Annotated in this window: 41 protein-coding genes and 1 rRNA gene; 26 read left to right on the top strand and 16 right to left on the bottom strand. The window is 59.5% G+C overall.

Annotated elements, in window-relative coordinates; genetic code table 11:
• Both PWJ82_RS04445 and PWJ82_RS04440 read left to right on the top strand, forming a co-directional pair.
• On the top strand, positions 1–1,912 hold a 1,912-nt coding region (locus PWJ82_RS04445), incomplete at its 5' end, for an Ig-like domain-containing protein (protein WP_274735515.1).
• 211 nt (positions 1,913–2,123) lie between these two features.
• Complete coding sequence (locus tag PWJ82_RS04440; protein WP_274733846.1) at positions 2,124–2,840, top strand: YczE/YyaS/YitT family protein; 717 nt, start codon at positions 2,124–2,126, stop codon at positions 2,838–2,840.
• 83 nt (positions 2,841–2,923) lie between these two features.
• Here PWJ82_RS04440 and PWJ82_RS04435 read toward each other — a convergent pair whose 3' ends face one another.
• From PWJ82_RS04435 to PWJ82_RS04420, 4 genes are all read right to left on the bottom strand, one after another.
• Entirely contained in the window at positions 2,924–3,973 is a 1,050-nt protein-coding gene (locus PWJ82_RS04435) for a glycosyltransferase family 1 protein (RefSeq protein ID WP_274735514.1), read from the bottom strand.
• On the bottom strand, positions 3,970–6,573 hold the full coding sequence (locus tag PWJ82_RS04430) for a sodium-translocating pyrophosphatase (protein ID WP_016441688.1): 2,604 nt from the start codon (positions 6,571–6,573) through the stop codon (positions 3,970–3,972). Before PWJ82_RS04430 ends, PWJ82_RS04435 begins: the two co-directional genes overlap by 4 nt.
• A gap of 1,004 nt (positions 6,574–7,577) precedes the next feature.
• Positions 7,578–7,775, bottom strand: coding sequence for a YbdD/YjiX family protein (locus tag PWJ82_RS04425; protein WP_016441686.1), 198 nt, complete (start codon positions 7,773–7,775; stop codon positions 7,578–7,580).
• Positions 7,776–7,787: 12 nt separating this feature from the next.
• Positions 7,788–10,286, bottom strand: coding sequence for a carbon starvation CstA family protein (locus PWJ82_RS04420; protein ID WP_016441685.1), 2,499 nt, complete (start codon positions 10,284–10,286; stop codon positions 7,788–7,790).
• Between the two features lie 541 nt (positions 10,287–10,827).
• Between PWJ82_RS04420 and nrdD the strand changes: the two genes are divergently transcribed.
• The 5 genes from nrdD to tal all read left to right on the top strand — a co-directional run bounded on the left by nrdD (position 10,828) and on the right by tal (position 16,573).
• Complete coding sequence (gene nrdD / locus PWJ82_RS04415) at positions 10,828–12,987, top strand: anaerobic ribonucleoside-triphosphate reductase (RefSeq protein ID WP_016441684.1); 2,160 nt, start codon at positions 10,828–10,830, stop codon at positions 12,985–12,987.
• 99 nt (positions 12,988–13,086) lie between these two features.
• On the top strand, positions 13,087–13,716 hold the full coding sequence (gene nrdG / locus PWJ82_RS04410; RefSeq protein WP_016441683.1) for an anaerobic ribonucleoside-triphosphate reductase activating protein: 630 nt from the start codon (positions 13,087–13,089) through the stop codon (positions 13,714–13,716).
• 1 nt (position 13,717) lies between these two features.
• Entirely contained in the window at positions 13,718–14,989 is a 1,272-nt protein-coding gene (locus PWJ82_RS04405; RefSeq protein WP_196800212.1) for an OFA family MFS transporter, read from the top strand.
• Positions 14,990–15,025: 36 nt separating this feature from the next.
• Positions 15,026–15,436, top strand: a complete 411-nt coding sequence (locus PWJ82_RS04400; protein ID WP_016441681.1) for an OsmC family protein — start codon at positions 15,026–15,028, stop codon at positions 15,434–15,436.
• Between the two features lie 36 nt (positions 15,437–15,472).
• Positions 15,473–16,573, top strand: coding sequence for a transaldolase (gene tal / locus PWJ82_RS04395; protein ID WP_016441680.1), 1,101 nt, complete (start codon positions 15,473–15,475; stop codon positions 16,571–16,573).
• An 11-nt stretch (positions 16,574–16,584) separates the two neighbouring features.
• Here tal and PWJ82_RS04390 read toward each other — a convergent pair whose 3' ends face one another.
• From PWJ82_RS04390 to PWJ82_RS04380, 3 genes are read right to left on the bottom strand one after another with little or no spacing between them, the layout of a single operon-like run.
• A complete protein-coding gene (locus PWJ82_RS04390; RefSeq protein ID WP_039898110.1) occupies positions 16,585–17,643 on the bottom strand; it encodes a hypothetical protein in 1,059 nt (352 codons plus the stop codon).
• Between the two features lie 15 nt (positions 17,644–17,658).
• Positions 17,659–18,615 carry a nucleoside hydrolase gene (locus tag PWJ82_RS04385; protein ID WP_016441678.1) on the bottom strand — a complete coding sequence of 319 codons (957 nt, stop codon included), beginning with the start codon at positions 18,613–18,615 and terminating at the stop codon, positions 17,659–17,661.
• A gap of 39 nt (positions 18,616–18,654) precedes the next feature.
• On the bottom strand, positions 18,655–18,948 hold the full coding sequence (locus PWJ82_RS04380; RefSeq protein WP_016441677.1) for a YgjV family protein: 294 nt from the start codon (positions 18,946–18,948) through the stop codon (positions 18,655–18,657).
• A 122-nt stretch (positions 18,949–19,070) separates the two neighbouring features.
• Between PWJ82_RS04380 and mtnA the strand changes: the two genes are divergently transcribed.
• The 11 genes from mtnA to PWJ82_RS04325 all read left to right on the top strand — a co-directional run bounded on the left by mtnA (position 19,071) and on the right by PWJ82_RS04325 (position 29,058).
• A complete protein-coding gene (gene mtnA / locus PWJ82_RS04375; RefSeq protein ID WP_016441676.1) occupies positions 19,071–20,093 on the top strand; it encodes an S-methyl-5-thioribose-1-phosphate isomerase in 1,023 nt (340 codons plus the stop codon).
• Positions 20,094–20,114: 21 nt separating this feature from the next.
• Positions 20,115–21,176 carry a BMP family ABC transporter substrate-binding protein gene (locus PWJ82_RS04370; RefSeq protein WP_016441675.1) on the top strand — a complete coding sequence of 354 codons (1,062 nt, stop codon included), beginning with the start codon at positions 20,115–20,117 and terminating at the stop codon, positions 21,174–21,176.
• Positions 21,177–21,242: 66 nt separating this feature from the next.
• Positions 21,243–22,763: an ABC transporter ATP-binding protein gene (locus PWJ82_RS04365; protein WP_016441674.1), complete on the top strand. Its 1,521-nt coding sequence runs from the start codon at positions 21,243–21,245 to the stop codon at positions 22,761–22,763.
• Positions 22,753–23,952, top strand: coding sequence for an ABC transporter permease (locus PWJ82_RS04360; protein WP_016441673.1), 1,200 nt, complete (start codon positions 22,753–22,755; stop codon positions 23,950–23,952). Before PWJ82_RS04365 ends, PWJ82_RS04360 begins: the two co-directional genes overlap by 11 nt.
• The gene (locus tag PWJ82_RS04355) at positions 23,952–24,872 is read left to right on the top strand and encodes an ABC transporter permease (RefSeq protein ID WP_016441672.1); all 921 of its coding nucleotides are present in this window, start codon (positions 23,952–23,954) and stop codon (positions 24,870–24,872) included. Before PWJ82_RS04360 ends, PWJ82_RS04355 begins: the two co-directional genes overlap by 1 nt.
• Positions 24,853–25,302: a cupin domain-containing protein gene (locus PWJ82_RS04350; protein ID WP_016441671.1), complete on the top strand. Its 450-nt coding sequence runs from the start codon at positions 24,853–24,855 to the stop codon at positions 25,300–25,302. Before PWJ82_RS04355 ends, PWJ82_RS04350 begins: the two co-directional genes overlap by 20 nt.
• 1 nt (position 25,303) lies before the next feature.
• Entirely contained in the window at positions 25,304–26,077 is a 774-nt protein-coding gene (locus PWJ82_RS04345; protein WP_016441670.1) for a GntR family transcriptional regulator, read from the top strand.
• An 18-nt stretch (positions 26,078–26,095) separates the two neighbouring features.
• Positions 26,096–26,716, top strand: a complete 621-nt coding sequence (locus PWJ82_RS04340; protein WP_016441669.1) for a class II aldolase/adducin family protein — start codon at positions 26,096–26,098, stop codon at positions 26,714–26,716.
• Positions 26,713–27,477, top strand: coding sequence for an SDR family NAD(P)-dependent oxidoreductase (locus PWJ82_RS04335; RefSeq protein WP_016441668.1), 765 nt, complete (start codon positions 26,713–26,715; stop codon positions 27,475–27,477). The genes PWJ82_RS04340 and PWJ82_RS04335 overlap by 4 nt, the downstream gene beginning before the upstream one ends.
• A 5-nt stretch (positions 27,478–27,482) precedes the next feature.
• On the top strand, positions 27,483–28,265 hold the full coding sequence (locus tag PWJ82_RS04330; protein ID WP_016441667.1) for an MTAP family purine nucleoside phosphorylase: 783 nt from the start codon (positions 27,483–27,485) through the stop codon (positions 28,263–28,265).
• Between the two features lie 19 nt (positions 28,266–28,284).
• The gene (locus tag PWJ82_RS04325) at positions 28,285–29,058 is read left to right on the top strand and encodes a nucleoside phosphorylase (RefSeq protein WP_016441666.1); all 774 of its coding nucleotides are present in this window, start codon (positions 28,285–28,287) and stop codon (positions 29,056–29,058) included.
• 35 nt (positions 29,059–29,093) lie between these two features.
• On the opposite strand, the gene PWJ82_RS04320 is transcribed toward PWJ82_RS04325, so the two are convergent.
• Positions 29,094–29,882 carry a hypothetical protein gene (locus PWJ82_RS04320; RefSeq protein WP_016441665.1) on the bottom strand — a complete coding sequence of 263 codons (789 nt, stop codon included), beginning with the start codon at positions 29,880–29,882 and terminating at the stop codon, positions 29,094–29,096.
• Between the two features lie 296 nt (positions 29,883–30,178).
• Between PWJ82_RS04320 and PWJ82_RS04315 the strand changes: the two genes are divergently transcribed.
• The gene (locus PWJ82_RS04315) at positions 30,179–31,552 is read left to right on the top strand and encodes a class II fumarate hydratase (RefSeq protein WP_039898362.1); all 1,374 of its coding nucleotides are present in this window, start codon (positions 30,179–30,181) and stop codon (positions 31,550–31,552) included.
• A gap of 22 nt (positions 31,553–31,574) precedes the next feature.
• Here PWJ82_RS04315 and PWJ82_RS04310 read toward each other — a convergent pair whose 3' ends face one another.
• The 6 genes from PWJ82_RS04310 to PWJ82_RS04285 form a co-directional block, all read right to left on the bottom strand.
• The gene (locus PWJ82_RS04310; RefSeq protein WP_196800210.1) at positions 31,575–32,435 is read right to left on the bottom strand and encodes an SGNH/GDSL hydrolase family protein; all 861 of its coding nucleotides are present in this window, start codon (positions 32,433–32,435) and stop codon (positions 31,575–31,577) included.
• Between the two features lie 75 nt (positions 32,436–32,510).
• Positions 32,511–33,068, bottom strand: a complete 558-nt coding sequence (locus PWJ82_RS04305; protein ID WP_016441662.1) for a dihydrofolate reductase — start codon at positions 33,066–33,068, stop codon at positions 32,511–32,513.
• A gap of 8 nt (positions 33,069–33,076) precedes the next feature.
• Positions 33,077–33,877: a thymidylate synthase gene (locus tag PWJ82_RS04300; RefSeq protein WP_016441661.1), complete on the bottom strand. Its 801-nt coding sequence runs from the start codon at positions 33,875–33,877 to the stop codon at positions 33,077–33,079.
• A gap of 96 nt (positions 33,878–33,973) precedes the next feature.
• Positions 33,974–34,432, bottom strand: coding sequence for a DUF2505 domain-containing protein (locus PWJ82_RS04295; protein WP_016441660.1), 459 nt, complete (start codon positions 34,430–34,432; stop codon positions 33,974–33,976).
• 234 nt (positions 34,433–34,666) lie between these two features.
• Positions 34,667–35,053, bottom strand: a complete 387-nt coding sequence (locus PWJ82_RS04290; protein WP_155875742.1) for a hypothetical protein — start codon at positions 35,051–35,053, stop codon at positions 34,667–34,669.
• A 206-nt stretch (positions 35,054–35,259) separates the two neighbouring features.
• Entirely contained in the window at positions 35,260–36,765 is a 1,506-nt protein-coding gene (locus PWJ82_RS04285; protein WP_016441658.1) for an amino acid permease, read from the bottom strand.
• 150 nt (positions 36,766–36,915) lie between these two features.
• Here PWJ82_RS04285 and PWJ82_RS04280 point away from each other — a divergent pair, with 150 nt between their 5' ends.
• On the top strand, positions 36,916–38,373 hold the full coding sequence (locus PWJ82_RS04280) for a sensor histidine kinase (protein ID WP_274735505.1): 1,458 nt from the start codon (positions 36,916–36,918) through the stop codon (positions 38,371–38,373).
• 172 nt (positions 38,374–38,545) lie between these two features.
• Here PWJ82_RS04280 and PWJ82_RS04275 read toward each other — a convergent pair whose 3' ends face one another.
• Positions 38,546–38,806 (bottom strand): WhiB family transcriptional regulator, encoded by a 261-nt coding sequence (locus tag PWJ82_RS04275; protein ID WP_274735504.1) that lies wholly within the window; start codon positions 38,804–38,806, stop codon positions 38,546–38,548.
• Between the two features lie 234 nt (positions 38,807–39,040).
• Here PWJ82_RS04275 and ligA point away from each other — a divergent pair, with 234 nt between their 5' ends.
• Positions 39,041–41,569 carry an NAD-dependent DNA ligase LigA gene (gene ligA, locus PWJ82_RS04270; protein ID WP_274735503.1) on the top strand — a complete coding sequence of 843 codons (2,529 nt, stop codon included), beginning with the start codon at positions 39,041–39,043 and terminating at the stop codon, positions 41,567–41,569.
• 15 nt (positions 41,570–41,584) lie between these two features.
• Here ligA and PWJ82_RS04265 read toward each other — a convergent pair whose 3' ends face one another.
• Positions 41,585–42,826, bottom strand: a complete 1,242-nt coding sequence (locus PWJ82_RS04265) for a phospholipase D-like domain-containing protein (RefSeq protein WP_274735502.1) — start codon at positions 42,824–42,826, stop codon at positions 41,585–41,587.
• A 55-nt stretch (positions 42,827–42,881) separates the two neighbouring features.
• On the opposite strand from PWJ82_RS04265, the gene gatC reads away from it, so the two are divergent.
• The 5 genes from gatC to PWJ82_RS04240 all read left to right on the top strand — a co-directional run.
• Entirely contained in the window at positions 42,882–43,178 is a 297-nt protein-coding gene (gene gatC / locus PWJ82_RS04260) for an Asp-tRNA(Asn)/Glu-tRNA(Gln) amidotransferase subunit GatC (RefSeq protein WP_126135415.1), read from the top strand.
• Positions 43,179–44,708 carry an Asp-tRNA(Asn)/Glu-tRNA(Gln) amidotransferase subunit GatA gene (gene gatA, locus PWJ82_RS04255; RefSeq protein ID WP_274735501.1) on the top strand — a complete coding sequence of 510 codons (1,530 nt, stop codon included), beginning with the start codon at positions 43,179–43,181 and terminating at the stop codon, positions 44,706–44,708.
• Positions 44,709–44,711: 3 nt separating this feature from the next.
• Entirely contained in the window at positions 44,712–46,211 is a 1,500-nt protein-coding gene (gene gatB / locus PWJ82_RS04250; protein ID WP_274735500.1) for an Asp-tRNA(Asn)/Glu-tRNA(Gln) amidotransferase subunit GatB, read from the top strand.
• A gap of 52 nt (positions 46,212–46,263) precedes the next feature.
• The gene (locus PWJ82_RS04245; RefSeq protein WP_274735499.1) at positions 46,264–47,529 is read left to right on the top strand and encodes an NAD(P)-dependent malic enzyme; all 1,266 of its coding nucleotides are present in this window, start codon (positions 46,264–46,266) and stop codon (positions 47,527–47,529) included.
• Positions 47,530–48,141: 612 nt separating this feature from the next.
• Positions 48,142–48,470 (top strand): 16S ribosomal RNA (locus PWJ82_RS04240); the annotation flags it as partial.

The raw sequence follows: 48,470 nt of genomic DNA, 5'->3' as shown, positions 1-48,470 counted from the left end.
GGATCCGGCTAATGGTCCGATTCCGGATACTGCTACGTGTGAAGCTTCCAATGGTGCTACTTGTTCCTTTGATGGGGACGGCAATGTTGTTGTGAAGGTTCCTGGTGACGCGAAGGATAAGGACGAGATCACTGTCACGATCAAGGATGGTGATAAGACGTTTGATACGTCGAAGGTGACTGTCACTGATCCGGATACTGATGGTGATACTGTTCCTGATTCGTTGGATCAGTGCCCGTCTGTTGCTGGGCCGGCTTCTAATAATGGTTGCCCGGCTTGGGGTGATGGTGATGGTAAGCCTGGCTCGGATGTGACGCTTGCGAAGGATCCGGCTAATGGTCCGATTCCGGATACTGCTACGTGTGAAGCTTCCAATGGTGCTACTTGTTCCTTTGATGGGGACGGCAATGTTGTTGTGAAGGTTCCTGGTGACGCTACTCCGGGTACTGAAATCACCGTGACCGTCAAGGACGGCGACAAGGCCTTCGATACTTCTAAGGTAACGGTTACCGAGCCGGACAAGCCCATCTGGAATGACGGAAGCAGTAAGCCGGGTGTCCCGGTTGATATTCCTAATACCGGCGGGCCGGTACCTGACGGTACAACGGTGGAAGTGAACGGTCCGGGTACTGCGACACTCAATCCTGATGGTTCGATCACGGTTACTCCGGATCCCGATGCGAAGGATAAGGACGAGGTCGTCGTTACTATCAAGGATCGGGATGGTAAGGAACTGGATACCGTGACTGTGACGGTGACCGATCCGGATACCGATGGTGACGGACTCACCGATGGTGAAGAGAAGAAGATCGGTACTGATCCGAAGAACCCGGATACCGACGGTGACGGCATCAATGACGGTGATGAGGTCAATGGCACCAAGAATCCGTTCAAGGATGACAAGTCTGACCCGAACGGTAAGCCTGGTAATACCGATCCGCTCAACCCTGATTCGGATGGCGATGGCGTGAATGACGGTGACGAAGTCACTGGCAAGCACAACAACGGTAAGCCGACCAACCCGAATAAGGCCGATACCGATGGTGACGGCGTGACGGACGGGGATGAGAAGAAGGATGGAACCGATCCGAACAACCCCGATACTGATGGCGATGGCCTGACGGATGGGGACGAGAAGAAGATCGGTACTGATCCGAAGAACCCGGATACCGACGGTGACGGCATCAATGACGGTGATGAGGTCAATGGCACCAAGAATCCGTTCAAGGATGACAAGTCTGACCCGAACGGTAAGCCTGGTAATACCGATCCGCTCAACCCTGATTCGGATGGCGATGGCGTGAATGACGGTGACGAAGTCACTGGCAAGCACAACAACGGTAAGCCGACCAACCCGAATAAGGCCGATACCGATGGTGACGGCGTGACGGATGGGGATGAGAAGAAGGATGGAACCGATCCGAACAACCCCGATACTGATGGCGATGGCCTGACGGATGGGGACGAGAAGAAGATCGGTACTGATCCGAAGAACCCGGATACCGACGGTGACGGCATCAATGACGGTGATGAGGTCAATGGCACCAAGAACCCGTTCAAGGACGATAAGTTCAATAAGGACGGCAAGCCCGGTAATACCGATCCGCTCAACCCGGATACTGACGGTGATGGACTCACCGATGGTGACGAGGTGACCGGTGCCAAGAATGGTGGCAAGGCGACCAACCCGAACAAGGCCGATACCGATGGTGACGGTATCAACGACGGTGACGAAATCAAGAACGGCACCGACCCGTTGAACCCGAACGATCCCGGTAAGCCTGCGCCGAAGCCCAAGAAGGTCAAGAAGACTCTTCAGGTGACAGGTGCAACGAGCGTCGGTCTTGCCGGCACGGCAGCACTCCTGCTGCTCGCCGGTGGACTCGTGGTGACGCGGCGCCGCAAGGCATAAGCTGCTGAACTAATCGCATAACACAAGCGAGGGGCTGGTAGAGAATCCTCTAGAGGATGATCTACCAGCCCCTCCTTGCAGATGAAGCCGCTCGCACGAATGACGAAAGCGACCTCCGCCACGGCCCAGGAAATGCCCGCCTGCATGCACTACGCTGGTGATGCCGCGGTGTGGCACGGCGGCTTCCCTGAGATTGAAAAGGTGGCTCGTCATGTTTGAGACACTGCGCTGCGCCCGCGAATGGACGTTACGCCCGGGCAGCCTGCTGCGTCGCTCGCTGGTATGCCTCATCGGCGTGATCCTCACCGCCATCGGCATCACCGTGGCCCTCAAAGGTCACGCCGGCGTGGATCCTTTCACGGCCCTCCTCCAGGGCGTCAGCCACGTGACGGGCCTGTCTTTTTCCTGGGTGGTCCCGGCGGTCAATATCGCCCTCATCGCTCTCATTTTCCCCTTCGATCACAAAGTCTTCGGGCTGGGCACCGTCCTCAACTTCACCCTGGTCGGGGTACTCGTCACCAGCTTCACCGGCATTCTCGATTCCATCTACGTTTTCACGTATTCCATCCCCGGGATGCTCGCCCACCTCGCGGTAGGGCTAGTTATTTTCGCGCTCGGGCTCTCGCTCTACATCACCCCGGATATCGGGCAGGGCGCCGCCGACTGCATCGTCCCCGTCCTCCTGCGCCGTTTCCCGGGCCACTCCTACCGCACCTTCCGCGTGGCCCAGGACTTCATCGTGGTCCTCATCGCCCTCGCACTCTTCCGCTTCGACCTCAGCAGCGGCGTGATCGGCATTGGCACCGCGATTATGGCGCTGGGAATTGGCGTCGTCGTCGATTTCTTCAACCGCACCGTCGCGTACCGCCTGGTAGGTACGACGACGCCCTACACGGCCCGCCCCGCCCCCGCTATCACCGAGGAATAAAACGCGAGGTCAAAGCGAGGCCGCAGGCGCTGGCGCCGTCGTCGTTATGTTTGCGCCTAACCCTACGCACACCGCACCGACTCCTACGCGAACCACCTCCGCACCGCGGCTGTGATTTCCCGGTCGAAGGCATCATCGGAGTGATGCGCCGCGATCCACTCGCGGAAACTCCCGCCGCAAGCCGCATCCAGATCCGCCCGGCACTGCGCGGTGCGGGTAAGAACCCTGGTGAGCATGGCCGCGGCGGCCGCGGTATCGCCATCCGGATAGAAGAAGGGATAGTGCTCGGGCAGCAGGGCGCGGGCCCAGGCTACGTCCGGGAATACCCCGAGCGCCCCGGCGCCCAGCGCCTCCACGTAGGACAGCCCGTAGGATTCCTCCGCGGCCGTGGCCAGGAACGCCGTGGTATGCGCGAGAGCCTCGTAATACGAAGTGCGGGTATCGGTGAGCGGCCCCACGTGCATCCACGGCAGGCGCGAATACGTCATGGCTTTCTCGGAAACCAGATGCGCTTCGTGCAGGCGCATCTCCACCGTGAGCGGGATAAGCTCACGCACCCGGGTCAGCACATCCATAAAGAACTCGGGGCGTTTGCGCGGGGAAAGGTAGATCGCGGGGTAGAGCACCACCGGGACGTCCGGCTCGTGCCGCTCCTGCACGTGATCGAGGCGGAAACCGAGATTCACCCACCCCAGCTTCAGGCGCCCGGCCAGCGGCGGCACCGTCCACTTATTGACCATCTCGCGGATCTCCCCGGCGGTGCGCTCCGAATTCGCGAACGTGGGGAAGAGTGCGCAGGAAAGCGCCACCGGGGCGAGTTCCTCGGCGCTTTCCAGGGTAGACACCGGCAGCCACACAAAATTCATGAGGCGCGGGGTAGCGTGGCCGGCCTTGCGCAGGCGCGCCCACAGGGCCGGAGTGTCATGCACATCCATAGTGATAACAACCGTATCCGGGGCAAGATCTTGCGCGGATGCTGCCGCCGGGTCAAGAACCGCGGCGCCCGGGTCAAGAACCGCGGCGCCCGGGAAAATACGCAAGAGACGCCGCAGCAGGGTGGCGCCGGCATCCTGGCCGACTATATTTCCTTCCGGGCTGAGCTGCGCGCCGGACCAGTGCACGGCGATATTCATGCCAGGACTCCCTTCTCGGGTTCAGAGGTGGGTTCAGAGGTGAATCCGGATCCGGGTTCGGATTCTGATGCGGATGCAGATTCTGATGCGGATGCGGGCTCGTCCAGCAGCGGATCCTCCGTGGAGGCCTGGATTCGCATGCTGTAGAAGGAGCGGTAAATAAAGACGAGCGCGAGGGCCCCGAAGCACACCGCCAGGCCGGTGACCACCGCGGTGAGATTCTGGGCATTGAGGCTCACGGCCAGCTCCACGGCGAGCAGGCCGAAGAGGGTGGTGAACTTAATAATCGGGTTGAGGGCCACCGAGGAGGTGTCCTTGAACGGATCGCCCACGGTATCACCCACGATGGTGGCATCGTGGAGCGCGGTGCCCTTCGCGTGCAAATCCACCTCCACGATCTTCTTCGCGTTATCCCAGGCCCCGCCCGCATTCGCCATGTAAATAGCCTGGTAGAGGCCGAAAATAGCGATGGAAATGAGGTAGCCGATGAAGAAGTACGGCTCGATAAAGGCGAAGGACAGCGTGGCGAAGAAAACCGCCAGGAAAATCGTGAGCATTCCCTGCTGCGCGTACTGGGTACAAATTTCGACGACGCGCCGCGAGTCATCATGGGAAGCCCGCTCCGCATTCTTATCCAGGTGGATGGAATCCTTGATGAACTCCACCGCCCGGTAGGCCCCCGTGGTCACCGCCTGCATCGACGCCCCGGAGAACCAGAAGATCACCGCACCCCCGCTGATAATCCCCAGCAGGAACGGGGCGTGCATGAGCGACAGCATCTCGATCCCGGCGGTCAGCCCGCCGGTCAGCCCGATAATAATGGAGAAAATCATCGTGGTGGCACCCACCACCGCGGTACCGATGAGCACCGGCTTGGCGGTTGCCTTGAAAGTATTGCCGGCGCCGTCGTTCTCCTCCAACATGAGCTTGGCGCGATCCCACTGCGGCGCGAAACCGAAACCGGAGCGAATGTCGGCGTCGATATCAGGAAGGGCCTCAATGCGGGAGAGCTCGTAAACCGACTGGGCGTTATCGGTTACCGGCCCGTAGGAATCCACCGCGATCGTCACCGGTCCCATGCCCAGGAAACCGAAAGCCACCAGACCGAAAGCGAAAACCGCCGGCGCTAGCATGAACTCGCGCAGGGTGGCATCCGCGATCACGAATGCCCCGGCCATGAGCCCCACAATGGTGATACCCAGCCAGAAAGCGGAGAAATTCCCGGCCACCACGCCGGAGAGAATATTGAGGGAAGCCCCGCCCTGGCGCGAACTTTTCACCACTTCACGCACGTGCCGCGAGGTCGTGGAGGTGAAGACCTTGACCAGCTCCGGGATGAGCGCCCCCGCGAGAGTCCCGCAGGTGACGATCGTGGCGAGCGCGAGCCACAGTGCGCCGTCGTGCCCACCCAAAACGAGCCAGGAGATCCCGTACACGCAAGCAATGCAGAAAATCGAGGTGAGCCACACGAGTGAACTCAGCGGTTTTTCGAAATTGAGGGTGGTGGCCTGCGCGTAGCGGGTCGCGGCCAGGCGCGCATTGAGCCCGTAGGCCAAGGCCGAGGCGATAATCATCGCCACCCGCACCGTGAACACCCACACCAGCAGGGTGGCTTGCAGCGCCGGATCATGAACGGCCAGCACAATAAAGGTCACCAGCGCCACCCCGGTCACCCCGTACGTTTCGAAGCCGTCCGCGGAGGGGCCCACCGAATCCCCGGCATTATCACCCACGCAATCGGCGATAACACCCGGGTTCCGCGGGTCGTCCTCATCAATTTTGAACACGATTTTCATGAGGTCGGAGCCAATATCGGCAATCTTCGTGAAAATACCACCGGCGATGCGCAGGGCCGACGCCCCCAGGGATTCCCCGATGGCGAAGCCAATAAAGCACGCCCCGGCCACATCCGCGGGCAGGAACAGCAAAATGACGAGCATCATCAGCAGTTCCAGGGAAATGAGCACCATCCCGATGGACATCCCCGAACGCAGCGGCACCTGGTGCAGCGGCAGCGGGCGCCCGCGCAGCGAAGCGAAAGCCGTGCGCGCATTGGCCAGGGTGTTCACGCGAATCCCGAACCACGCCACCGCGTAGGACCCGCCCATACCCAGCAGCGAGAACGCCACCACAATCGCGAGCTTGCCCCACGTGAAGCCCACGAGGAACTTGTAGTAGACCACGATCACCGCGGTGATGAAGGCCCAGAGCACCAGCAGGAATCGCCCCTGCTTGACCAGGTAGGCCTTGCAGGTTTCGTAAATCAGGTCCGCGACCTCGGCCATGGCCCGATGCACCGGAAGCTTACGCAGATTCATATACGTGATGAGCCCGAAGCACAGTCCCAGCACGCATACCCCCACCCCGATGAGGAGGAGCAGCCGGCCGGAAACCCCGCCCACCGCGCTCACGCCCGACAGGTCAGGCAGTACGATATTTGCTTCACCTCCGTGCACAGTTGCCGCACCGGCGGGCGCGCTCGCGGATGCGGCGCACGAACCTAGGGCAACGGGAGCCAGCGCGAGCGCCCCGAGCAGGGGGAGCAGCCGGCGTGGACGCGAGGTGTTCTTGTGTGTGGATACAGAAAAACAACGTCCCATAATTACCTCGACATAAAATGATGAGGCTCCTTTGCCTCTCTTTCATCCTAGGTCGGCCGGGCGATCAGTAATAGGGACCAGGTACGACGACGCCACACAAGTGTGCGCCACTTTCGCCGCGAGAGGCCGGTCGTCGCCGCGTCTAGGCCCGAGGTCCCACGGTGGGTGGGTCTTTCGGTGCGGGGGCTTTCGGTGCGGGGTCTTTCGGGGTGTCCGGACAGGCACTCTGAGCCGGGCGGGCCAGACCGAGCGCTCTGAACCGGGCGGACTAGATCGCGCTTTCTGAACCGGCGAGGCACTACGTGTTTTCAGAGCTGTACTTCATTTGTCGTACGTTTGAAGTACACCTCAGGAAAAACACCCCGCCCCGCCGCTGCGGAGCTCCGGCTCTGCGGGCGCGCGAGGCGGACTGCGTATGTGGATTGGCTGGGGATGGGGTGAGTCATATCGGTATACCGGTGTTGCAGATGGGTTTGGTTGGCGTAGTGGTACTGGAGAACGTCGGGCCTGACAGAGTGGTACTGCACGACAGAAAATCGGGTATTGGTTGTAGCTCCAGTACCACTTTGTTCGTGATCGCCGCGGGTGCCCTCTCGGAGACCGGAAAATGCATCCTCTCGACCGTAGGTCTTGTGGAAAGCAACGCTATGACGGCGGGGCCCACAGAAAGCAACGCTATGGCGGTAGGTGCCGCAGAAAGCAACGTCATGACGGCGGGGCCCACAGAAAGCAACGCTATGGCGGTAGGTGCCGCAGAAAGCAACGCTATGGCGGTAGGTGCCGCAGAAAGCAACCCCAGTGCATGATTTGGAAAACTTAATGTATTTGCTGTTGCATTTTGTGCGGAGCGGGAAGTGGGGCACATGGAAGTGGGACAAAGCACCGCTCCCCGAACGGCGGACCGAAGTCCGAGGTTCGGGGAGCGGTGTTATTGGCCAGTTTCCAGCCCGGCGCCTCATGCCAGCTCAGCGCCCGGCACCTGTTCAGCGCCCAGCGCCCAGCGCTTAGCAGCAGCCGGTGGAGACATTCTCCTCGTCGAAGGCTGCGCGCTGACGCCAGAAATCACGTTCGGCAAGCGGCGGATGATCGGGGTGTTCACGGGCATGCCGGGCTACGTATTTGTCGTAGGCCGATTCGCCGGTGAAGTCCCGCCACAGGCTGCGAGCATGTGCCGCGAAGGCGCGAAGCTGGGTAATAAACATGGACCTGATCTCCTAGTGCTGGGCGGACTCGGAAGAATCCGCGTCGCTGGCAGAGCCCGCCTTGGCTGCGGGCGCCGTCGTACCAGAACCATCGCCAGAACCATCGCCAGAACCAGCACCCGCACCGTGCGGTGCCGCGCCCTTACGGTGATCGAAACCGGGAATCAACGCCGGGTCGCCCACGACGGCGTATTCCGCCACCACCTTCTTCTCCAACTTGGTCGGGAAGAGCTGGGTAGGCGCGTAGAAGTTGGATTCCTGGTAAGGATCTTCGGAATTCACGTACTTCTTCGCGGTGATAACCCGGATGATCTTGATAATCGCGCAGACCAGCACGAAGGCCACCGTGGCCAGGAAGATGACGGAGAGCCAGCCCTGGATGAAGGTGTTGCGCACAATCGCGGACTGGATACCGATGGCCTCGGTGTCGCCGGCGGCCTGCGCCTTCGCGAGCGCTGCCTTAGCGTTGGTGTTCTGGGTGAAGTACCCGATGGCGGCGTCGGAGGAGAAGATCTTCTGCCAGGACGCCGCGAAGGTGACCACCAGGTCGAAGGCCGCGGCGATGCCCGGGATCCAGGCCCACTTCGCCCAGCCCTTATTGACCACTACCACGGTGCACAAAATAAGCGCCATCGCGGCAATGAGCTGGTTAGCCACCCCGAAGAGCGGGTAGAGGGTTTGGATACCGCCGCGCGGGTCGGTCACGCCCATGAGCAGCAGCGAGCCCCAGGCCGCCACCACGATGGCCGTGGTAATCCACGCGCCCACCCGCCAGGAGGGATCCTTGAACTTGGGCAGCACATTGCCTAGCGCGTCGCCCAGCTGGAAGCGGGCCACGCGGGTCACGGCGTCCACGGCGGAGAGGATGAAGAGCGCCTCGAACATAATCGCGAAGTGGTACCAGAAGCCCATCATGGCCTGGCCGCCACCCACCTGGTGCAGAATATGCGCGATGGCCACCGCGAGGGTGGGCGCACCACCGGTACGTGAGGTGACGGAGGTTTCCCCAACGTCTTCGGCGACCTTATCGAAGGCCTCCGCTCCCACGTAGGTTTTCTCGTTGCCGTTCTCATCCCAGGATTCCCACCGGGCTTCCACCGAATTGCCGTGCGTATCGGTGACCGCGAGGTTTTGCACCGCGGCGGCCGAAAGCTCGGCGCGGTTATCGGTCATCTGCACGATGGCCGTGCCCGCCAGCTTATCGGTGGTGTGCTCGGAGGTATTCATACCGAAGTAGATACCCATGTTGAGGGACGACGCCGCAGCCAGCGCCATAATTGCCACGAAGGATTCCATGAGCATCCCGCCGTAGCCGATCATGCGAACCTGGGATTCCTTCTGGATCATCTTCGGGGAGGTACCGGAGGAAACCGTTGCGTGCATCCCGGACAGTGCCCCGCAGGCGATGGTAATAAAGAGGAAGGGGAAGAGTTCCCCGGCGAAAACCGGTCCGTCTGTATTCGAGGCGAATTCGGTGACGGCCGGCATTTCCACCAGCGGGCGCACAATAAGAATGCCCAGGGCCAGTACCACGATGGTGCCGACCTTCATGAAGGTGGACAGGTAGTCACGCGGGGTGAGGAGCAGCCACACGGGCAGCACGGCCGCGAAGAAACCGTACACAATCATGCACCACACGAGGGTGGTGGGGGACAGGTGCAGGAACGCCTGGCCGAAATCGGATTCCGCCACGTAGCGGCCTCCGATAATCGCACCGAGCAGCGCAATGAATCCAACGATGGAGACCATTGTGATGTTGCCGGGCTGGACGAAGCGCAGCCACAGGCCCATACATACCGCGATGGGGATGGTCATACCGACGGCGAAAACGCCCCAGGGCGAATCGGCCAGCGCGTTCACGCAGATCATGGCGAGCACGGCCAGCACGATCATGAGCATCACGAGGATCATGACGGCGGCCACGGCCCCGCCGATCTTCCCGATTTCATCTACGGCCATCTGGCCGAGGCTGCGTCCGCCGCGACGCATGGAGAAGAAGAGGACGAGCATGTCCTGGACGGCGCCGGCCACGCACACCCCGAAGATAATCCACAGGGTGCCGGGCAGGTAGCCCATCTGGGCGGCCAGCACCGGGCCCACCAGCGGGCCGGCACCGGCGATAGCGGCGAAGTGATGCCCGTAGAGCACCACGCGGTTCGTCGGGTCGAAATCGCGTCCGTTATTGATGCGTTCGGCCGGCGTCGCGTTGGAATCGTCGGGCTTCATAATGGTTTTTTGAATAAAGAGCGCGTAGAAGCGGTAGGCGATCATGTAGGTACAGACCGATGTCACCACGAACCACGCCGTATTGACTTGTTCACCGCGATAGAAGGCGAGCATGTACCAGCCCGCAACGCCGAGGGCTGTTACGAGGACCCACACCGCGATGCGCGGCAGCGTCCACTTCGTATGCGGTTTTGTTCCGACCGGAACACCGTGGCGGTTCCGGATAATATATTTTTCCTCTTCCTCAGAATACTGAGGAAGAGCAGTGTCAGCTGGTGCACTCATAGCTGAAACTCCATTTATAGGGCCGGCGTGGTCCGCGTGGACGGCAGCGCTGGCATCTTGTGCGGATCCTCGGTTGAGTACCCGGGTGGCGTACGCCACCACATCCGATAATAAACGCGTGCAACAGTCTTGCGTTAACTTACGTTGGCGTTACCGGCCCGTTTGTGAGCTAGACCACCTAAATTGTGGCTTGCCGCGATGAAGTGCGACGACGCCGCCAGCTGCCCGCGGGTTGGTTTGCGGCGTAAATGGCTCCCTCGAGCCGTTTTCTCCCCAATCGCAAGATGTAGGGGTGGCGGGCGGCCGATGCCCCTAGGGGTAGTGGTGAGAGTGTATGTATGCCGCGAAACGCGGCCCTGTGAAAATGTGTCACACATCATAAAATGGGCGGGGTGGAGCTGAGAGTGGCGCGACGTCGCCCTTTACGGGGGTGGTGGGGATGCCCGCGGCGCAAAAAACGCGCCCGTGTGGCCTACAAAGCACACCGGTGTCATTCCGGACGACTACTATATGTAGTGTTCGATTTTTACGGAGGCACAAGATGTTGATTGATACCTCAACGACCACGGGGGTAGCTGTTACCAAGCGTGACGGTCGGTCGGTTAGCTTTGACGCCGGTAAGATCTACCGCGCAATCGCGCTGGCAATGAACAGCCAGGGCATTGACGATTACGCATTCGTTGAAGAAGCCACCCGTACGGTGATCGATCATCTTGATGCTGAGAAGCTTGACGTTCCCACCATTCAAACGGAAGTGGAAAACGTGCTCATGGCCTCCCGCTACCCGCAGGTGGCGCGTGCCTATATCGAATACCGCCACGATCGCGATACCGCGCGCGAACAGGCCATGGATATTTCGCGTTCCCTGGATAAGCTCATGCAGCGCGATAAGACCGTGGTCAATGAGAACGCGAACAAGGACTCCACTGTATTTAACACCCAGCGTGATTTGACCGCGGGTGCGGTGGCCAAGGCATACGCTCTCAAGTACCTGCTGCCCCCGGCGGTGGCCAATGCTCATATTAAGGGCGATATCCACTTCCACGATCTGGATTACAACCCCTTCCAGCCCATGACCAATTGCTGCCTCATCGATATTGAAGGCATGCTGCGCGATGGTTTCCAGATCGGCAACGCCCGGGTGGAATCCCCGCGTTCCATTAACACCGCAACCGCGCAGATCGCCCAAATCATCGCGAATGTGGCCTCCAGCCAGTACGGTGGCTGCTCGGTGGATCGCTGCGATGAGGTGCTTGCCCCCTACGCGGAACTCAATTACGCCAAGCACCTCAAGGATGCGCAGCGCTGGGTCGCTGAAGATAAGCGCGATGAGTACTGCTGGGAAAAGACGAAGAAAGACATCTACGATGCCATGCAGTCCCTGGAGTATGAGATCAATACTCTCTACTCCTCGAACGGGCAGACTCCTTTCGTCACCCTTGGTTTCGGCTTGGGTACCAACCGTTTCGAACGCGAAATCCAGAAGGCAATCCTCACCATTCGCATTAAGGGCATCGGGGCCGATGGCCACACCGCGATCTTCCCGAAGCTGGTTTTCGGGCTGCGCCGCGGAGTTAACCTCAATCCCGAGGATCCTAATTACGACGTCAAGCAGCTCGCGCTGGAATGCTCCACGAAGCGCATGTATCCGGATGTCCTCTCTTATGATCGCCTCACCGAACTGGAAGGTGATTACAAGGCTCCGATGGGCTGCCGTTCCTTCCTGCCCAAGTGGGTGGATCCGGAAACCGGTGAGGCCGTGAACGCCGGGCGTAATAACCTGGGCGTGGTCACTCTCAACGTGCCGCGTATTGCACTGCAGGCGCGCGGGGATAAGCAGCGTTTCTGGAAGATCTTTGATGAGCGCATGCAGGTGGTTAAGGAAGCTCTGGTCTACCGCGCCCAGCGCTGCGAGGATGCCACTCCGGAAAACGCCCCCATTCTCTACCGCTACGGTGCCCTGGGTATCCGCGCGGAAGAGGGCGATGAGGATGTGACCAAGTTCTTCCACAACCAGCGTTCCACGCTGTCCATTGGCTACATCGGCCTGTACGAAGCGGCTACCGCGTTCTACGGCCCCGAGTGGGAGCACAATGCCGAAGCAAAGGAATTCACGCTGGATATCGTGCGCCGCCTGAGCGCGTACGCTGACCAGTGGAAGAAGGAGTACCCCTACTGGTTCTCCGTTTACTCCACCCCGGCCGAGTCCCTGACCAACCGTTTCTGCTCCATGGACCGCGAGCGTTTCGGTGCGGTTCCGGATATCACCGCGAAGGATTACTACACAAATTCCTTCCATTACGATGTGCGCAAGAAGATCACTCCCTTCGAGAAGATCGACTTCGAAGCGCCCTACGCGGAGTACACCAAGGGTGGCTTCATCCACTATTGCGAGTACCCCAAGCTGACCCACAACACCGCGGCTCTGGAAGCGGTATGGGATTACGCTTACGATAAGGTGGCCTACCTGGGTACCAATACCCCGATTGATAAGTGCTACGAATGTGGCTTCAGCGGGGAATTCGATCCCACGGCGGAAGGCTTCAAGTGCCCGAACTGCGGCAATGATGATCCCGACCGTTGCGACGTCGTCAAGCGGACCTGCGGGTACCTCGGCAACCCGGTCAAGCGCCCCATGGTGCACGGCCGGCACGAGGAAATCATTTCCCGTGTCAAGCACATGGACGGTCCCTGCGCCTAAGCTCCTCGCGGGCGCACTATCGCAAGGCTCCCCGCACTCGGCGAATGTGCCGGGCGCGGGGAGTATTGCGACTCAGGGACTGTGAAAAGGTAAGGAAGAATGCGAGAATTGCGCCTGCTCACCACCCCGCCGGATGCTCCGGGGGTGCACCAGCCCAAGCGCCCGGGCGCCTGGGATGGGCGGCGCCTGTCCCGCAGCTACGTTGCCGATTACAAGCCCTTTGTCATGGTGGACGGGGAAGGGGTACGCTGCGCAATTTACGTATCCGGGTGCCCCTTCAAATGCCCGGGCTGCTATAACGTGGCGGCCCAGAGTTTCCGCTACGGCACCCCCTATACCGAAGAACTCGAAGAACGCATCCTCGCGGACTGCGCGAAAAGCTACGTGGCCGGGGTGTCCTTCGTGGGCGGGGAACCTTTCCTCAATACCCCGGTTCTCCTGCCTTTGGCGCGGCGTTTCCGCGAGCGCTTCGGGAATACCAAAACAATTTGGAGCTGGAGTGGATACACCTTCGAGCAGCTCCTGGAAGAAACCGAAGATAAACGCGAACTTCTTTCTCACGTGGACGTGCTGGTGGACGGGCCCTTTATCCAATCCCAGTTCATTCGGGACCTGACCTTCCGCGGCTCGAAGAATCAGCGCATTATCGACGTACCCGAAACATTTGCCGCTATGCAAGCCGGGTGCGAAGCCCCGGTGCGGCTCTGGAAAAATGGAGATTACGACTAACGTGACCAGTACTCACCCCGCCGCTCAGGAACCTGCCGTTCAGCCGCCGGCAACGATGCCGCGCCGCAGCCGCGTTCTTATCGGAACACTTCTCGCCATTATGACCACCGGGGCGCTCACCGCCTTCTCTATTTTTGTGCGCCCGCTCGCCGCCAGCCGCGGCTGGGCACCCCCGGATATCATGCTGGCTTTCGGGCTCGCCTCCCTGGTGGTGCCCTTCATTATGATCGCTTCGGGTACGCTGCTGCGGCGCGGCTACGCGGCCCAGATGATGGCGGTGGGCGGTATCTGCTTCGGGCTGGGGCATATCCTGGCCGGCCTGGCACCCTCCCTCCCGCTTTTCGTGCTCAGCTACGGACTGGTCACCGGCGGCGGCCAGGGTCTCTTCTACTCGGCCGCGCTCACGAATACCATGCGTTTCTTCCCCGACCGGCGCGGCATGGTGGCCGGCCTGATCACCGCGGGGATGGGAATCGGCCCCATGATCATCGCCCCGGCCGGCCAGCACCTCATCGCCGGATACGGCGTGCGGAGCGCCCTCGTGATTCTCGGAATCGCTTTCACGGTCATTAACGCAGCTGCGGTTATCTTCCTGGTGCGTCCCTTCCGGGAAGAATACGGGGCCTATTTGCCCCGCCCGGCGGGCACCGCCGCAGCCGCCGGGCCGCGCGCGAGCCTCAGCCCGCGCCAGATGCTCGCCACTCCCACGTTCTGGCTTATCCTCGCTATTTTCGTTATGGCCGCGTTCGGTGGCATCATGGTGAACGCCAATATGGCGCCGCTTGCCACCAGTATTGGGTTCGACGCCGCAACCGCGGCTCTCACCGTCTCGCTTTTCGCGGTTGCGAACGCGGCCGGGCGGCTGGCCTGGGGCTGGCTTTCCGACCGTATCGGCATCCCGCTGTGCCTGGTGGCGGTGCTCGGTTGCGCGGCCGGTGGGCTCGCGCTTCTTGCGCTATCCGGGCGCGGGGCGACGGCGCTCTTCCTCACCGGAGCCATCCTCGTGGCCCTGGCTTTCGGGGGCACCATGAGTCTCTTCGCGCCGCTGACCATGCAAAGCTTCGGGCCGCGCCATAACGGAACCAACTACGGCCTCATGTTCCTCGGTTTCTCACTGGCCGCCGTCGTCGCCCCACGCTGGGCCGCGGCAAGTGCCGGTGCCCACGGGGGCTCCTTCACGCCCGCGCTCTGGGGAGCTTGCGTACTGGCAGCGGTCGGTCTTTTCTTGGCCGGACTTTTCCGCTGGTGGAAAGCGCGCTCACCACGGCGCTGAGCTTTCCCGTAAAGTGAAAGAAACAAGGAGGTAGCTATGGCTCAGCTCTCTGCCCGGCGTATCGGGCATCTTCATTTCACCGCCGTTAATGATCGCGGTGCCAGCGTGGAAATCGGGAAAGGCCCCGAACAATTTACCCCCGGGGAACTCATGCAGCTGGCGGTGGCCGGGTGCCAGGCCCTCAGCGCGGATTCCCGTTTTGAGCAGGCGCTCGGGGAGGATTATCACGCCACGTTCACGGTGAGTGCGGATGCGAACCGCGAGGAAAACCGCTTCACCGCTTTCCATACCGCCCTCGAGGTGGAGTTTGCCGATATGCCAGAAGAGGCACGCGCTGCGCTACTGGGGCGGGTGGACCGCGCCATTGAGCGGGCGTGCACGGTGGGTCGCACTCTCGACCACCCCGCCCCGCACAACCTGGAGATCCGCGACGCTGCGGGTAACTAGGATGCCTTCGGGTACCACTGAGAAAGGACAGCAAGCATGAGTACCGCTAGCTTGAGCGCCGCCGGAGTGAGTATCTGGCTGGATGATCTATCCCGCGAGCGTATTGCCTCCGGGAATCTCGCTTCCCTCATCGATACGCATACGGTGCGGGGCGTGACCACGAATCCCACAATTTTCGCCGCGGCCCTGCGCAACGGGGAAAGCTATACCGAGCAGGTGGCCGCCACCGCGGCGGCCGGCAAGGATGGCGACGAGGCCATTTTCGACATCATTATCAAGGACGTGCAGGACGCCTGCGATATATTCCGCCCGATCTTTGAGGAAACAGGCGGGGAAGACGGGCGTGTTTCCATCGAAGTCTCCCCGGAATTAGCACACGATACCTCGGCTACCGTGGCCCAGGCCCGCCAGCTGTGGGACCGGGTGAACCGCCCGAATGCCATGATCAAAATCCCGGCCACGAAGGAAGGCCTGCCCGCTATTACCGAAGTGATCGGGCACGGGATCTCCGTGAACGTCACCCTGATTTTCTCCCTGGCGCGCTACGGCGAGGTCGTGGATGCCTACCTCGCCGGCCTGGAAAAGGCCCAGCGTTCCGGGCATGCCCTCAGCGATATTCACTCGGTGGCTTCGCTTTTCGTTTCCCGCGTGGATACTGAAGTGGATGCCCGCCTGGAGAAGATCGGTACCGAGGAAGCCCTGGCACTACGCGGCAAGGCCGGGGTGGCCAATGCCCGCCTGGTCTACGAAATCTTCGAAAAGAAATTCGCGTCCGAACGTTTCACCGTGCTGGCCGCGGACCACGCGCATGCCCAGCGCCCGCTGTGGGCATCCACCGGGGTGAAGAACCCGAATTACCCGGATACCCTCTACGTCACCGAGCTGGTGGCTCCCGCAACCGTGAACACCATGCCGGAGAAAACCCTGGAGGCCACCGCGGATCACGCGGACATCACCGGGGATACCGTGCGTGAAAACTACGGGCAGGCACACCGGGTCTTCGAGGAACTCGCCGCGGTGGGCGTGGATATGGGCGATGTGGCCGCCCAGCTCGAACGCGAAGGCGTGGAGAAGTTCATCGTCTCCTGGAAAGAACTGAGCGAAACGGTCAGCGCAGCGCTCGCGGCTGCCCGCTAAGTCTGCCTGTTCTACCCTGCCCAGTGCTGCACCACCCGCAGCGCCAGCTCCGGCATCTGCGCGGGTGTGTAGCGCTGGTCGATGGGTAGGGCGAGGACATGTGGCCAGTCGATCATATGGGTCAGGCGCGGCCAGAAAGCGGGGGTGAAAACTCCGTGGGCGGCGAGGCGCTCGGCCCAATGGTGCGGGGCGGGCCAGTGCGGCGGTAGGGCGTCCAGGTGGAGCGCGAGCGCGTAGGGAGCATGGCTAGCGGGCGCGTTGCTCGCGGTCGCGGTGCTAGTAGCCGCGCAGCTTTCTTCCCCGCCGCGGAATAGCGCAGCCTCCGGCACCCCCTCGTTCAGCAATGCCGCGCGCAGGACCCGGGCATTTGCACGCCGCCGTTCCAGCGCCGCCGCAATATCCAGGTGGCTGAGAATATCCCGGGCGGGCCCGCTCATTGAGCTCGGGTTGAGAGCGGCATCGATGGCGGCCTCAGCTGCGCCGTCGTTCTCCTCCCCGCGCAATTGCAGCAGGCCGCGCCGGGTCGCTTCGCGCGCCGCCGCATTACCCGCAGCCGCGGCGGGAAGCGAGGGGCCGAGCGCCCAGGCGCCGTCGGGAATCGGAAACCACTTCCGCAACGATGCCGCGGCATAACGTGCCGGGACGTCCTGGGTAGCGGCACCGAAGGGTGCGTGCGTGAGATCGGCGACGACGACGCCACCGCGGCCCTCCCACTCCGCAAGCACGGCGCGCAACTCGGGCGCGGGCCAAGCTCCGAAGGTGGTGGAGATGAGGACCGCGCAGCGCAGCGGGTCGGTGAGGAGCGGGGCGAGCCGGGCCGGGGCGGGCAGGAGATCCGGGCCGACCTGCACCCAGTGGACCCGGATGCCTTCGAGCTGGAAAGGCTCGACCGCGGTCGCGCACAGAAAGCCCGGCGCGATGATGCGGCGGATACCGCGGGCGGCGAGAGCCTGGGCGATAAGGCCGAGGGCCTGGCGCCCCGATTGCACCAGCATCGCACCGGGCGGAACCGGAAGAGCACGCGGGGCGCAGCGGTGCGGGAGAGAAGTGAATTCGCCGCCGAAGATCACGCTTGGGTGCCGTTTCTAGAACGTGCGGCTGCGTAGGAGAGTAGATACGCGGTGCATAAACTCCTTTAAAAAGCGTTCAGCATCGACCGTGAGTGCTACCTTGACGGTCTTATGCGGATTGTTAAGGCGCTGCTCGTCTCCGATTGTCCTGCCGCGGAAAGGTTCTGACAAATCGACCTTCAGATTAGTTGTGAAGAAAGAGGCGAGCGATGGATCTATTGCTATAGCTACCGCGAGCGGATCGTGAAGTCCACAGCCTCCTAAATACGGGGCGATTGTGCCGTATGCCTGGATGTATGAATCCGTTATCTCAGCCACGTAGTTCGCTGCGGGTGTTCCAATTTGCCGCCAGGCTGCGGTTTCTTTGTACGTAAGGAGTGTTTGTAGTGTCACGTCTAAACCGACCATGGTGATCGCCGTTCCAGAACGGAACAGTATATCGGCAGCTTCTGGATCCTGGGAGATATTTGCCTCTTGTACTGGATTACAGTTGCCCGGAACTGTTAAGGCACCGCCCATGATGGTGATCTGGCATCCATTGTGGAATTCTGGGTCTTTTTCCAAAGCCTGGGCAAGGTTAGTCATCGGTCCAGTTGCCACTAGTGTTAGATTCTCGCCATGTTCCTTTGCGGATTCGATAAGGAAGTCACAAGCAGGTGCATGTTCAGGCTGACGGTTGGATTTCGGGATCTGTACGTTACCGAGGCCGTTTCTACCGTGAATGAGTGCCGATGCTTCTTGGACATCGAAGGTAGAACGTTGGAGTGCGTGGGAAGCTCCGGCAAATACGGGAATGTCTTGACGACCGAACAGGTCAAGAAGGGCGAGACTGTTCTGAACGCCCGTATCCCGTTGAACGTTCCCGAACGTTCCGGTGATACCAATAATTTCCACTTCCGGGGAACCTAAAGCGTAGGCAAGCGCCAGGCAATCGTCGATTCCAGTATCAAGATCTAGGATTAGCTTCTTCATTGAAAACTCCTGTGGGTGTTGAAATTTCTTTGCAGGTCCTTATGTATTGGAAGTGGGTGTTGACGCCGGGGAATGCGCGTCAGAATCTGCATCTTTCCGGGGGTTACGCTCCTCTCGCATGAGTCGTTGGAGCCAGTAAAGATCAATGACGACGATTGCTGTATTCATGATAACCATAGGCCAAATGCCCAGTATGAGGTTGTAAATAGCGGCGATACCGCTGCCGACAAAGTTCCAAAAGCGAAACTTTCTTTGGTTAGGCAGGATTAGCGAAAGAACGACAAGGAGTGATCCTAGCCATCCGAAAGCCTCAAGTAACGTTTTCTGATCCATACGTACTTACCCCCTTGTGAGTACATGTCCAACAATAGATGTAGATGTAGAACAACTTATTGACAAGATAGCACAGCTGTGACAGGCTTGTAGAACAACTTACAAGATGAAGGAGGTAGTCAATGAGGACTATTGATTGGATCGATGGGCATATTGAACTCATTGACCAGACGAAACTGCCGGGTGAACTGGTGGTACGAAAAGTGTCAGATCTTGACGAGCTTATTGACGACATCAAGCGACTGGCTGTACGCGGTGCACCCGCTCTCGGAGTGTCTGGAGGGCTCGGTGTCGCACTAGTCGCTCAACAGGGCTTGAGCGGAAGTGACTTAGAAGATGCTGCAGATCGCCTCGCAAATGCTCGTCCGACGGCCGTCAACCTTTCCTGGGGCGTTAAACGCGTTATGCAGTACGCGAGTAAAGGTAAAGACAGGATTCTGGAAGAAGCTCTCAAGATTCGCGATGAGGACATTGCTTCGTGTTACTCCATGGGGCAATATGGCGCGGATCTTATGGAAGAACTGCTTGGTGAAGGGCAGCATTCGGTTATGACTGTCTGCAACACCGGTGGTTTGGCGTGCGTGGAGCGGGGAACCGCCCTCGGTGTTATCCAGACCATGTTTGAGCGAGGAACTCTCAAGGAAGCGCTTCCCGTTGAAACTCGTCCCCTTCTGCAGGGCTCGCGGCTTACCGCGTGGGAACTCCAGCAAATGGGAGCACCTTACCGACTCATTGTTGATTCCGCGGGGCCTTTCCTACTTCGTCGGGGCTTTGCCCAGGCGTTCTTCGCCGGCGCAGATCGCATTGCAGCTAATGGTGATACTGCTAATAAAATTGGTACTTACTCGCTGTCGCTCGGCGCTAAGGCGATGAATCTTCCGGTCATTATCGTGGCTCCGGAATCTACGATCGACATGGCGACGAAGACGGGTGCTGATATCAAGATCGAAGATCGTGGTAGCGAGGAAGTTGCAAACTTCCACGGAGTCCGGACAGCTCCTGAAGGCACAGAAGCTATTAATCCCGCTTTTGACGTGACGCCGCACGAGAATATCACCGCTATTGTCACGGATCGGAGAGTCATTCGTATTGATCGTGGTGAAACACTCGCAACGGTACCTCTCGGACCAATTCGCACAAAATAGAAATTAGCTAAGGAGAACAGCGTGGCTACTTCAAAGGCGAAGTCAAAGCTTGCGGCTATCTTAGGTGTCGCTGCCCTGTCACTCACTGGGTGCGGTGGAAGTGACAACGCCGATAACGGAACTGCTAATGGCGGTTCTGATGGCCCTACTTATATTTACCTGACAAATGATCCCATCGGTGTAAACAAGTTCCTGGAATCAGGAAAGATTGGTGTTGAAAAAGCCGCCGAAAAGCACGGTGGAACCGCCAAGGTTTATGAGGGAAATTCAGACCAGACCTCGATCCGGCAAAATATGGATCAAGCGATTGCCGAAAACCCTGACTATATCGTAACGATTACGTATTCCTACACTGATGTGGCGTTCGAATATGCGGAACGTTATCCGGACCAGAAGTTCATTCACATTGACGACTGCCCGCCGGGCCCCTACCCGTCAAATATGTACTGTGCAGTCTTCCGCGAGCACGAAGCTGCCTATCTACTTGGATATGAGGCGGGGTTGCTCACAAAGAGCAATCGCGTAGGCTCGGTCGGAGCGGTGGACATTCCGTTCATTCACCGGTACACCGATGCGTACGCAGCGGGAGCCAAGGCTGCCAATCCTGCGGTCTCCGACCAACAGCTGTTCATCGGCGGTGACAGTCCCTTCTCCGATCCTGCACGAGCCAAGGAGCAGGCATCTGCTTTAGTTGCTCAGGGAGTGGACCATATCTTCGCGGTAGCTTCCGGATCCAACGGTGGCATTTTTGAGGCGACTGGAAGTGGCGGTGTAACCGGGTACGGCGTAGATGTGAATCAGTGCCCGCTGACTCCTGGCGGAGTTGGTGACGGCACTCTGAAACTCATGGATTCGCTGATTCCACAACTTATCGACAAGATTGATGCTGGACAGGCTGAATCATTCTCATCCTTCGGCTTGGCAGAAGGCGGAATGGATCTTGTTTCGCTCGCTCCGGGTGCGGCCGAATCGCAATGCACGGTCATGGATCATCCTGATGTGGTTGCGAAGCTTGCGGAAATCAAGCAAAAAATTATCGACGGCGAAATCACGCCACCTGACGCAACCGGCAAGTTTAACTAATCCCAATGGAGTGGGGCTGGAAACCTACACGGCCCCACTCCAGTTTTGTAAGAAGGGAGGATGCCAATGCTTGATATCGAAATGAGAGGCATCACAAAATCCTTCCCCGGTGTCCAGGCGAATAAGAACGTCACTTTTTCGGTGAATAAGGGTGAGATTCATGCGCTCATGGGCGAGAACGGCGCGGGGAAATCAGTCCTGATGTCTATCCTGTCTGGACTTTACACTCCGGATGAAGGTTCGATCTTCCTCGATGGGAAGGAAGTCCACTTCGCAAGCCCTCTGGATGCCATCAGGGCAGGAATTGGAATGGTATTCCAAGAGTTCCAGATGTTCCCGTCCATGACGGTTGCTGAGAATGTTGTGTTCCGAAAGGAACCAACAACCGGAGGATTGATTAATCGGTCTGAAGCTGTCGAAATTGTTGAAAGTTACGCGCAACGTTTTGGTTTGGATGTTGATCCACTTATGCGCGTAGCAGATGCGCCGGTAGGTCTTCTGCAACGCGCCGAGATCATTAAGGTTCTCTATCGAGGTGCGAAGGTATTGATCCTGGATGAACCAACGGCCGTGTTGACGCCGCAAGAAACAGACCAATTATTTGATGTTTTGCGGCAGCTCAAGAAGCAGGGTCAGACGATCATTCTTATTACCCACAAACTCCGTGAGGTTATGGAAATCTCTGATCGGGTTACTGTTTTGCGAGATGGGCAAGTGGTAGCTCGAATGAATACTGCTGAAGCAACTCCGGAATCAGTCACGCACGCGATGACGGGGCGTGATGTTGACCTTACGCAGGCGCCCTCCCAACTCGCTCCGGGACGCACGGTGCTTGAGGTGAAGAACCTCTGCGTTCAAGACTCCCAAAAGCAAGCGAAAGTTCGTAATCTCTCGCTCGAAGTTCGCGAGGGAGAAATTCTTGGAATAGCTGGAGTAGCCGGAAATGGACAAAGCGAATTAGCGAGTGCCATCGCGGGTCTGATTCCAATCACGAGCGGTTCAGTAGCCATATCGGGATCTGATGTTACTAGAGCAACTGTGCGGAAACGGCGCGAAAAGGGACTTTCGTATATCCCGGAAGATAGGCAAGGCGTGGGCGCGGCGCCCGATGCATCTGCTGAAGAGAATCTAGCAATGGGGCACCATCGCAGCAAAGAATTGACTAAACGGAAAGGAATCATTGATCGCACTGCCCGTGCATCTTTCGCACGACGGCTTATTGAGAAATTCTCAGTCAAGATCGCGAATGAGAGTATTGCGGTTGGCACCCTTTCTGGTGGAAATCTGCAAAAGATACTCATTGCGCGCGAATTGGAATACAACTCACCACTATTAGTAGCGGAGCAGCCAACCCGTGGTGTTGACATTGGAGCTATTGAGTTTATCCATTCGACGTTGACCCACTATCGAGATGCTGGTGGTGGAATTCTCCTGATTAGCGCGGAACTCAGTGAGATTCTCTCGCTATCCACTCGCGTTGCCGTCATGTATGAAGGCGAGATAGTAGCCGAGATGCCAGTTGGCGAAGCCACTGAAAGCAAGCTGGGCCTACTCATGGCAGGAGGTGTACTAAACAATGAAGACTAAAATGAACGCGACTTTGCGTTGGTTGGCGGGGCCGATTCCTCTGTCAATTCTTGCTGCGTTTATAATCGGAGCGATATTTATCGCTGCTGCGGGGTATTCACCCACAGATGCCTATAAAACGATGGCAGAGGGCTCATTCCTTACCTCTGCCGGAGTGACGAATGCAATTCAGCGAGCGATTCCTCTTACTGGAATGGCAATGGCGACAGCGGTTGCTTTCCGATCCGGGATTCTAAACATCGGCACTGAAGGTCAAATGATCATGGGCGGGCTAGTGGGCGGCATGGTGGCTCTCTATATGCCTGGTCCCGGCATGCTTGTCATGCTATGTGCCATTCTCGGTGGCATTATCGGCGGAATGCTCTGGGCGTTGCTCTCTGGTGTTTTGCAGTTCTGGCCCGGGGTACCAATCCTCATCACGTCGCTTCTACTCTCATATCCGGCTCGCTTCTTCGCGTCGTGGATGATTCGATACCCGTTGAAAGACCAGTCATCGCAGATGGTTGCCTCGGAACAGATATCTCTTGACGTTCAGATCCCCATGCTTCTCCCCTTGAAATCCGGGCTCGGCAAGTCGATATCGGAAAGCCTTGGACGAGGTAACTTCATTTCCACTATCGGTAATTCTGTGAATTGGTCATTCGTTATCATTCTCCTAGTCGTGATCGGAATGGCGTACGTGAACCGGAATACCATTTTTGGATATGAATCCGGCCTCAACGGCAAGAATCCAATGTTCATTCGGTACGGCGGTGGGAGTGAGCGGAAGCTCAGCCTCCAAGTTATGGCTCTGTCCGGTGGGATAGCCGGGCTTGTTGGCGTGATGCTAACGATCGGAGCTCCCGAAACACGTCTTATTGACGGAGCTCTGCTATCGTCCGGGTACGCATGGACCGGCTTGATGGTTGCACTTCTAGCCCTGTACCGTCCTTACGCAGTTCTTATTGCGGGGTTGTTCTTCGGTGCCATTATGGCAGGCGCTGGTTCAATGAGCCGAGGTTTGGGAATGTCTCCCCAGATTGCTGCCGTAATTCAGGGCGTCGTTATCGTTTTGATCGTATTCAGGGTTGCGCTTCCGTCCTTCAAGAAGAAGCAGAAGATAGACCCTGATGATGAAACGACAGGTAATACATCGCCATCACAATCTCAGGCCGAAAAATACGCCTTTGCTGAAGGAGGCGAGAAGTAATGTTTGATGCTGCACTCATCGATTCTATTGTTCGAGCTCTTATTCCAATTTTGTTTGCTGCGCTCGGCGGTTTGATCTGCGATAAAGCAGGCATATTCAATATTGCGCTTGAGGGGCAACTCTTGATCGGGTGCTTCTTTGCGGTGGCAACTTCGTATTACACCGGCAGTGCTTTCCCGGGTGCGCTGGGAGGCATGTTTGCTGCGGGAGTCTTTACATTGATCTTGGCCTATGGGAGCGTCAACCGCGGGGCGGAACCAATCGTTATTGGCGTCGCTATGAATATTCTGGCGACGGGCGTCACCTCCTTCCTTTTGGTGGGGCTTTTCCACACATCGGGTACCTTCGTGGATCCGCGGATCGTAGGATTGAAAACCTATTCGATCCCCTTGCTCAGTGACATTCCGTGGATTGGAAATGCGCTATTCAGTCAAACGGTGCTGGGCTACCTCGCATTCGTACTTGTTTTCGTCGCATGGATCGTTATCTTCCGTACGCCACTTGGGTTGCGGCTTCGTGGGGTTGGAGAAAAGCCACTCGCGGCACAAACCCTTGGCGTGAATCCCGTTTCGTACAAGTACGCTGCGGTCATCATTTCGGGCCTCCTGTGCGGACTAGGTGGTGCTCAGCTGGCATTGGGGAACGTTGTGCAATTCTCTGAAGAGATGTCCGCTGGGCGTGGGTGGATTGCGGTTGTGGCAGTCATGCTCGCACGTTCTCATCCTATTGGGGTTCTCGGTGCCGCGGCCCTCTTTGGTACGGCTGAAGCGCTTGGTTTCCGAGCGCAGGGAATTGGGATTCCGACGCAGGTAACCGATGCCGCACCGTATGTCGTTACTTTGCTAGCGCTATTGCTTACGACAGTGAATTTTGTCAAGAAAAAGAAGGAGGAGACGAAACGTGAATCCATTGACACGTGAGGAAATTGCACAGCTGCTAGATCTTTCTGAGCTTGACCAGGAAGGAGGACTGCATCGGCAAACCTATGCGGATGAGTATTCCACGGCGATCTACTACCTCGTGGGTGGAGATCAGTGGTCTGAACTCCACAGATTGAGCGGTCCCGAGGTATATCACTGGTATGCCGGGGCACCGTTGCTTCTAGTCGAAATAGATGAAAGCGGTGAACGCAGGGAAACGATACTCGGGAACGATTTGAGGGCAGGACAGCGACCTCAGCACGTGGTGAAAGCTGGCGTGTGGCAAGGATCGATGTCTCTAGGAGAGTGGACTCTCCTGGGTACAACTATGGCCCCAGGCTTTTCTTGGGAAGGGTTCGAAATCGCAAGTAAGGAGATGCAGGATGCCTATGGGATAAAGTCATTGCAAAAGCACGACGAAGGGAAATGATATGACTCTGAGCCCTATTTATCCGCATTCTGATAACCCGGTAACTCCAGTGGTCACACGCGCCCCCAATGTCGGTGCGGCCGCGGAAGTGGCATCGGTTCTAAGAAAGAGAATCCATTCGGGTGAGTGGGAACCGGGCGAAGCGCTGGACTCTGAACCGGTGCTTGCAGCGGAACTTGGGGTATCTCGAAATACCTTGCGGTCGGCATTACAAGAGTTGGCCGCTCAGGGTTTAGTTATTCGTCGCCGGGGCTCAGGAACCTTTGTTACTGACGTGCAAGCGGTGATGGCTTCTAACCTCTCAGAGTTAACATCGATGACTCAGACAATTGCGTCAGCGGGGATGGATCCAACGATTCGATATACCGAAAAACGTCTCCGTGCGGCAACCGAAACAGAAATAAAGCTACTGCGTCTCGAGGATGATGAACCAGTTATCGAAACTCGTCGTGAAGTAGAAGCGAATAAAGCGATGGTTTCGGTATCGTTCGAAGTCATACGCGCCGGAATCTTCCCTCCTGGATTCGATGTGCAGTCGATACACGGCTCGATTTTTGCACTATGCGATCTTGTGGGGCACTCGATCAAATACGCCTCGACCGATCTACATGCGGTTGTAGGGAGCGATTTTGGGATGCAACACGAAGCTCGTGACGAGTCATTCTTAGGGTTGTACCAGTTGCATTTTGATAGAGATCATTTGCCGATTCTGTTCGCCAAGACGTATTTCCGCGAGGGACGTTTTCAGTTCTCGATGATGCGAGTAAGAAGTTGACAAACACATGGAGGAAAATTGTACAAGACGACAGAGGAGTTGGTGGATAGCCTGATTCGGCACGCACATACTGCAGTATCCTCGGGACTAGTCCTGGGATCTGGCGGTAATATTTCGGTGCGTATCCCTGACTCCGATGAGTATTTTATTACCAAGTCGGGTACCTGGCTTGATGAACTAACCCCGGCATCTTTCGCGAGAATGAAAATTGGGCAAACCGGTCCTTTCGATTCTCGGCCCTCAAGTGAGTGGAAACTCCATGACAGAATCTATCGGACCCGTTCGGATGTCAATTCGGTTTTCCATTTACATCCCCAAACGGCAGTGCTACTCAATGCTCTGGGTTACGAGATTCGGTTCTTTACGCTTGATGATGCTTTGTACGTGAAGTCTGTTGGTGTTGTTCCCTATTATCCCAATGGGTCGGACGAACTTGCCGATGAGACTGCGCGTGAGATGGAAAAACATAACTGTGCAATACTTGCGCACCACGGTTGCTGCACGGTTGGCGAAGACCCTGAGATGGCTTTCAGGCGTGCATCCCTATTAGAACAGGCTGCTCAGAACACGTACCGAGCAATGTTGCTCGGGGATAAAGAGACCGCATTCCCCGAAGGAGTGGAGCTGATTCACGCATGAGCGAACTAAAAGATAAAGTCGTTTTGATTACGGGAGCCGATGGGAATCTCGGTTCTGGAATTGCTCATGTCTTTGCGCAGGCGGGTGCTTCGGTCATCGTGCACTCTTTGCGTGAAAGCACCAGAGCAAATGAACTTGCAAAAGAACTGCGTGATATAGGCGTATCTGCATTCCAGGTGGTTGGAGATATTTGCTCCGAAGCCGACGTTGACGAAATGATCGAAGCAGCGTTCCAACAGTGTGGAAATGTTGATGTGCTCGTCAACAATGCTGGCGTTCAACCTGTGATCTCGCTCGAAGAGATGACGGTCGGGCAATGGAAGCAAGTAGTAAATGTCAATCTCAACGGGACGTTTATTGTCTCGAAAAAGATGGCATCTCGGATGGTGCACGCGAATGTAGCTGGCTCTATCATCAACATCGCCTCGGTCGAGGCATCGATTCCGGCAATGAATCACGCGCATTACGATGCCTCCAAAGCCGGGGTAAAAATGATGACGCGCAATTTTGCTTTGGAATTTGGAAAATACGGGATCCGAGTTAACTCGGTTTCACCTGGCCTCATCGATAGTGACGGTAGGTTGGCTGAAAGTTGGCCGGCAGGTTACCAAAGTTGGATGGCGGGGGTTCCGCTCCGAAGAACAGCAAATACACAAGACATTGGCCGTGCGTGCGTCTTCCTCGCATCGGAGTCGGCCAGCTTTATTAGTGGGCATGACCTTGTTGTCGACGGTGGCATGTCCGCAGTAGCAGGATGGTGATAGAAATGCCAAAGGTGGGAATCATTGGTGGGTCCGGACTATATGAACTTCTAGAGGACCCAGAACATGTTGTTGTAGATACTGAATATGGAAGGCCTTCGTCTGCAGTATCTATTGGAGAAATCGGAGGAAAAGAAGTCGCTTTCATGACACGGCACGGTAAGGATCATGGCGTTCCACCCCATATGATTAATTACCGGGCAAATATCAAAGCGCTTCATAATCTTGGTGTTTCTACGCTGGTTACCTCGTCTGTGGTGGGGTCTCTGCGTGCTGACTACGCACCGGGAGACTTCGTCATAACGGACCAGTATTTTGACCGCACCTGGGGCCGGGATCAAACCTTTTACGAAGGACCCAAGGTTATCCATGTGTCGGTAGCGGATCCATACTGTCCTCGTTTGCACGATGCTGCGGTAGCAGCGTTGGACAGCTTGCAAGAGAAATACCATGACGGTGGAACTGCAGTGGTTATCCAAGGGCCACGCTTTTCCACTCGTGCAGAGTCACAGGTGTTCCAAAAACTAGGGTTCTCCGTCATCTCAATGACACAACACCCGGAAACGACTTTGGCTCGTGAACTGGGGATGTGTGTCTGCAATCTCTCGTTTGTTTCAGATCTGGATGCGGGAGTTGAAGGCGTTCAGGATGATCCGGTTACCGCGGGCTTGGTGTGGCGAACCGTGGCCGATGGACAGCCTCGAATTAAAAAAGCACTTGCGGAAACTGTAGCTCGCTTGGAGGTGGACCCTTCTTGCCCATGCCACGATGCACTTTCAGATATTTAGAATTTCAAAGGAGAAATAGATGAGTAAGAATGAATATGTTCCACTTCGGCAGGGGCAGGATGAAACGTTGGCTCTCACGAAAATCCCGGTAGCGGAACTTGCGGATCGAGTTTTGGTCGTTGGTGACCCAGATCGAGCGGCAAAAGCTGCTGGTCTTCTTACCAACGCAAAGCCCATTGCAAAAAATCGCGAATACCATTCCTACGTTGGGGAATATGGAGGAAAACTCATTACGGTTGCCTCGCATGGCGTCGGTGCTGCGGGGGCCGCGTGCTGCTTTGAAGAGCTGTGTCGAGGCGGCGCAAAATACATCATCCGTGCTGGTACAGCGGGTGGCGTACAGCGCGATGTGGTCGACGGAGATCTTCTTGTTGTCACTGGTGCTGTGCGCTGTGACGGCTACACAGAACTTGTCGTTCCTATGAATTATCCTGCGGTTCCTGATCTTCAGGTTACAAGTAGTCTTGTGCACACCGCGGAAGAATCCGACTTGAATACGCATTCGGGAGTAGTTATTACCAGCGCTAACTTCTATCCGAGTCCGATTCTTGGCAATGACCAACCAAAATGGCGCGATGCCGGGGCAATCGGAGTTGAGATGGAGGTAGCTGCGCTATTCATTACGGCTTCAATCCACCGAGTCAAATCGGGCGCGATCTTGGCCATCGACGGCAATCCCCTCAAGGATGAGGACGAGGACATGACCTCCTACGAACCTGATCGTGAAATTGTTACAAAAGCTATTGATGCCACATTGGAAACTTCGCTGAAGGTGTTAGCTTCATTGGAATAAGCACAATACATTGAGGCACTGAACGTGCCGTCTTACTAGAGAAGCACAATGAGTAGAGCAATACCCAGCGCTGCCGCGAGTCCTCCCAGCCCGAGGCTCAGGTAGCGCTGGGTTTGCGCTTGGGAGCGGGCCTCGCCTAGCTCCGTACGGGCTTCGGCCAGCTCATCTTCGCCGGTGTCCAGCTGGACGCGGGCGGCGGCCAGCTGCGCTTGAGCCTCGCGCAGCTGCACCTCAAGAGTGCGGATCTGGCTGGTGTAACGTTCCTCATGCGCGGCGGAGGTGCGCGCCGAATCCACGGTCAGGCGTGCTTCCCGAGCCCGACCCGCCGCCTCGAGGGCCGCGTAGCGCCGTCGTTCTTCTTCTAGCTGCTGCTCTAAACTACGCACGCGCGCAACCAGGCGGGCCGCGCGTCGCATCGCGTCCTCGCTGCGGGCCTGCGCAGTCACGGCACTTTGTTCCACGCCCGAGGCGTACACCACGCCCGCTTCCAACTCTTTTTCACGACGGCGCAAATCCGCCACCAGGCCCTCTAGCTCGGTCACGCGGGTCTGGAAAGTGGCGACCTCCGCCCGCGCACCCTCGCGCTCGCCGCGCAGCTGCGAATTTTCCGTGCGCAACAGTTCCGCTTCGTGGCGGAGCGCGGTGCCTTCATCGCGAAGCTTCTTGTGCTCTGCGCGCAACTTCTCGCACTCCGCGCGCAGCTGGTCACGCTCGTCCCGGAGCGAGGCTTTTTCCGTGGTGGAAGAAGGCGCGGGCTTGGAGGCGCGTTTGCCGCGCGTGGGGGTATCAAGTGCCCGCGAACCGCGCCGCCGCTCCGTAGCCATGCCCCTCCTTTGTCCGCGCCTGACTTTACCTAATAAACACGGCGCGCGCAGATGTTTATGACCGGCCCACGGCGGTCTTTCCTGGCTAAATACCGTGAGCGTGAGCGATGCCACTCTGGCTTCGCAAAGGCGACGGTCGGCACGGTGGTAACAACCCAGATGGCCTGGCCGTTCCCGCCCGGATAGGCGCTACCCTTGGAATCATGACGAAAGATCAGCTCACCGGCACGAATCGCCGCACTCGCGTGGATCAGCTCACGGGCGCGGATCAGCTCACCCGCACGGAAACGGATTCGATGGGCCCGGTTGCGGTGCCCGCCGCGCACTATTGGGGCGCGCAGACGGCTCGCTCGCTCCAGCATTTCCCCATCGGTGGGGAACGTTACATCTGGGGTGGTCCCCTGATCCACGCGTTCGGGTTGCTCAAAGGTGCGGCCGCCCGCGCCAACGGTGAGCTCGGGGTGCTGGACGAGCAGCTTGTTTCCCTTATCACAGCGGCCGCCAGCGAGGTTGCCGAGGGGGTTCTTGACGCGGAATTCCCCCTCAAGGTGTTCCAGACCGGTTCGGGCACCCAAACAAATATGAACGCCAATGAGGTGATTGCCGCCCGCGCGAATGAAATTGCCACCGGCCAGCGCGGCGGCAAAAGCCCGGTTCACCCCAATGACCACGTCAATAAGGGCCAGTCGTCCAACGATGTGTTCCCGACCGCGATGTACGTGGCGGTGGCTCGGGAGACGCACCGTCACCTCATCCCGGCGGTGGAGAGCCTGGCGGCTACACTACATGCCCGCGCTCGCCAGTTTTCTGATGTAGTGATGGTGGGGCGGACCCATCTTCAGGATGCCACCCCGATCCGCTGGGATCAGGTGGTGGGCAGCTGGGCGGCGCAGCTGGAGGGCGCGCTCGCGGGGGTGCGGGCCAGCGTTGCGGGTCTGTACCAGGTGGCGCTCGGCGGGACCGCGGTGGGCACCGGTCTGAATTCCCATCCGTGTTTCGCGGCGCGGGTGTGCGAGCTGTTCGAGGAAGCTACCGGTTTGCCTTTCCGCCCGGCGGAGAATCTTCCCGCGGCTCTGGCCGCGCACGATGACCTCGTGGCTTTTTCCGCGAGCCTGCGCACGTTGGCTGGGGCAGCCATGAAGATCGCGAACGATATCCGCTGGTATGCTTCTGGCCCGCGAACCGGTATCGGTGAGATCGCGATTCCGGATAACGAGCCGGGTTCTTCGATTATGCCGGGCAAGGTGAATCCGACGCAGGCGGAGGCCCTTACGCAGGTGTGCGTCGCGGTTTTTGGTTACGACGCCGCGGTGGCTTTCGCCGGCTCGCAAGGGAATTTCCAGCTCAATGTGTACAAGCCGGTCATGGTGTTTTCGGTGCTGGAGGCCGTGCGTTTGCTCGGTGACGCCCTGCGCACTTTCGAACGTTTCTGCGCGGCCGGCATCGCCCCGCGCACCGATGTCATCTCCGCGCACCTGGATCGCAACCTCATGCTGGTCACGGCACTCGCCCCTCATATCGGGTACGACGCCGCAGCCAAGCTGGCTCGCGCCGCCCAGGCCACCGGGAGTTCGCTGCGCGACGTCGCCTTAGCTTCGGGAGAGGTGAGTGCGGCGGATTTCGATGCCTGGGTGAATCCCGCAGCGATGACCAAGCCGGAAGCTCGCTAGGTGTCCGGCGCTAGGTGTACCTCTAGGGGAGCGGCGTACTTTCGGGGCTAGCGGGGCTAGCGGGGATGGCGAAGCCGGCACGGGCGAGGAGTTCGCGCAGGTAGGTAGCTTCGACGTGGTAGCCGTGCGCGGTGGGATGCATCCACGCTCGAACATCGGAGGATGAGAAGGGGGAGACCAGCCAGGCTTCTTCATTATCGTGGAAAGCTTGCGCACGCGGTTCGTGCCCGGCGAATAGCTCCTGGGTGGAGGCAAAGAGGAAACGCGCGGAGCTGGTTTCTTCCCGCAATTGGGCGGCCGCGCGTTCTTGCAGGGCATCCGCAGCATCCTGGAGCCGGGCGAGTGTAGCCCCCGCACCGTAACTTTCCGCCACCGGCGGGATGAGGTAGGAGTGTTCAGCGAAGAGCCGCGGGTAGCCGACCAGGATAGCGGTGGCCTGGCCCTGGGAGGCGGTATCGATGGCCCGCAGGATCTCTACGGTGGCTTCTTCGATAGCCGGAAGTGCCGCGGTGGCCTTGTTCATGGCATCTTCGCAGCTATTCGGGGTACGGAGCACGAAACATGAGCTGATAATCCGGGCGAAGTTGGCGTTGTTGCCGCCGGCGGTGAGGAAAACGACCGAGGTATCGGGAGTGACGGCGCTGACTTGTTCGGCAATATCGGATGTGCGCGCCCCGGAACACGAGGCGTTGGTGTAGCTGGCACCGAGTTCGCGGGCGAGCGGGGCCGAGTAGTTATCCGGGGAACGCCGGCAGGTATCTTCTTCGTAGTTGCCTGCCCCGTTACCGGAGGAAAAAGAATCACCTAGCTGCACGATGGCGGTGATGGGCCGCGGGGTGGGAGAGGGTGGGCCACCGGCATCGCTGGCGGGTGTGCACGCCACACAGCTGAGTGCCACGGCAGCACGCGCTGTACGTGCACTCTGCAGACCGCGGTAGAAGGCACCCGCGCGCGGCATTTAGGCCACCTGCCAGGCCGCATCCGGGGTAGCGGGAAGCAGATTCTGCGGGATAGCAACACCGGGGCGAGCCCAGGCTTCGTATCGATAGCGCAGCCCAGCGCGCGAGGTATGCCAATCGTTTCCGGGTGAGCGCAGCCGGAGTTCCCAGCCCGGGCCGATGGCGGGCGCGAAAATATCGGCATCCACATCGGCATCGATAACGGTACGGATGAGTATGTGCGAGCATTCCCGGGTTTCGGCATAGATCCCGGCGCCCCCGCATACCCAAGCCGCATCCGCTCCGGTAGCGCGGGCCAGCGCGAAAGCTTCATCGAGATGTGTGGCTAGTTGCGCACCGGGAACCTCGAAATCTTGCTGGGTGCTCACCACGATGGTGGGGGAGTGGGGCATGGGCCGCCGCCCCGCCGAGATCCAGGTTTTCCGCCCCATCATGACGGGCCGCCCGCGGACCGCTGCCCGGAAGAAGGCCGAATCTTCCGGAACATTCCAGGGCAGGCGCAAGCCCTTTGCGAGGGCGTGATCATGCGCTTCCGCCCAGATTTGTGCAATGAGCATTCTGCCTCCTAAACCGAGACTGCGCCGGTGAGTTTGGGGTGGTGCTGGTAGCCTTCCGCCGCGGAAATATCATCCATCTCATAAGAGAAGAGCGAATCCGCTTTGCGCAGTTCCAGGGTGGGGAAGGGATAAGGTTCGCGGCTGATCTGTTCACGCACCTGATCGAGGTGGTTGAGATAGATATGGCAATCCCCGCCCGTCCACACGAAATCACCAACATCCAGGCCAACCTGCTGGGCGATCATATGGGTGAGGAGAGAATAGGAGGCGATATTGAAAGGCACCCCGAGGAACATATCCGCACTGCGCTGGTAGAGCTGGCAGGAAAGCTTGCCATCTGCCACATAGAACTGGAAGAACGCATGGCAGGGCTGGAGAGCCATCTTATCCAGATCCGCCACATTCCAAGCGGAAACGATCATGCGCCGCGAATCCGGATTGGTTCGCAGGGTTTCCAAAAGCTGGGCGATCTGATCGATATGCCGGCCATCTGGTGCGGGCCAGCTACGCCACTGGTAGCCGTAAACCGGGCCGAGCTCACCATTTTCATCAGCCCATTCATCCCAGATGGTGATGCCATTGCGTTGCAACCAGTCAATATTGGTAGAGCCGCGTAAGAACCACAGCAGCTCCCCCTTGATGGGCTTCATCGCCACAAACTTCGTGGTGATACGCGGGAAACCATCCGCCAGGTGATAGCGCAGCTGGCGCCCGAAGACAGAGAGGGTACCCGTGCCGGTGCGGTCCCCCTTGCGAGTTCCGTTGGCGAGGATATCGGCAAGCAGATCTTCATATTGGCGATTAATCATGAACCCATCCTACGTGGTGACTCCGACAGAAAAATTGGCTGCGAAAAGTTACCCGGCAAGGCAGTTCCAGGAAAGGTGGTATGCCGGGCGAACTCCCTAGTTTTGCGCGATGATCTCGCGGATAAGCGCGGCGTCGCGCTCCACCACTTTCGCGGCGTACTGGGCCACCTTCTCTTCGATTTTCTTGCCGACGAAAGGAATGGAGACCTGCACGTCCCCGGTCACCGTGACCGTGGCAGGCCCCTCCCCGGCAACCTGGAAATCAGCGCTGGCGCGGACGGGAAGTTTGGCTTCCAGCTGCGCTGCGACGTCGTTCCCGGAACGGGTAAAGACGATGCTGGCAGCTAAACCGGAAGAAAGAAAACGCCGCGCCTGCGCGGGAAGCTGCTCAGCATCCACCTGCACCGTAAGGATCGCGCGTTCCGCGCCGGGCGTGAAAGAGGACGGTTTCGTGCGGAGCGCGGCGAGGCGACGGTCGGCGAGTTCTTCGGACATGAGGACAGCGGCGACGGCGCTCGCGGGGGCGTCGATCTCATAAGAATGTGAAAATTGCATGGCTATATTTTCCCGCATGAGTGTGACAGGAGGGAAGCACGGCCGCTTTTTTCAGCGCAGAACCGGAGCGATGCTTGGGCGTAGCACACGTGGAATTTTTGTGTAACCAAATAATCGGGGTATCTACATCGATAAAATACGCGAGGTGTAGGTAAGGCTCGTGGAATTTGGTAACCGGAGGGCAATCTTGCCTCTGCCTAGAATCTTGGACATGTACGGCTCAAAGATAGCCTCCTACTCTTCCGTTTCCTCGACCTGAACGTAACGATTTGCGATCGGAATCCACGTCAGCATGACGATGAAAAGAACGATTGCTATTCCGAACACTGTCACCACTGGACTCCGATCTGCGCCCCAGCCAATGATCGGGTTGATGAGGATTCCAATGAGACTTCCCAGTGTGCTTGCAACGTTTAAAACCGTCGCACGGCGCTCGCTCGGAATTTCCTTGTTGGCAACTGCCCGAGTGATGGGTCCACGCGCAAACATGCTGACAATCACCAATGTGAAACCGCTGATCACACATATGGTGTGGGGAATGGTCATCAAGATGAATCCGACGACGCCGTATCCGAAAGCCAGGAGAAGACCTGCTCGCCGACCGACTCGCTCAACGATCACCCCGGAGAAATGATCGTAAACTGCCGCAGCTAATTGTGCGCCACCAACAATTGGGCGCCAAGGAACGATTACGCCACACCAAGGTGAGTGGTCTGGTAGCTGTTATCGGATCACCCAATATCTACATCCTTATTCGTGTATCAGCGTCTATGCCGTTTTCGGCCCGTTCTCGCTCTCGCTCTCGCACCAGCAACCGGTAGGCAATTTCAACGCAGCCAATCACCGCCGGGCGCGCCGCCCGCGGTTTGCCCACCGCCCGCGCCTTTCCGCTCCCGTGCCGCTTCCTCCCCGGCCAGGTCTCGCGGGGCGGGCAGACCGCGCATCCGGTCCAGGAAAACGTAGATAAGAAGAAGGATACCCAGGTAGGGCAGCCCGGCATACCAGGCTACCGGCATGAGCCAGAACAGCGCCACGAAAATCGCCAGGCAACCGGCCATGACCGCCAGGTTCGTTACCGGGGCGCCCCAGAGGCGAGCCGGAGGGAGCTCGAGTCCCAGTTGCTGGCGGCGTCGTCGAAAAGCAATATGGGTGGCCATTACTAAAGCCCAGGTGAGCAGGGTCCCCACCGTGGCGCAGCCGTACAAATACGAGAAGCCGGCCTGCGGGGACGTGAGCGCCAAAATACAGGCGACCACCATCCCCACCATCGCGAGCATGACCGCGCCGCGCGGGGTGCCTTTCGGGGTGGTGCGCGCCGCGAAAGCGGGGGCCATGCGGTCGGTGGCCAGCGCGTGAATCATCCGCGAGGAGGTGTAGAGGCACCCGTTCGCCGCGCTCAGCGCCGCCACCAGCAGCACCGCGTTCATAATATGCCCGGCCGCCGGAATTGCCGCGGCGTCCAGCGCGTGCACGAAAGGCGATTGCGAAATATCGTGGAGCGGCTCGGCGGTCACCGTCCACGGCTGCATCGCCACTACCACCGCAATCGCGCCCACGTAGAAGAGCAGCAGGCGCCAAATCATGGTGTGGGCCGCGCGCGGAATATCGTAACGGGGATTCCCGGACTCCGCGGCCGTGACGGATACCGTTTCGATACCGCCGAAAGAAAAAACGGCCATGCACGCGGCGATAAAGACCGAGCCGGCACCCAGCGGCATAAACCCGCCGTGCTCGGTGAGATTGACCAGTCCCACCGGCTCGCTCGCCGGCAGCCCCACAAAAATAATAATGAGGCCAAGAAGAATAAAGACCGAAATAGCCGCCACTTTAATCATGGAGAACCAGTATTCGGCCGTGCCGTAGAGCCGCACGGTGGCCATATTCAGCCCCACAATAAAGAGGGAACAGGCCACCGTCCCCACCGCGCTATTAAGCTGGGGCAGCCAATGCTGCAAATATTTCGCCCCCGCGGTCACCTCCGCGCCCACCGCCACGATATAGGTGACCGCCAGATTCCAGCGCGTCACAAAGGCCCCCAGATTCCCCAGGTATGCCCCCGCAATGGTGCCGTGCCCGCCGGGAACGGGATGCGCGCTGACCATCTCCGCCAGCGCCCACACCACCGAGAGCGCCAGCAACCCGGCCAGCGCGTAGGAAATAATCGTGGCCGGCCCCGCCAGCGAAATCGTGGCGCCCGCGCCGAGGAACAGCCCGGTTCCCAGCGCCCCGGACAGGGCAATCATGGCGATTTGCGGGGAGGTGAGACTGCGCGCCAGCGCGGTGTGGTGATCGGTGGCGCGAGCGCGAGACGAAGCATGGTGGCGTGCGGCCATGCGGGCTTCCCTTCGTGGATAGAACGACGACGCAGCGCGGCACCGCCCCACCCGGCCTCCACCGCCGGCGCAGCCCGGCCCTCGCACTGCCGTGAATATAACTAACGCGGAACTACTAGTGTACTCGCGTGAGCGACTACTCTTAGGGGTATGCCATCTCTCGGTCATATCTTGGAACGGTCCCAAACGCTCTCCGCTTCGCAACGCGAATGGTTGCATCAGCTGGTGGGGGACTGGCAGTTAATCTCCGATTTCTCCTTCGCTGATCTCGTGCTCGTCACCCCGCTCCAGGATGAACGCTTTATTATCGCGGCGGCCTGCCGCCCGGCCACCAATGCCACCGCGCTGGATAACGACGTGGTCAATATGACGTTCGATCCGGCCGATTCGGAGAAATTCCGGGAGATTATTGCCACCGGGCAGCGCGGCACCGTCTATATTCACGGCCTGCGTTACGAAGGTTATCCGGTGCGCCGGGCGGGGGAGGATCCTTTCGCGGTCCTCGCCCTGGTGTATTCCCAGCGCTCGCGCAAAGAAACGGTGCTGCGCCATTCTTCCTATGAGGAAATTGAAGAGCAGCTTCTCGATATGGTCACCCAGGGTCTGTTCCCGATGGAGGGTACCCCGAGCGGTTTCCGCCACGGTGCTCCGCGCGTCACGGACGGTTTCACCCATATCGATGCTGATGGTGCGGTGATTTTCAATAGCCCGAATGCGGTATCTAATCTGCATCGGCTTGGGATCCGGTCCACGTTTGAAGGCCAGCTGCTGGCCGAGCAAATCACCTCAAGTATTGACGCGGAAACCCGCCTGGATGATGCGCTGCCGGTGGTGCTGCTCGGGCGCGCCCCGTGGATGACGGAACTGGAATTACGCGGGGCGGTGCTTTCCCTGCGGGCGGTGCCGTTGTGGAAGGACGGCAAGCACGTGGGCGCCGTCGTGCTGTCGCGCGATATTAGCGAGCTGCGCCGGCGCGAATTGGAACTGGTCAGCAAAGACACCACGATCCGCGAAATTAACCATCGCGTGAAAAACAATCTGCAGACAGTTTCCGCGCTGTTGCGGATGCAGGCGCGCCGCGCGGACGACAAAAAAGTCATCGAGGTGCTTTCCGAGGCGCAGCGCCGCGTGGAAACCATCGCCCTCGTCCACCAGATCCTGTCGCAAACGGTCGATGAAATCGTGGACTTTTCCGAAGTCCTCACCCCGCTTATCACCATGGCTACCGATATCGCCTCCACGGATGTGCGCGTTTCCTCCGAGGTGCGCGGCGAATTCGGAATGGTGGACGCGAATACTGCCACCCGCCTGGCAGTTGTCCTCAACGAACTGGTCTCCAACGCGGTGGAGCACGGGCTGCCGCACGGCGGACATATTGTGGTGAGTGCGGAGCGCGCGGGCGATGTCCTCACGGTGCAGGTGAGCGACGACGGCGTGGGCGTGCCCACCACCGGCGTCAAGCAGGGCCTGGGTACTCGGATTGTGCGCACCATGGTGGAAGGCGAATTGCACGGCACCATTAAATGGGAGGCCCGCCCCGGCGGTGGTACCACCGTGACGCTCACTATTAACGTGACGGCCGGGCTGCCTCCCACGGATGAAAAATAGTTTCCGTTCCCAGCGTGCTGGAAGATTAAATACGACGACGGCGCTCTGCCGGCAGGGGTAATTTCGCCCCGGATTCCCGATAAACAATGGCGAGGTCTCGCGATCGTGATTCGCGGAACCTCGCCATGCGGGGCTTGTGATTCAGCCTAGCGGTACTCCGGGGCGGTTCGCCTTAGGAGGCAAGTTCGCGCACTCGCCGCGCGCGGGCGGTGCGGCGGCGCAGCCGGCGGCGTTCATCTTCAGAGGTGCCACCCCACACGCCGGAATCCTGGTTGTGTTCGAGCGCGTAGCTGAGGCAGTCTTCACGGACGGTACATTCCTGGCATACTCGCTTCGCCCGATCCGTCTGGGCCAGGGCCGAGGCCGAACTACCAATCGGGAAGAAAAGTTCCGGGTCTTCCGTCAGGCACGCGGCATGCGAACGCCAATCCATGAATCCTCCTTTTCCCCGCCACTCGCGGGGTATTCCCGCTCCTGCGGGATAGCTGCATGTGAGACCCATATATCTTGGCAAAGAGCAGCGCCGCGGTAAAGAGTCCACCGGTGTGATATTTCAAGGCCCGCGCTTTTCGAAGTTCTCTCTTGTTATTCCAGGCTTAAACGACTATGGGCGGCCCGCCGTGCGCTGCGGGTTTGAGCTAAACCCGCCGTGAGGGACAATAGGGGCATGAGCATTGATGAGGCCCGGCGCCGCTGGAATGAGATTGCCCCCACGCTGACTCGCGCGCAGATCGCCTACCATTCCGGGGCGGACCCGCTCATGACGGATGATCACTACGACCGCCTCATTCACGAGCTGCGTGATCTGGAAGCGCGCTACCCGGAGCTCGCGGTGGCAGATTCCCCCAGCCGCGCCGTCGGAGCGCCGGTGGGGGACGCAGCGGTGCCCGCGGCGCAGCCTTTCGCCCCGGTCACGCACCGTGAACGCCTGTACTCCCTGCAAGACGTTTTTTCTCTCGAGGATCTCCGTGCCTGGTACGCCGCGCTCCCGGGAGAATCCGGGGCCGCTAGCGCCGCTCCGCAAATACCCAGTGCCGCTCTTGAAACGCCCAGCGCCGGCACCGCGGTCACCGCGGAAGCGAAAATCGACGGTCTCGCCATCAACTTGCGCTATGACAATGGCGCGCTGACGGTAGCCGCCACGCGTGGGGACGGCGTGACCGGGGAAGATGTCACCCGCAATATCGCCACCATCCCCGCCATTCCGCAGCGCCTGCACGGTAACGCTATCCCGGAGGTCATGGAAGTGCGCGGGGAAGTTTTCTTCCCGCTCGCTGACTTCGCCCGGTTCAACGCCGACCAGCGTGAGCGCCGCGCAGCGGCCGAACGCGAGCGGGACGCTGCGCAACAGGCCGGGGATACCGCAGCGGTGCGCGAAGCCAATCGCATTATCCGCTCCTGCCGCGAATTCGCGAACCCGCGTAACGCCGCGGCCGGCTCGCTGCGGCAAAAAGACCCGGCCGTCACCGCCTCCCGTCCGCTCTCCTTCATCGCCCACGGCATCGGCGCCCTCGCGGGGGTGCCGGACTCCCTGGCGGAAGCGCTGTCCACCCAGGCCGGCGTATACGAAGCTTTCGCAGGCTGGGGCCTTCCCATTTCTCCCTATACGAAACTTGTCTCTACCTGGGAAGATATCGAGGCATTCGTAGCGGATCTGGTCGCCCACCGCCACGACCTCCTCCACGGTATCGACGGCGCCGTCCTCAAAGTCAATGACCGGGCGCGCCAGGCCGAGCTCGGCTACACCTCCCGCGTCCCACGCTGGGCCATCGCCTATAAATACCCGCCCGAAGAAGTAGAAACCACCCTTCTGGATATCCAGGTCAATGTGGGACGCACCGGGCGCGCCACTCCCTACGCCATTATGGAGCCGGTCCTGGTGGACGGCTCGGTTGTCACTCAGGCCACCCTCCACAACCGCGAAGAAGTAGCCCGCAAAGGCGTACGCATTGGCGACGTCGTTATCGTGCGCAAGGCCGGGGATGTCATCCCCGAAGTGGTCGGCCCGGTCCTCATGGAACGTGACGGCACCGAACGCGAATGGGTAATGCCCCGCGCTTGCCCTTCCTGCGGAGCCACCCTCGCTCCCGCCCAGGAAGGCGATGTGGATATGCGCTGCCCCAATGCGCAATCCTGCCCCGCCCAGCTGGCCGAACGCGTGGTCCATATCGGTTCACGCGGAGCGTTGGACGTGGAGGCCCTCGGGGAAGAAACCGCGCTGTGGCTCACCAACCCCGATGCCCGGCGCCGCGAAGCCCTTATCGCGCTCGCCAGCGGCCACCGCCTCGAGATAGAAGGTGCGGACGGGCGTAAGAAAACCCTGCGCCTCACGCGCGAGGTGGCACGCGAACTCGGAATTGTGGACGACGACGGCGCCATCCTCGACTCGGAGGTGATTATCCCGCCTGAAACAGCCCGCAGCCTGGGCGTTCCCGCAGCCCAAGAACCGATACTTCACAGCGAAGCCGGACTCTTCGCGGTGCAAGCCACGGATGTGGCCGATACCTGGGTATGGAAAGAAATCCGCAGCGCCGGCCAACCCACCGGCGACTACCGTTACGTGCGCGCCGCCTGGACCAAACCCACCTGGGGCACCAGCGCCGGCCAGCGCGTCATCACCAAGGAGAGCGAACCGGGCAAAGCCCTCCTCACCATGCTCACCGAACTGGAGAAAGCCCGCGGGAAAGAACTGTGGCGCAAACTCGTGGCCCTCTCGATCCGCCACGTCGGTCCCACCGCGGCCCGCGCGCTCGCGGCCGCTTTCCCGGAGCTGGCGCTACTGCGCGCGGCTTCCGTGGAGGAGCTTTCCGCGGTGGATGGCGTAGGGGATATTATTGCCCGCTCCTTTAAAGAATGGTTCGAGGTGCCCTGGCACCTGGAGATTATTGAGCAATGGGAAGCTGCCGGGGTAGTTTTCGCTGATGACACCGCGGCTGCCGAGCAGATTCCCCAAACCCTGGCGGGAATGACGATTGTGGCCACCGGCTCCCTGGAAGGCTATACCCGAGATTCGGTCAAAGAGGCAATCCTCGCGCACGGCGGGAAGGCCGCCGGCTCGGTCTCGAAGAAAACTACCGCGGTGGTGGTGGGGGAGAATGCCGGATCGAAGGCTGCCAAGGCTGAAGAACTGGGTATTCCGCGGTTGAGCGAAGCGGAATTCACCGAGCTGCTGCGCACCGGCCAGCTGCCCGAATAGTTTCCCGCCGCGCCGTTACAGCAGCGGCGCCAGCGGAGCCATCACCTTTTCTGTTACCCGCGCCAGCGCACCGCGCTTATCCCATTCCTCCAGGGTGAGCTCGCGGGTATTGCGCAGGTCGAATTCAAAAATCTTCTCCATGACGGCCGCGAAACCGGCGTCGTGAATCGACATATTAATTTCGAAATTCCCCCGCAGGGAGAGTCGGTCAATATTCGCGGTGCCCACGGTGGACCAGGTGGAATCCATCGTCATGGTTTTCGCGTGAATCATGGCGTCCTGGTAGAGGAAAATACGCACCCCGGCACGCAGCAGCCGCTCGTAATGCGGCCGCCCCACCCAGTCCGTATAAATATGATTGGAGTACTGCGGGATAAGAATCCGCACGTCCACCCCGCGTTCGGCCGCGTTGGTCAGTGCATCGAGCATGGGCGCATCGGGAATGAAATAGCCCATGGTGATCCAAGCCCGCTGCGAAGAGCGCGCCAGCGCATCTAAATACAGCGAAGAAATAGGATAAGTATTATGCGCGGGGGAATTTGTGACCGCCCGCATGCGCGAATCCCAATGGTGGGTGAGCGCGCGGCGGAGGGTGGGATGGTCGCGTTTACGGTAGGCATTCCACATGTCCACAAAAGCCACGTCCAGCTCCCATACCGCGGGTCCCTCCACACGCAGGTGGGTATCGCGCCATTCGGTCACGTACAGGCCGCCGATATTGTAGCCGCCCACGTAGCCGACCCGCCCGTCCACGGTCAGGATCTTGCGGTGATCGCGCCCCTTGTCGCGCGAACGCCCGGTGAGGATACCGGTGCGCACCAGCGGGAAATTCATCCAGTGCAGGTTCGCGATGCGCGGCGGGTGCCGGAAGGAGGGCGGTTGGTTGAGATTGCCCCAGGTGTCCAGCAGTACGTGCACCTGCACCCCGCGGTGGGCCGCGGCGATGAGCGCATCGCGAAAACGGTGCCCAACATGGTCCGCCTTGACAATAAACCACTCGAAATAAATATGATCCCGCGCATTATTAATATCAGCGAGCATGGCGCGGTACACATCCGCAGCACCCGTATAGAGCATCGCGTGGTCGCGCCCGACCTGCACCTCTTGCGGGGGCAGGTGCGGATAAGAATTGACCGGTGGGGTGCGGCGCTTGCGCATTTCATCTACAACGACGACGGCGCCCGCGGCGGCCAGCGGCGCCGCGGCCGCGAGCATGCCCGCAGTGCGCAGCACTCGGCGCGAAGTCCACTCAGTCATAGCGCCAATTGTAGACGGTGCGCCATCGCGCGGTGCAACCGCGTAGACTTGAGCCATGTCGTCATTTTCTAAGGAAGAGGTAGCGCGCCTAGCGGACCTGTCCCGCATCGCCCTGACGGATGCCGAGGCCGAAAAAATGGCCGGTGAACTTTCCGTCATCGAGGATGCAGTGAAAGCGGTATCCGAAGTTGTTACGCCGGATATTCCCTTTACCTACAATCCGCTCCCGCTGGCCAATGTCAAACGCCCCGATGTTCCGGGGGAAACTCTTGATCGTGAGGAAGTCCTCGCCGCGGCCCCGGCCGCCGAAGAAGGTAAGTTCCTCGTCCCGCGCATTATGGGGGAGGAATAAATGAATAGCTTGTTGCTGAAATCTGCCGCGGAACTCTCCGCGCTGCTGCGCGCGGGGGCCATCACCTCCGTCGAACTCACCACCGCCTGCTTGGATCGCATTGAGGCGCTCAACCCCAAGGTCAATGCTTTCCTCTACGTGGATCGGGAAGGCGCCCTGGAGGTTGCCCGCGGGGTGGATGCCGCCCGCGCGGAAGGCGTGGAACTCCACCCGCTTGCCGGTATTCCCATCGCGGTGAAGGACAATATTTGCACCCGCGGGATTCCCACCACCGCGGCCTCGAAAATCTTGGCCGGGTGGCGCCCGCCGTACGATGCGAGCGTCGTCGTAAAAATTAAAGAAGCCCGGCTCCCTATCGTGGGCAAGACCAATATGGACGAATTCGCGATGGGTTCCTCCACGGAACATTCCGCTTTCGGACCCTCGCGCAACCCCTGGGATCTGGATCGAATCCCGGGTGGTTCGGGTGGCGGCAGCGCCGCGGCCGTCGGTGCCTTCATGGTGCCGCTCGCCCTCGGTTCTGATACCGGCGGCTCGATCCGCCAGCCTGCCGCGGTAACCGGAACGGTGGGTGCCAAGCCCACCTACGGGGCGGTTTCGCGCTTCGGCCTCATCGCTATGGCGTCCTCGCTGGACCAGATCGGGCCGGTGACCCGCACCGTGGAAGATGCCGCGCTGCTCCAGGAGCTGCTCAGCGGGCACGATCCCCACGATTCCACCTCGCTTCCCGAAACTCCTTCCGGCCTGGTGGCGGCCTGCCACGGCGAAGCCGGGAGCTGGGAAGGTGCTGGCGCGGATCCGGAGCGGCCGCTCGCGGGCCTCAAGGTGGGCCTCGTGGAAGAAATGCACGGGGAAGGCTACGCGCCCGGCGTGCTTGAAGCTTTCGAAAACGCGGTGGCGCGCATGCGCGAACTCGGCGCGGAAACGGTGGAGCTTTCCTGCCCCAGTTTCCACTACTCGCTGGCCGCCTACTATCTCATTATGCCCGCCGAAGTCTCCTCCAACCTGGCCCGTTTTGACGGGATGCGCTACGGCCTGCGGGTGGAACCCGAAGAGGGGCCGGTCACCGCGGAAACCGTGATGCGCGCTACCCGCGCGGCCGGTTTCGGTGAGGAAGTCAAGCGGCGCATTATTTTGGGCACCCACGTGCTCTCCGCCGGAAACTTCGATGCGTTCTACGGCGCGGCGCTGCGGGTCCGCACCCTGGTGCAGCGTGACTTGGAGCAGGCTTTCTCCCGGTGTCACGTGATCGTTTCGCCCACGTCGCCCACGGTGGCTTTCCCCTTCGGCTCGAAAACGAACGATCCGCTGGCCATGTACCTCAACGACATCGCCACCATTCCCGCCAACCTGGCTGGAATCCCGGGTATTTCGCTGCCGGCCGGGCTTTCGGAAGGGCTCCCGGTAGGCTTGCAGATTCTCAGCCCGGCCCGAGCCGATGCCCTCATGTACCGGGTGGCCGCGGCCATCGATACTGCGCTTGGACACAACGTCCCCGCTGCCTGCCCCGCGCGGGATTGGGAGGAATAAAGCATGGATGAACTCATGAATTACGAGGACGCCGTCGCGCGTTTCGACCCGGTGATCGGGTTGGAAGTACACGTCGAACTGTCCACACAAACCAAGATTTTCGACGCCGCCCCGGTGGCTTTCGGTGCCGAACCCAATACCGATGTGCAGCCGGTTTCCCTCGGGCTTCCCGGTTCGCTCCCGGTGGTCAATGAGGCGGCGGTGGAATACGCGGTGAAGCTGGGCCTGGCCCTCAATTCCCGCATTAACGAGCTCTCGCGTTTCGAACGTAAGAACTACTTCTACCCGGATCTGCCCAAGGCCTACCAGATCACCCAGAACGCCCAGCCGATTATCCTGGGCGGCTATCTGGATATTGAGCTGGCGGACGGCACGCCCTACCGTTTCCCCATTGAACACGCGCATCTGGAAGAAGATGCCGGGAAGAACACCCACGTGGGTGGGGCGGATGGGCGCCTGCAGGGGGCGCGCTACTCGCTGGTGGATTACAACCGTTCCGGCGTGCCGCTCATTGAGATCGTTTCCGACCCGGCTACCGGGGTGGGGAAGAACGCCCCGGAGATCGCCGGCGCCTACGTGCGCGGGATCCGTGAACTGGTGCGGGCGCTCGGCATTTCCGAGGGGCGGATGGAGCGCGGAAATATTCGCGCGGATGTCAATGTCTCCCTGCGGGAAAGCCCGGATGCTCCTTTCGGTACCCGTACCGAAACGAAGAATGTCAATTCCTTCCGCGGTATTGAAAACACCATTCGCTACGAGATTTCCCGCCAGGCGGCGATCTTGGCTGCCGGTGGCACGATCCTCCAGGAAACGCGCCATTACAAGGAAGAAATCCAGGGCACCATCGCCGGGCGCGTGAAGTCCGACGCGGATGACTACCGCTACTTCCCTGAACCGGATTTGGTCCCGGTGATCTGCACTCCGGATTACGTGGAGAAGGTGCGTGCGGGGCTGCCCGAATTGCCGGCCGCGAAGCGCGCCCGCATTACCGAGGAATGGGAACTTTCCCCGGAGGAATTGCGCGATCTTATTAACGCTGGCGCGGTGGATCTGGTAGACGCCACTGTGCGGGCCGGGGCAACGCCCGCCGGAGCCCGCAAGTGGTGGATGGGCGATATCGCCCGCTACGCCAAGGATAACGACGTCGAACTCGAGGATGCACCCATTACTCCGGCCGCGGTGGCCGAGCTGGACGGACTCATCCAGAGCGGGCGCCTCAATGACAAACTGGGGCGCCAGGCGCTGGCGGGAGTCCTCGCCGGGGAAGGCAGCCCGGAGGAAGTTGTTGCCGCACGTAACCTGGAGATCGTTTCCGATAGCGGGGCCCTGGAGAAGGCCGTGGATGAGGCACTGGCTGCTAATCCCGACGTCGTCGAAAAAATTCGCGGTGGAAAGGTGCAGGCTGCCGGTGCAATTATCGGTGCCGTGATGAAGGCGACCCACGGTAAGGCCGACGCCGGTGCCGTGCGCGCTCTCATTATGGAGCGTGCCGGCGCGCAGTAGTACCCGGTGGTATGCCGGTAAGGGCCCGAAATATCTCATGAAGGAGGCGCAGGTGGCGCGAACACAAGCAGGTACGGACGGACTGTCGGAACCGGGCGGAGCCGCGCGAGCTAACGGAGCCGCGCGCACTGGAGGCGCTGCACGAACTGACGGAGCCGCGCAGTTCGCGCCCCCGCCCTCCGAACGTGAGATTTTCGCGGCCCACGAAGGTGGAAAACTCGAAACTCACGCGACCGCCGCTATCAACAACCGGGAAGACCTGGCTCGGGTATATACGCCCGGGGTGGCGCGAGTGTGCGAAGCAATTCACGCCGAACCGGAACTGGCCCGCCGCTACACGGTGAAATCCAATACCGTGGCGGTAGTGACAGACGGAACTGCGGTGCTCGGCCTGGGCGATATCGGGCCGCTCGCTTCTCTTCCCGTGATGGAAGGCAAGGCCGCGCTTTTCAAGCGTTTCGCCGGGGTGGACGCCTGGCCGGTACCCCTAGATACCACGGATACCGAGGAAATCATCGCTGCGGTACGAGCCATCGCGCCCGCGTATGCCGGTATCAATCTGGAAGATATCTCCGCCCCGCGCTGCTTCGAGATCGAGAAACGCCTGCGTGCGGAACTTGATATCCCAGTCTTCCACGACGATCAACACGGCACCGCGGTTGTGGTGCTGGCCGCCCTCATGACGGCACTACGCGTAGTGGGGAAGCGGCCGTCCGACGCGCGCGTCGTGGTATGCGGAATCGGTGCCGCTGGCACCGCGATTATCCGCTTGCTCCTCGAATACGGGGTGCGGGATATCGTTGCCGTGGACCGCTCCGGAACGCTCGGGCCGTTCCGGAGCGAAACCAACCCGGGGCATGCCTGGGTTGCGGCCCGCACCAATCCCCGCCAGATCGACGGCGATGTGCGTGGGGCTCTGCGCGGTGCGAATGTTTTTATTGGCGTTTCCGGCCCGAATATTCTCGACGGCGCAGCTCTGGACACCATGGCTGATAACGCCATCGTTTTCGCCCTGGCCAATCCCACCCCGGAAATTGCCCCCGAAATAGCGCGCGAACACGCCGCGGTGGTAGCAACCGGCCGTTCGGATTACCCCAACCAGATCAATAACGTGCTGGCTTTCCCGGGGATATTCCGCGGTTTACTCGATGCGCATGCCACGGAAGTTAGCGACGCGATGCTGCTGGCCGCAGCGCAGGCCCTTGCTGATCTGGTGGGGGAGGATGCTCATCCGGATTACATCATCGTTTCCGCTTTTGACGAGCGCGCGGCAGCTGCCGTGGCGCAGGCGGTTCGCGAAAGTGTAGAGGAGTCCTAGGAGTCTCCATCGAGGCTATCGAGATGTAGTTTTCCCTGGTTTTGTTTGGTTTTTTGGGGTGTTTGGGTGGGGTGTGGTGGGTGTCTCGTTGGTGTGGTTTGTGTTTTGGGTGGTGGGCTTGTAAGCTTGTTATCCGTCGCCGAGGCCCGGGAAACCGGTAAGCGGTGACAGGATCCCTTGAGAGTGGCGTGGTTCACTGGGGCTGGGTTTGGTTTCCTGGCTGGGTGGTGCTAAGCTAACGGGGTTGCTCTTTTTGAGTGTGATTGTTTCTCTTGCGTGTGATTGCCGTGGTTTTTTTCGGGTGGTTGTGCGTGGGGTGTGGGCGTGGTGTTTGGATGCTTAATAGTGTGTCTGACTATTTATTTTTTACGTGATATTTTTTGTTCACATGACTAGCATGTCGCGCTAGTGCTGGCTGAGGGCTTTTTTGTTTTTGGTTGGTGGGTGTGGTGTTGGTTGTGTGGGTGTGTGCGAGGACAGTTAGCACTCTAATGATAATGACTGGATGTATTCGTGTTTACGGGTATGTGTTTGGTTTGTTTGTTGGTGGTGTGTTGTTCTTGTTTTTATTTTGTTTTTTTTGAGCTAGTTGTTTTTCTTGCTCTCTGTTTTTTTGTGGAGAGTTTGATCCTGGCTCAGGACGAACGCTGGCGGCGTGCTTAACACATGCAAGTCGAACGATGAAGCCTGTAACTTGTTGTGGGTGGATTAGTGGCGAACGGGTGAGTAATACGTGAGTAACCTGCCCTCCTTTTTGGGATAAGCCTTGGAAACGGGGTCTAATACCGGATATTCTGGCATGCTCGCATGGGTGTGTTGGGAAAGCTTTATGTGAAGGGGGATGGGCTCGCGGCCTATCAGCTTGTTGGTGGGGTGATGGCCTACCAAGGCGGTGACGGGTAGCCGGCCTGAGAGGGTGACCGGCCACATTGGGACTGAGA

It is taken from the genome of Actinotignum schaalii (genome assembly GCF_028864145.1).
GTDB classification, from domain to species: domain Bacteria; phylum Actinomycetota; class Actinomycetes; order Actinomycetales; family Actinomycetaceae; genus Actinotignum; species Actinotignum schaalii_B.
The sequence above is the reverse complement of the archived record's forward strand: the minus strand, read 5'-3'. Positions and strand labels throughout refer to the sequence as shown.

Excerpts from the sequence above, each read along its gene's own strand:
- PWJ82_RS04440 (WP_274733846.1), top strand. The coding sequence starts at position 2,124 with ATGTTTGAGACACTGCGCTGCGCCCGCGAATGGACGTTACGCCCGGGC.
- PWJ82_RS04435 (WP_274735514.1), bottom strand. The coding sequence starts at position 3,973 with ATGAATATCGCCGTGCACTGGTCCGGCGCGCAGCTCAGCCCGGAAGGA.
- PWJ82_RS04430 (WP_016441688.1), bottom strand. The coding sequence starts at position 6,573 with ATGGGACGTTGTTTTTCTGTATCCACACACAAGAACACCTCGCGTCCA.
- PWJ82_RS04425 (WP_016441686.1), bottom strand. The coding sequence starts at position 7,775 with ATGTTTATTACCCAGCTTCGCGCCTTCGCGGCACATGCTCGCAGCCTG.
- PWJ82_RS04420 (WP_016441685.1), bottom strand. The coding sequence starts at position 10,286 with ATGAGTGCACCAGCTGACACTGCTCTTCCTCAGTATTCTGAGGAAGAG.
- nrdD (WP_016441684.1), top strand. The coding sequence starts at position 10,828 with ATGTTGATTGATACCTCAACGACCACGGGGGTAGCTGTTACCAAGCGT.
- nrdG (WP_016441683.1), top strand. The coding sequence starts at position 13,087 with ATGCGAGAATTGCGCCTGCTCACCACCCCGCCGGATGCTCCGGGGGTG.
- PWJ82_RS04400 (WP_016441681.1), top strand. The coding sequence starts at position 15,026 with ATGGCTCAGCTCTCTGCCCGGCGTATCGGGCATCTTCATTTCACCGCC.
- tal (WP_016441680.1), top strand. The coding sequence starts at position 15,473 with ATGAGTACCGCTAGCTTGAGCGCCGCCGGAGTGAGTATCTGGCTGGAT.
- PWJ82_RS04385 (WP_016441678.1), bottom strand. The coding sequence starts at position 18,615 with ATGAAGAAGCTAATCCTAGATCTTGATACTGGAATCGACGATTGCCTG.
- PWJ82_RS04380 (WP_016441677.1), bottom strand. The coding sequence starts at position 18,948 with ATGGATCAGAAAACGTTACTTGAGGCTTTCGGATGGCTAGGATCACTC.
- mtnA (WP_016441676.1), top strand. The coding sequence starts at position 19,071 with ATGAGGACTATTGATTGGATCGATGGGCATATTGAACTCATTGACCAG.
- PWJ82_RS04365 (WP_016441674.1), top strand. The coding sequence starts at position 21,243 with ATGCTTGATATCGAAATGAGAGGCATCACAAAATCCTTCCCCGGTGTC.
- PWJ82_RS04360 (WP_016441673.1), top strand. The coding sequence starts at position 22,753 with ATGAAGACTAAAATGAACGCGACTTTGCGTTGGTTGGCGGGGCCGATT.
- PWJ82_RS04355 (WP_016441672.1), top strand. The coding sequence starts at position 23,952 with ATGTTTGATGCTGCACTCATCGATTCTATTGTTCGAGCTCTTATTCCA.
- PWJ82_RS04345 (WP_016441670.1), top strand. The coding sequence starts at position 25,304 with ATGACTCTGAGCCCTATTTATCCGCATTCTGATAACCCGGTAACTCCA.
- PWJ82_RS04335 (WP_016441668.1), top strand. The coding sequence starts at position 26,713 with ATGAGCGAACTAAAAGATAAAGTCGTTTTGATTACGGGAGCCGATGGG.
- PWJ82_RS04330 (WP_016441667.1), top strand. The coding sequence starts at position 27,483 with ATGCCAAAGGTGGGAATCATTGGTGGGTCCGGACTATATGAACTTCTA.
- PWJ82_RS04325 (WP_016441666.1), top strand. The coding sequence starts at position 28,285 with ATGAGTAAGAATGAATATGTTCCACTTCGGCAGGGGCAGGATGAAACG.
- PWJ82_RS04320 (WP_016441665.1), bottom strand. The coding sequence starts at position 29,882 with ATGGCTACGGAGCGGCGGCGCGGTTCGCGGGCACTTGATACCCCCACG.
- PWJ82_RS04315 (WP_039898362.1), top strand. The coding sequence starts at position 30,179 with ATGGGCCCGGTTGCGGTGCCCGCCGCGCACTATTGGGGCGCGCAGACG.
- PWJ82_RS04305 (WP_016441662.1), bottom strand. The coding sequence starts at position 33,068 with ATGCTCATTGCACAAATCTGGGCGGAAGCGCATGATCACGCCCTCGCA.
- PWJ82_RS04300 (WP_016441661.1), bottom strand. The coding sequence starts at position 33,877 with ATGATTAATCGCCAATATGAAGATCTGCTTGCCGATATCCTCGCCAAC.
- PWJ82_RS04295 (WP_016441660.1), bottom strand. The coding sequence starts at position 34,432 with ATGCAATTTTCACATTCTTATGAGATCGACGCCCCCGCGAGCGCCGTC.
- PWJ82_RS04285 (WP_016441658.1), bottom strand. The coding sequence starts at position 36,765 with ATGGCCGCACGCCACCATGCTTCGTCTCGCGCTCGCGCCACCGATCAC.
- PWJ82_RS04280 (WP_274735505.1), top strand. The coding sequence starts at position 36,916 with ATGCCATCTCTCGGTCATATCTTGGAACGGTCCCAAACGCTCTCCGCT.
- PWJ82_RS04275 (WP_274735504.1), bottom strand. The coding sequence starts at position 38,806 with ATGGATTGGCGTTCGCATGCCGCGTGCCTGACGGAAGACCCGGAACTT.
- ligA (WP_274735503.1), top strand. The coding sequence starts at position 39,041 with ATGAGCATTGATGAGGCCCGGCGCCGCTGGAATGAGATTGCCCCCACG.
- PWJ82_RS04265 (WP_274735502.1), bottom strand. The coding sequence starts at position 42,826 with ATGACTGAGTGGACTTCGCGCCGAGTGCTGCGCACTGCGGGCATGCTC.
- gatC (WP_126135415.1), top strand. The coding sequence starts at position 42,882 with ATGTCGTCATTTTCTAAGGAAGAGGTAGCGCGCCTAGCGGACCTGTCC.
- gatA (WP_274735501.1), top strand. The coding sequence starts at position 43,179 with ATGAATAGCTTGTTGCTGAAATCTGCCGCGGAACTCTCCGCGCTGCTG.
- gatB (WP_274735500.1), top strand. The coding sequence starts at position 44,712 with ATGGATGAACTCATGAATTACGAGGACGCCGTCGCGCGTTTCGACCCG.